The following is a 56,043-nucleotide window of genomic DNA, read 5'->3' on the forward strand; positions in this document are numbered from 1 at the left end:
GCGGGAGGCAGGCCGGGCGCCAGGCGGAGAAGATGAGCCGCAAGGGCCGGAACAAGCTGATGCGCCAGGAGCAAAAGAAGTCGCGGCGGCTGCCGATGGCGATCGGCGGCATGATGATCGCGGGTACGGCCGTGGCCGCGGCCGCGTACATGCGCCGGCGCCGTGACGAGCGGACGTGGGACGAGTACGGCGCGACGCGCACGACCGGTGACACCGGCTCGATGCTCGACGCCGCCAAGCAAACCATGGACGCCGGCGTCGACAAGGCCCGCACGATGGGGGAGGCGGCCAAGGACCGCGCCTCCGACCTGATCGGGCACAAGGGCACCAACGAGGGCCCGGGTGGCACCGCCGAGTACGACAAGCACCCGATGCCGCACACGATCTCGAAGAACGGTCGCTCGTAGTCGTAGTAGCCCGATCACGCAGACGGCCCGTCCCCGGCCACGGGGGACGGGCCTTGCTGTTTCTCGCGCTTCGCTCCCCATTGGGGGAGCTCCGCTCCACCCAAACCCCCTCCCCCACGTGGGTCGCCGTCCCGCGGACCGCACCGACTCGCACGTCCTTCGTGACGTGCGCCTCGGTCCCCTTTGGTTCGGGACCTTTGGCCCTTCGGCCGTCCCCGGGCCTGGCCGCACGCTTCAGGGCGTATGGGAGTCCTCCGGATCGGGGTGGGTGCACATGTTGGCGCACGAGAAGTGGTTTGTGCCGGACGCCGGGGGTTATCCGACGGACTGGGCGTTCGTGCTGCGACCCGTCACCGCCGCGTTGCTCCTCGCCGTGCTGCTGGCCACCGCGTTGTGGCGTTACGTCGCGGTGCGGTTCCTGCCCGCGCCGGAGTTGAAGGTTCTGCGGTTCTTCGGGCGGGTCGTGCCCTACGTGCCGCGGCTGCTGGCCATTCACCTCGGGGTCTCGCTGCTCGCGGCCGCCGTCTCCGGGCACTTCCTGACCCATGATCTCGACGTCGACGAGCTGGCCGGGGGATCGGCGCTGCTGCTGTTCGAGGGGGCGCTCGGAGTCTGGTTCATCACCGGGATCCGGCTGCGACCGGCGGCCATTCTGCTCGCGCTGACCGGGCCGATGGCGCTGCTGCTCACGGGGCCCGTCGGGCTGCTCTCGGCGATGGATCTGCTCGGCGTCGCGGTGTTCCTGTCGTTCGTTCCGCCGTCCGATGCCGCGTTCGGGCGCGTCGAGCCCGACCCGGCGACGCTGCGGAAGGCCCTGCTCGCGCTGCGCCTCGGCGCCGGTGGGGCGCTCGTCACGCTCGCGTTCGCCGAGAAGCTCGCCAACCCGGCGCTGGCCCGCGAGACGCTGCGGATGTTCCCGCGCCTGGACGTGTTCGCGCTCGTCGGCATCCACGTGCCGGTCGACACGTACGTCGCCGTCGCCGGCGCCACCGAGCTGCTCTTCGGCCTGCTCGTCATCTCCGGCGCCCTGCCGCAGGCCGCGGTCCTCGTCGCCGGCATCCCGTTCAACGCGACGCTGCTGCTCTTCGGGGGCACCGAGATGCTCGGGCACCTGCCGGTGTACGGCGTGTTCCTGACCCTGCTCGCCTACGGCTCCAACCCGGCGACCGCCCGGCTGGTGCGCTGGCTGCCCCGGCTGCGCGGCCGCACCCCGGCCCCGGCACCGGTGCTGACCTCCTGAGCAGGCCTACAGCCAGCCGCTTCGTCTGAAGCCCCAGAACAGGGCCCCGCTCCCGGCGAGCATCAGGGCCATCACGCCGGGGTAGCCGAAGACCCAGTGGGTCTCGGGCATGTAGTCGAAGTTCATGCCGTAGATGCCCGCGATCGAGGTCACGACGGCGGCGATGGCGGCCCAGGCGGCGATCTTGCGCATGTCGTTGTTCTGGTCGACGCTCACCTGGGCCAGGCGCGCGGCCAGGACCGAGTTGATCACGTCGTCGAGGTACAGCGTCTGCTCCACGGCGCGGGCGAGGTTGTCGGCCACGTCGCGGAAGTAGCGGCGGATCTCGTCCGGCATGTCGGCCAGGTTGCTGGCGACCAGGCCGTTCATGGGGCGCTGGAGCGGCAGTACGGCCCGCTTGAACTCCATCAGCTCGCGCTTGAGCTGGTAGATGCGCTGGATGCGGTCGGCGCTGCGGCGGCCCCGGTTGCCCTGGGGGCTGAACACCTGGTCCTCGACCGCGGCGACGTCCTCCTCGATGTTCTGCGCGACGTCCACGAGCGTGTCGACCACGCTGTCGGCGACCGCGTACGCGACCGCCCACGGGCCGCGGGCCAGCACCTCCTGCCGCCGCTCCAGCCCCGAGCGGACGGGGGCGAGCCGGCTGGCGTCGCCGTGCCGGACGGTGATGATGAAGTGCTCGCCGATGAACATCAGCACGTCGCCGGTCTCGACCACCTCGCTGGTGTCGGTGAGCTCGTCGTGCTCGACGTACCGGGCCGTGCGCATGGTCAGGAAGATCATCTCGCCGTACTGCTCGACCTTCGGCCGCTGCCGCGAGAGCACGGCGTCCTCGACCGCGAGCTCGTGCAGCTGGAACGTCTCCGCGATCGCCGCCATCTCCGCGGCCTGCGGCTCCTTGAGCCCGATCCACACGAAGCCCCGGTGCCGCCGGGCCGCGTGCAGGGCCTCGGTGTAGTTGCGCTCGCCGGGCTGGCGGATGCCGTCGATGTACAGGGCACAGTCCACGATCGCGCTGCGCTCCGGCGCGGACGGGGACTTGTCGGTGAGCGGCGCGGAGTTGTTGAGCATCCGCGACATCGCCCGGACCGGCCGGGACAGCGCGCGCTGCAGTGCACCGGAGTTGGGGTGCTGTTCGTCGGCCATCTCGACCTCCCGGGTGGGACGGGGGCCGGCCCGCACGATGTTGGCACCGGGCGGACCGACCGCAGGTGGGGGGTGGGGGCGCGGTCGGCCCACCCGGTGCCGTTGGGGGGCGGGGGGTGATGCCTTTGCGGCGCACTCGTAAAGCGCGCCGGGCTGGATTTTGATCCATCCGGTACCGGCTGGGGAACCACCCCCACCATCACGGTTTGGTGTCAGGTTCCTTGGAATGCTGCCGCGCGGTAAACCTCAGGCGGACTTGCGCACGGCCTCGATCGCCGCGGCCAGGCGCTGCACGCCCTCCTCGACCTGGTCGGTCAGCACCGCCGAGAACGCCAGGCGCACCGAGTGCCGCCCGCCCTCGAGCAGGAAATCGGAGCCCTTGACCACGGCCACGCCGAAGTCCTGGGCCGCCACCTTCTCCAGCTCGGTGGTGTCGACGTCGTCGGGCAGCTCCACCCAGAGGAAGTAGCCGCCGTCCGGCTCCACGAAGGTGGCGTCGGGGATGTGCTTGCGCAGCCCGTCGGCCAGCAGGCGGGCCCGCTCGCCCAGCGTCGTGGCGACCTTCTCGATCGAGCGCTCGATGTCGCCGCTGACGCAGAACTGGTGCGTCACCGCCTCGGCCACCATGCTCGGCGAGATGTAGATCGTCGTCGCCTTCTTGGCGATGCCGCCGATCGTCGTCTTCGGCCCGACCAGGTAGCCGACCCGCAGGCCGGGCGCGATGGTCTTGGTGAACGAGCTCGCGTGCACCACGACGCCGGCGGTGTCCTGGGACAGCATCGTCGGCAGCTTCTCGCCCCGCCAGCGGATGTCCGCGTACGGGTCGTCCTCGAAGATCGTGAAGCCGTACTCCTGGGCCAGCGTCAGCAGCTCGGACCGCTTGCGCGCCGAGAGGGTGACCCCGGCCGGGTTCTGGAAGTTCGGGATGATGTGCGCCAGGACCGGGCGGACGCCGCTGTCGAGCAGCACGCGCAGCTCGGCGACGTCGATGCCGTCGGCCTCGAGCGTGACCGGGTGGACCTCGGCGCCCAGGTTGCGCAGGTTGAGCAGCGTGCGGTCGTAGGTGGGCTTCTCCACGACGACCGCGTCGCCCGGCTTCACCAGGTGCTCGAAGAGCAGGGCATCGGCCTGCATCGAGCCGTTGGTCACGATGACCTGGTCGGCCTCCACGCCGTGCTTCCCGGCGATCCACGTGCGCAGCGGAAGGTAGCCCACGGACGTGCCGTAGGCCGTGATGCCGGCCGGGTCCGCCTCGAAGGCGCGGACAGCGGCCGCCTTGAGCCCGTCGACGTCGATGATGTCGAGACTGGGCGCGCCACGAGCGAAAGAAATCAGCTGCATGTCTGGCAGCCTACGCACGCGCGGGCTGACCGTTCAGCCGAGTTCCCGCCCTCCACCTGGGGTGTAACGCGCCGGTCCCGCCGTTCTTGCGGTGGTCCGGGGCCGGCGCGCCAGATTTCACGCCGAGATTGATGTCTGGACCCAGACTCGCATGATGTCGCGCACGGAAATGACTCCCAACACATCGTCGCCGTCGAGCACGACCAGGTGACGGAAGCCGCCGCGGACCATGGCGGCCGCGGCCTCCTCGATCGTCCACGCCGGGCCCGCGTAGACGACCTCCCAGGTGATGTGGTCGGCCGTCCGCTCGACGTCGGGGTCGAGGTCGGTGCCGATCGCGTTGAGGATGTCCCGCTCGGTGATGATGCCCACGCCGGAGCCGTCCGGGTCGAGGACGATCGCCGAGCCGACCTTCCGCCGGGCCATGAGCCCCGCGGCCTGCCGGAGGGTGTGGTCCGGGCCGAGTTGCACGACGGCCGTCGACATCGCTTCGTGTACCTGCATTGGTGATCACTCCTCGCGAGGGCACGGTTACGGCAAATGGTCCCGTGCTACCCGCGAAGTCTCAAGACCTGCTCACCCGCGGGTGCGGGCAGATACAGTTGGCCAACGTGCGGTTTCTCAATGACCAGATGCCCGGCTACGACCTGACCTACGACGACGTCTTCATGGTGCCGAGCCGCTCGGCGGTGGAGTCGCGGATGCAGGTCGACCTCACCACCCGCGACGGCAGCGGCACGACGATCCCGATCATCGTGGCGAACATGACCGCCGTCGCCGGGCGCCGGATGGCCGAGACCGTGGCCCGCCGCGGCAGCCTCGCGATCATCCCGCAGGACATCCCGATCGACGTCGTCGGCGAGGCGGTGTCCTGGGTCAAGCAGCGCCACCTCGTGCACGACACCCCGATCACCCTCGGCCCGACCGAGACCGTCTCGCTCGCCCTCGACCTGCTGCCGAAGCGGGCCCACGGCGCGGTGATCGTCGTGGAGGACGGCCGCCCGGTCGGCGTGGTGACCGAGGCCGACTGCGTCGACGTCGACCGCTTCAGCCAGCTGCGCAGCGTCATGTCGAGCAACCTGCTCACCCTGCCCGACGACGTGACGCCGGAGGAGGCGTTCAACCGCCTCACGGCCGGCCACCACCGCCTGGCCCCGGTCATCGACCCCGCGGGCCGGCTGGTCGGCATCCTCACCCGCAACGCCGCCCTGCGCGCCACGCTGTACTCCCCGGCCGTCGACGGCGAGAACCGGCTGCGCATCGGCGCCGCGATCGGCATCACCGGCGACGCCGCCGGCCGCGCCGACAAGCTGCTCGCCGCCGGGGTCGACGTGCTCGTCGTGGACACCGCGCACGGCCACCAGGAGCGGATGATCAGCACCCTGCGCGCGGTGCGGGCGCTCAACCCGTCGGTGCCGGTCGTGGCCGGCAACGTGGTCACCAGCCAGGGCGTCGCCGACCTGCTGGCCGCGGGCGCCGACATCGTCAAGGTGGGCGTCGGCCCCGGGGCCATGTGCACGACCCGGATGATGACCGGTGTCGGCCGGCCCCAGTTCTCCGCGGTGCTCGAGTGCGCCGAGGAGGCGCGCCGCCACGGCGGGCACGTGTGGGCCGACGGCGGCGTCCGCCACCCGCGCGACGTGGCCCTGGCCCTCGCCGCCGGCGCGTCCAACGTGATGATCGGCTCCTGGCTGGCGGGCACCCACGAGTCGCCGGGCGACCCGCGCCGCGACCCCGACGGCCGGCTCTACAAGGAGAACTTCGGCATGGCCTCGGCCCGGGCCGTGAGCCGCCGCACCGCCGACGACAGCGTCTACGAGCGGGCCCGCAAGGCCCTGTTCGAGGAGGGCATCTCGACCTCGCGGATGTACCTCGACCCGCGCCGCCCGGGCGTGGAGGACATCCTCGACGCGATCGTCGCCGGCGTGCGCAGCGCGTGCACCTACGCGGGCGCCGCGGATCTGGCCGAGTTCGCCGAACACGCCACGGTGGGTGTGCAGAGCGCCGCCGGCTACGCCGAAGGCAAGCCCCTCGATGTCAGCTGGTAGGAGACCTCGGATTTACCTCAAAGACCGGATAGTCGGGTGTCCCGCAGGTCACGTAAGGTGCACGTCGTGAACTTCGCTCGCGACCCCCTCGGCTTGTGACCCGCGGGCCGTTGCTGCGCCGTTTGCAGGGGCTGCGCGGCGCGTCACGATTCGTCGGTGCGGGTCTGCTCGACCAGGTCGTGATCGCCGCGGCCAACTCGGCGAACACGCTCCTGGGCGGCATCCTGCTGCCCAAGGAGCAGTTCGGCGCGCTCGCCCTGGCGCTCGCCGTCGGGTACTTCGCCATGTACCTCAACCGTGCCATCGTCGGCGACGTCCTGCTCGCGCTCGCGTCCCGCTACGACGGCGAGCCGCGCATCCGGCTGGCCCGCAACGGCCTGGCCACCGCGCTCTGCTCCGGTCTCGTCACGACCGTCGTGTTCGTGGTGCTGTGGGCGGCGTGGCCGAATCGCGGCGAGATCGACCTGCACCAGCTCATCTGGCTGGCGCCGTTCATGGTGCCGATCATGCTGCACGACACCGCGCGCTGTGACTACCTGGCCGACCGGCGGCCGGACAAGGCGCTCGGCATCGATATGGTCTGGGCCGGCACCCAGGCCGTCATGGTCGCGATCATGGTCGCCACGCACACCTCCAGCGCGGGCGGGCTGCTCGCGGTCTGGGGCGTCGGCGCGACCGCCGGCATCACCGTCTACCTGCTGCGCGAGCGGCGCCTGCCGTGGCAGGGCCAGCCGCTGGCCTGGCTGGCCGAGACCCGCCACCTGTCGAGCTGGTTCACCATCACCGCGGTCGTCGCCCAGGTGCAGGTGCTGGCGATCAGCTTCGTCGTGGCCGGACGCCTGTCCAAGATCGACCTGGGCAACCTGCGCTTCGTGCAGACGGTGCAGCTGCAGCCGGTACAAAATCTGATCACCGCCATCCAGAGCCTGCTGGTGCCGCGGGCCTCCCGCAACGCCGCCGCGGCGGCCCGGCCCGGCCCGGAGGGAGTGGAGGCGGCCGCGGCCCTGCGCCGGCAGACCCGCACCCTCGCGACCGCGTTCGCCGTGCTGGGCGCGCTGATGGTGCTGATCGTCTGGCCGGTCGTGTCGTGGGTGCTCGTCCACACGCACAAGTTCTCCGAGGCCGCCCCGCTGGCCCTGCCGATCGCCCTGCAGGGGGCGGTCTACCTGCTGCAGGTGCCGTTCACGGCGGCCATGCGCGGCATGCACCGGGCCCGGATGCTGTTCCTGCAGTACGTCGTGTTCGCCGTCGTCTCGCTGAGCGGCCTGACGCTCGGGGCCGAGTACGGCGGCCTGCACGGCGCCGCCTGGGGCCTGCTCACCGGCTCGACCGCGGGGCTGATCTGCATGGTGATGCTCTACATGTACGCCGTGCGCTGGGTCGGCCCGCCCGCCGGCAGTCCGGCTCCGGCCCGCCCGGCCGCCCCGCAAAACGCCTGAGCTGGTGGAGCGGAGCTCCCCCCAACTCAGCGGGTAACGGCGCGGTACACCTCGATCAGGCGCTCTGTCAGCACGTCCGGAGAGAATTGCGACTCGTAACGGGCCCGGGCCACCGGGGCCAGCGCGGCGGCGCCGTCGCGGGCCTTCAACAACCCCTCGGCCAGAGCGGCGGGCTCCGGCTCCACGACCCAGCCCGCGTCGCCGGCCAGGTAGGGCAGGCCGCCCCGGTCGGTGACGAGCACCGGCCGGCCCCCCGACAGTGCCTCGAGCACGATCGTCGGCAGCACGTCGTGCCAGGTGGAGGCGGCGATCACGCACGCCGCCCGGGCGATCTCGGCGCGTACCCCCGCGTTGTCGATCGGCCCGAGGTACGTGACGTCGGAGCGGGTCGCCGCGGCGCGCTCGGCCAGCGGGCGCAGCGGGCCGTCGCCAGCGATGCGCAGCGGGCCGAGTGCCCCGTCCTCGTGCCGTGACCAGGCGTCCAGCGCCAGCTCCAGGCCCTTCTCGGGGGTGAGCCGGGCGGCGTAGAGGAACCCGTCGCCGGGGGCGGTGGCCGCGCCCGCGTCGGGGATGCCGTTGGGCTTGACGGTGATCCGCTCGGCCGGGATGCCGAAGTCGGTCAGGTGCGCGGCGATGCGGTCGGTGAGCGCGATGAAGTGGTCGACCTGCTTCCACGTGCCGCGGTGGTACGCCAGCGTCGCCGCCATCACCGCGGACTGCGCCTTCGAGCCCCGGTAGCACGTGTGCGTCACGGCCGGCAGGGGGAACGCCTTGCCGCGGCACTCGGTGCAGATGCGGCCGTCGCGGAAGTACAGGCCGGGCGCGCACACCTGGCGGTAGTTGTGCACCGTGTGCACGACCGGGACGCCGTGCGCGTGGGCCGTCTTCACCACCGTGGGTGACAGCAGGGGATACGGGTTGTGAAGGTGTACGACGTCCGGCTTCTCGCTCTTCAGGAGCGTGGCGAGCGCCTTCTGTGACTCCCCGTTGCGGATCGGTGACAGGGGCAGCAGCACCTTCTGCGCCGTGGAGAACGTGCCGATCTCGTCGGAGCTGCGCAGGAACGGCAGCACGGTGACCCCGGCCGCGCCGAGCTGCGCGATCTCGGCGTCGACGATCACGTTCTCGCCGGAGGGCTGCCCGGACGCGTATCGATTGTGTGCGACGACCACCTTCATGATGAAGAAAGCCTACGGACCCCCGGGTGAGGCAGACTGTACGGGTGCCCGAGCTTCCCGAGGTCGAGGCGCTCGCCGCGTTCCTGCGGGAGCGTGCCGCCGGCCACACCATCGACCGCATCGAGGTCTCCTCGCTGAGCGCGCTGAAGACCTTCGACCCCCCGATCACGGCCGCGGCCGGCCAGCCGATCACCGGCGCCTCCCGGCACGGCAAGTTCCTCGACGTGCATGTGGGATCCCCGGAACCAGACACTGCCCTGCACCTCGTGGTTCATTTGGCCCGTGCGGGGTGGTTGCACTACCGCGACGCGTTCAACGCCAAGACCCCGCTCAAGCCCGGGTCGGGCCCGATCGCCGTGCGCGTGCGCCTCGACGACGAGTCCGGCTTTGACCTGACCGAGGCGGGGACGAAGAAGAGCCTCGCGGTGTACTTCGTGAAGGACCCTCGCCTCGTCCCCGGCATCTCCCGCCTCGGGCCCGACGCCCTCGCGGTGAACGCGGACGAGTTCGCCGCCGCGATGCGCTCCCGCAAGGGCCAGATCAAGGGCGTCCTGACCGACCAGACGATCCTCGCCGGGGTCGGCAACGCGTACTCCGACGAGATCCTGCACGCCGCGAAGATGTCCCCGTTCGCGCTGACCAGCAAGATCCCGGACGAGGCGATGGCCCGGCTGCACGCGGCGATGCGCACCGTGCTCACCGACGCCGTCGGGCGCTCGGTCGGGCAGAAGGCGGCCACGCTCAAGTCCGAGAAGCGCTCCGGCCTGGCCGTCCACGCGCGCACCGGGCTGCCGTGCCCGGTCTGCGGCGACACGGTCCGCGAGGTGTCGTTCGCGGACACGTCGCTGCAGTACTGCCCGACCTGCCAGACGAACGGCAAGCCCTTAGCGGACCGGCGGCTGTCGAAGCTCGTACGCTGACCGCCGTGCGTCGTGCGTTCCTCTTGGCCTTCGCGGCCTTCTTCCTCCTCGGTGCGGCCTGGGCCCTCGCCCTGCCGGTGAACGGGACCTACGACGAGAAGCAGCACCTCGTCCGGGCCTACGCGGTGTGGACGGGCCAGTGGCTGCCGCACGAGCGGACCGCGGACGCGAGCGGCATCGAGACCAGCGCGTTCACCGGCCCGCGCAGCCTGCTGCCGGAGAACGCCGACTGCACCTGGATCGACAAGCCCGCCTACCACCCGGCGAGCTGCCTGGTGACGGTCGGCGACCACGCGGACACGCTGGTGCCGAGCGCGGCCGCGCGGTACAGCCCGGTCTACTACGCCCTCGTCGGCCTGCCGCTGCGGATCAGCCCCGACGGCACCGGCCTGATCTGGGCCCGGCTGCTGTCCGCGGCGCTGTCGGCGGCCCTGCTCGCGGCGGCGGTGGCGATCGCGCCCGGCCGGCTGGAGCGGCTGGCCGTGGTGCTGGTCACGACCCCGATGCTGGCGAACCTGGCCGGCTCCCTCAACCCCAACGGGCTGGAGATCGCCGCGGCCGTGCTGCTGTTCGTGGCGCTGCTGCACCGCCGGTGGGGGCTCGCCGGGGCCGGGGCCGCGCTGCTGTTCACCGTGCGGGACCTGGGGCCGTTCTTCGCGCTCGCCGCCGTGCTCGTCGCGCTCTTCGTGACCGGGCAGCATCCGCGGGTACTGCGGCAAAGGGCGTTTCTCGTTCCGGCCGCGCTCGGCGCCGCGTTCGCGGTGTTCTGGGCCGCGGTCGCCTCCCGCGGCAGCGATCTCGTGCCGGGCCGGCCGGTGCCGCCGACGACCTCCGGCGCGATCCTCTCCGACATCGCGCACGGCCGCGCCGAGTTCTGGGCCCGTCAGATCGTGGGCCAGTTCAACTACGGCGAGACCACGATCTCGATCGCCGTCATCGCGCTGTGGTACCTGCTGTGCGCCGCCCTGGTCCTGCCCGCCCTCGTGCTCGGCGACCGGCGCCTGCGGCTCGGCATCGGGGCCGCCTTCCTCGGCAGCGCGGCGCTGCTGGTGGCCCTGGAGCTGTACTTCGCGCCGAAGGTCGGCCAGTTCGCGCACGGGCGGTACGTGATGCCCCTCGGCGTCGGCGTGCTCCTCCTCGCACCGTTGGCCACCGGTTACACAGGGTGGCTGTCGTCCTCGCGGTGGCTGGAGTGGGCGCTTGTGGCCGCGGCGGCGCTGACGGTACCGATGCAGCTCTATGCCCTGGCCCGGGTCATGACCCGCTTCCAGCGCGGCATCTCGGCCGGGCTAAACCCCTTCGGGGGAGCGTGGTCGCCCCCGCTGGGCACCCTCGTGCCGCTTCTGTGTGCTTTGGTGGGTGCTGGGCTACTCGGGGTGATTGTCACGCGCAGTTCTGTCCGCCCTACGCCAGTGCACTCGACAGCCAACACGTTCAGCAACTAGTGTCGGCCGGTCGTCATCGGTTGCTACGGCGCTCATGGGACACTTTGCACGTGCTTTCCGGTGTCCGTGAACCAGCAGCAACCACGGACTTAGTCGTAACCGGCCGAGCAGAGCTGTGCCGCGATCACTGCGTCGCGGCACGAGAGGACGCACTGAGGTGACCGCTAGTCTCCAACGTCCGGCCACTTCGCCGAGCCGGAGATCGACCTTGGGTGAACTCGACAGCTTCGAGATCCTGCCGGACCACGCGGTAGTCCCCCCGAACGGTGTGCCGCGGTCGGGCTGGCAGCGGACCAAGCGGGCGGCGCGGTGGCACCGGCCCTACGCGGCCATCCTGGTCCTGCTCGACGTGTGCGGGGTGGCGTTCTCCTCGTTCATCGCCGAAACCAACCTGGCCAACGCCGACGTCGGCTTCAAGGACGAGCCGGGCCTGTTCGGCGTCATCGCCTACCTGGCGCTCCCGGCCGTGTGGCTGCTGGTCCTGTGGGGCCACGGCGCCTACGACCGCCGCTACCTCGGCACCGGCACCGACGAGTTCAAGCGGGTCGTGCGCGCCTCCTGGACCGTGGTGGCGATCGTCGCGTTCGCCGCGTTCGCGTTCAAGATCCAGCTCTCCCGGTTCTCGGTCGGCTCCGCGCTGATCGGCGGGCTCGTGTTCGTGCTCGTGCTGCGGTACATCGCGCGCCGGGCCCTCGTGTTCGCCCGCACGAAGTTCCACCTGGCCACCCACCGCATGCTGCTCATCGGCACGCTGCAGGAGGCGCTGGAGGTCCACTCGGCGATCGCCCGTGACCCTGCCTCCGGGCTGGTGCCGGTCGGCATCCACCTGATCGAGGGCTACGCGCCGCAGCCGACCAAGATCACTCCGGTACCCGTGCACGCCGGCCGCGACATCCTGTCCCTGGTGCGCGAGCTCAACGCCGACACGATCGCGGTCTGCGGCTCGGCCAGCGCCGAGCCCGTGGAGCTGCGCCGGCTCGCCTGGCAGCTCGAGGGCACAGGCATCGACCTCGCCGTGGCGCCGCAGCTCACCGACATCGCCGGGCCGCGCGTGCACATCCGCCCGATCGAGGGCATCCCGCTGCTCTACGTCGAGGAGCCGAAGCTCTCCGGCGTCGCCTGGCTGTTCAAGAACATCCTCGACCGCATCCTCGCGCTGCTCGCCCTGCTGATCGTCCTGCCGTTCTTCCCGTTCATCGCGCTGGCCATCCGGATGTCGGACCCGGGCCCGATCTTCTTCCGCCAGCCGCGCATCGGCCGCGAGGGCAAGATGTTCCGGGTCTGGAAGCTGCGCACGATGTACGTCGACGCCGAGGAGCGCCTCGCGACGCTGCACGACCAGAACGAGAGCGACGGGCTGCTCTTCAAGATGAAGAACGACCCGCGCGTGTTCCGGGTCGGCCGGTGGCTGCGGGCGTCCTCCATCGACGAGCTGCCCCAGCTGATCAACGTGCTCATGGGCGAGATGTCGCTGGTCGGGCCGCGGCCGCTGCCCGCCGAGGACGGCGACTTCCTCGGCGACGTGCGCCGGCGGCTGCTGGTGCGCCCGGGCATCACCGGCCTGTGGCAGGTCTCCGGCCGCAGCGAGCTGAGCTGGGACGACGCCGTCCGTCTGGACCTGTACTACGTCGACAACTGGTCGCTGGTGCTGGATCTGCACACGATGTGGCGGACCATCTGGGTCGTGGTCTTCCGTAAGGGCGCCTACTAACTCGCAAAAGTCCGCACCGCTTCACCGCGCGCGTAAGCGCCCACGGGGAGTGGCCGCTTGCGGCCATGGGGGGGGTGCGGGGTGGGAACCCCCCGCCGCGTATCGGACGAAGTCCGCGCCAGGCTAGGAATCGGCGTCACCGAGCGCGCGTGAGCGCCCGCGGAGGGTGGCCGCTTGCGGTCATGGGGGGTGTGGGGTGGGAACCCCCCGCCGCGTATCGGACGAAGTCCGCGCCAGGCCAGGAACAGCCAAGCTAGCCAACAGCGCCTACTGACGGCACCATGACGCGGTGGGTGCCAACCTCGCCGCCGGGCTGATCGTCGTCGTGCTGGTGTGCGCCCTCGGCTGGGCGGTCTTCGCCGTGATCCGCCACCGGGGCCGCCGGGCCATCGCGACCGCGGCCCAGCGCGCCACCTACGACGTGCTGCACATCGCCGAGCTCGCCGCCGAGCCGCTGCGCAACGGGCTCACCGAGGCCGCGGCCGGCAAGGCCATCCGGCACCTGCGCACCCTCACCGGCGCCGCCGGGATCGCGGTCACCGACGCGCGGCGGGTGCTGGCCTTCGACGGCATCGGCGAGCACCACCGCGAGCACGCGGCCGCCGCGGCGGTCAAGGCCGTGGCCGCGGGCCGCCCGACCGTGCTCGGCGGCCGCGAGCTGCCCTGCGACCTGGTCGACTGCCCGATCCGGGGTGCCGTGGTGGTGCCGCTGGCCCAGCGCGAGGGCGCCCTCGTCGCGCTCTCCGACGGCCCCCCGGCCCCGGGGCTGGTGCAGGCGACCGCCGAGACCGCCCGGTGGGTCGGCACCCAGCTCGCCCTGGCCGAGCTCGACACGTCGCGGGCGCGGCTGGCCCGGGCCGAGGTGCGGGCGCTGCGGGCGCAGATCAGCCCGCACTTCATCTACAACGCGCTGACCGCCATCGCGAGCTTCGTGCGCACCGACCCGGAGCTGGCCCGGGAGCTCATCCTGGAGTTCGCGGAGTTCACGCGGTACAGCTTCCGCGCCCACGGGGAGTTCACGACGCTGGCCGAGGAGCTGCGCTCGATCGACCGGTACCTCACCATCGAGCGGGCCCGCTTCGGCGAGCGGCTCCAGGTGCGGCTGCAGATCGCGCCCGAGGTGCTGCCGGTGACGCTGCCCTTCCTGTGCCTGCAGCCGCTGGTCGAGAACGCGGTCCGGCACGGGCTGTCGCGCAAGCCCGGCATGGGCACGGTGAGCATCGTGGCCCGCGACGCCGGCGCCGAGTGCCACATCACCGTCGAGGACGACGGCGTCGGCATGGACCCGGCCGCCCTGCTCAGCGCCGACGACACCACCGACGCCGGGCAGCACGTGGGCTTGCGCAATGTCGACGATCGGCTACGTTCGGTCTTCGGCGACGGCTTCGGTGTGGTGGTCGAGACCGCCCCCGACGCCGGCACCAAGGTCAGCATGCGGGTGCCGAAATTCCATCCCGGGGTGACTTCGAAATGAGCGAACACGGCTTTCTCCGCGTGCTGGCCGTCGACGACGAGGTGCCGGCCCTCGACGAGCTGGCGTACCTGCTGCGCGCCGACCCCCGCGTCGGGCGGCTGCACTGCGCGGGCGACGCGACCGAGGCCCTGCGCGTGCTGCGCGACGCCGACGTCGACGCGGTGTTCCTCGACATCCGCATGCCCGGGCTCGACGGGATGGAGCTCGCCCGCGTCCTGGGCCGGTTCGCCAAGCCGCCCGCGGTCGTGTTCGTGACCGCGTACGACGACCGGGCCGCCGAGGCGTTCGACCTGGGCGTGGCCGACTACGTGCGCAAGCCCGTGCGCGCGGACCGCCTGGCCGAGTCCATCCGCCGCGTGCTCGCCACCCGGCTCGTGCCCACCCACCCGGCCGTGGCCGCGCGCCGGGACCGCCAGGACGACCCGACGATCCCGGTCGAGCTCGCGGGCACGACCCGGATGCTGCCCCGCTCGTCGGTGCGGTGGGTCGAGGCCCAGGGCGACTACGCGCGGCTGCACACGGCCGACGCCTCGCACCTGGTGCGGGTGTCGCTGGCGACGCTGGCCGAGCGGTGGGCGGATGCCGGGTTCGTGCGCATCCACCGGTCGTACCTCGTGCAGCTCAAGCTGATCACCGAGCTGCGGATGACGAACACCGGCTATGTCGTGCTCATCGACGAGCATGAGCTGCCCGTGTCCCGCCGTCACACTCGGGAGCTGAAGGATCGCCTGGTGCGAGCGGCCAAGTCCTGGGGCTGACGGTTCTCCACAATTTCTGCACATCGCCGACCGAGGGCCTGCACGCCCCGGGCCTACGCTGCTGTACATGAAGTCGAACGGTGTTCAGCCGGCGCCGAAGGCGTTGTCATCGAGCGCAGCTGGAGAGCGCCGTCGCGTGCTCGTGGTCGACGACGAGCGGATGATCGCCGAGTCGATCGCGGTGCGGCTCCGCGCCGAGGGCTTCTCCGTCGACACCGCCCACGACGGGCCCGCCGCGGTCGCCGCGGCCCGGCTGATACGCCCCGACCTGGTGGTGCTCGACGTGATGCTGCCCGGCTTCGACGGCCTCGAGGTGTGCCGGCGCATCCAGGCCGAGCGGCCGGTGGCGGTGCTGATGCTGACCGCCCGTGACGACGAGAACGACCTGCTCGTCGGGCTGGCCGTCGGCGCCGACGACTACCTGACCAAGCCGTTTTCGATGCGCGAGCTCGCGGCCCGCGTGCACGTGCTGCTGCGCCGGCTCGAGCGGCTGGCCCAGGTGCAGCCCGACCCGAACCAGACCCCGATCGTCCTCGGCGACCTCGAGATCAACCGGGCGCAGCGCCGCGTCACCCGGGCCGGCATCGAGGCGCACCTCACGCCGACCGAGTTCGACCTGCTCGTCAACCTGGCCACCCGCCCGCGGACGGTCCTGCCCCGCGAGCGGCTGCTGGCCGAGGTGTGGGGGTGGGCCGACGCGTCCGGCACGCGCACGGTCGACAGTCACATCAAGGCGCTGCGCCGCAAGCTGGGGGCCGACCTCATACGCACGGTGCACGGCGTGGGCTATGCCCTGGAGTCCGCATGACGCTGAAGAGGATCGCCGATCTCCTGCCGCGGCCGCTCGACCCGCTGCGGTCCATCAAGCTCAAGCTCGCCGTCCTGCTGCTGGCCTCCGCCTGCGCCGGCCTCGGTGTGTTCTGGATCGGCATCGGCTGGATCCCGCCGAACACGACGTACATCGCGCTCACCGCCGGCCTGCTCACCTCCCAGGTCCTCGCGCACGGCGTGACGCGCCCGCTGCGCGAGATGACCGCCGCCGCGCGTGCCATGGCCCGCGGCGACTACTCGACCCGCGTCCGCGCCACGTCCAAGGACGAGGTCGGCGAGCTGGCGGTCGCCTTCAACCTGATGGTGGGCGAGCTCGCCGCGGCCGACCAGCAGCGCCGCGAGCTCATCGCCAACGTCTCGCACGAGCTGCGCACCCCGATCTCCGCGCTCCAGGCGATGCTGGAGAACATCGTCGACGGCGTCGCCGAGCCCGACCCGGCCACGCTGCGCACCGCGCTGGCCCAGACCGAGCGGCTCGGCCGGCTCGTGACGGAGCTGCTGGACATCTCCCGGCTCGACGCCGGGGTCGTGCCGCTGGAGCGCGAGCTGTTCCACGTCGAGGACCTGCTGCACGAGGTCGTCGCCGAGGCCGAGGTGAAGGCGTCGGCGGCCGGGCACAAGGTCGAGTACCTCTCCTGCTCCTTCCCGGAGAACGCGCTGGTCAGAGCCGACCGGGCGCGCCTGCACCACGTCCTGACCAACCTCGTCGACAACGCCACGCGGCACAGCCCCGACGGCGGCACGGTGACAATCGTGGGCCGCCGCGAGCCCGGCCGCGTGATGATCGAGGTCGCCGACGAGGGCCCCGGCATCCCGCACGCCGAGCGCGAGCGCGTCTTCGAGCGCTTCACCCGGGGCGCCCGCGCCTCGGGCGGCGGCACCGGCCTCGGCCTGGCCATCGCCCAGTGGCTGACCCAGCTGCACGACGGCACCATCGCGGTCGTCGAGCAGCCGGACGACCTGCCGGGCTGCCGCATCCGGGTCACCCTGCCCGCCTGACGCCCTCCGCTTCCCCGTGACCGGGCCCGGCCCGGCCGCGCGCCCTTTGCTGGGCAATTTATCCCTTTAGCACGGTTCAGGAGCCCACGCATGCCCGGAACCACGGTCCAGCCGCCCATGCCCCCCAGGCCCCCGCAAGGTCCGCCGGCCCGTTTCGCGCCGCCGTCGCCCGGCCTCGCGCTGCCGCCCCCGGTGCCGAACCAGCTGCCGGTCGCCCTCGGCCCGCCCGCGCCCACCCTGTGGCAGCGCGCCTGGCCGCGGGTCGAGCCCGCGGCCGGCTCCGCGGCCCTCTACGGGGCGCTCGCCGCCGGCCTGGTCGCCGCGGTCGCCCTCCCGCCCGACCGGCCCGGCCTCGGCTGGCCGATCGCGGGCCTCGGCCTGCTGGTACCCCTGATCCTGCTCCTGCTCCGCCGCCGGTCCACGCGGCTCGGCGGCCGGGTCGAGGCGGTGCTGTGGTGCGCGGCCGCGCTGGCCCTGCTCTCGGTCGGGTTCTTCCGGGCCGCCGGCTGGCTCTTCGCGCTGAGCGCGCTGACCGCCTTCGGCTGCCTGGCCCTGGCCGTGGGCCGGCATGGCCGCATCCCGGCGGTCCTGCACGCGCCGTTCACCGTGGTCTTCGCGATCTTCCGCGCGCTGCCCTGGTCGGCCGCCGGCCTGAACCGTCCGGGCAGGCCCGAGCCCCGGCCCGCCGCCTCCGCCAACGGGCTCCGGCTGCTCGCCTCCATCGGCATCGGCGCGGCGCTCGTCATCGTCTTCGGCGCGCTCTTCGCCAGCGCCGACGCCGGCTTCGCCCGGGTCGTCGACGCCGTCACCCCCACGATCGACGCCGGCACCGTGGCGCGGTGGGCGCTGATCGCGGTCGCGGCGGCCGCGCTGTCGCTGGCCGGGGCGTTCCTCGTGGCGAACCCGTCCACGATCGGCGACGGCGCGCGGCGGGCCCGGGCCGTGCGCCGGGTCGAGTGGCTGGTGCCGGTCGGGGCGCTGCTGGGGCTGTTCGGGGTCTTCGTGGCCGTGCAGCTCACGGTGCTGTTCGGCGACCGCGACTACGTCATGCGCACCGTCGGGCTGACCTTCGCCGAGTACGCCCGCAAGGGGTTCTGGCAGCTCCTCGCGATCACGCTGCTCACGCTGTGCGTCATGGGCGTCACCGCGCGCAAGGCGCCGCAGACCGACCGGATGCTGCTGCGGGTGGTACTGGGGCTGCTCGCGCTGTGCTCGCTGGTGGTGGTCGGCTCGGCGCTGTGGCGGATGAACGTGTACGAGCAGGCGTACGGCTTCACGCGGCTGCGCGTCTTCGTCAGCGCCGTCGAGGTCTGGCTGGGCGGGCTGTTCGTCCTGGTCATGGCGGCCGGGCTGACGCCGTCCACGAGGTGGCTCGGCCGCGCCGGGGTCGCGCTGTGGGTGGTCACACTGCTCGGGCTGGCGGTGCTGAACCCCGACCGGTTCATCGCCGCGCACAACGTGGCCCGCTCCGACCGCGGCAACGCCGACATCTGGTACCTGCGCACGCTCTCCGCCGACGCGGCGCCCGAGCTGGCCAAGCTGCCCGCCGGGGCACGGGAGTGCGCGCTGTCGGGGATCTCCGGCGACCTCGCCGAGGAACCGGACGATTGGCGGGGGTGGAACCTGGGCCGGGCCCGGGCGCGTCAGATCGTTCCAGAACCGATCGGTCCGGGGGACTACCCCTGCTACCGGCGGTACTGAAGGGGGAAGGGCAGGGCCGACGTTCATACGGGGGACGTCGGCCCTTGCTTTTGTTTCACGGGCGTTGCAAGACTGCGGTCCATGGAGCCGCCAACTCCGCGCGTGCGGGTCGTGCTCGGCGACGTCACCCGGGCCCCCATCCACCCCGCGCGGGCTCGCGCGGAGCTGGAGGAGCAGAGTCCGGTCGGCGCCGCGCTCGCGCGCGGGCTGGTGCGGGCCCAGCTGTCCGTGGCCGTGCGGCTCTCCGCCGTGGTCGCGGTCGGGCTCGGCGGGCTGCCGCTGCTCTTCGCGGCGGTGCCGGCGGTCGCGCACGCGCGGCTGTTCGGGGTCTCGCTGCCCTGGCTGCTGCTCGGCGTGCTGGCGTACCCGTTCCTCTACCTCGTCGGCGCCGTGTACGTGCACCTCGCCGAGCGCAACGAGCAGGAGTTCGTGGCCCTCGTCGAGGACCGCGGCCAGAACCCGCCGGCATGAACTCGTACGCGGTGACGGCCGTTGTCCTGGTCACCCTCGTGACCGTCGCCATCGGCATCTACGGGCTGCGCTTCGCCCGCACCACCTCGGACTTCCTGGTCGCCTCGCGGATGGTGAGCCCGACCTGGAACGCGGCCGCCATCAGCGGCGAGTACCTGTCGGCCGCGAGCTTCCTCGGCGTCGCCGGGCTGGTACTCAAGCACGGGGCCGACCTGCTGTGGTACCCGGTCGGCTTCGCGGCCGGCTACCTCGCGCTGCTGCTGTTCGTGGCCGCGCCGCTGCGCCGGTCGGGGGCGTTCACCCTGCCGGACTTCTGTGAGGTGCGGCTGCGCTCGAAGCGGCTGCGCAAGCTCGCGACCGCGTTCGTGATGTTCATCGGCTGGCTGTACCTCGTGCCGCAGTTGCAGGGCGCCGGGCTCACCCTGCAGACGGTGACCGGCGCGCCCTACGCCCTCGGCGCGCTGCTGGTCGGGGTCGTGGTGACGCTGAACGTCGCCCTCGGCGGGATGCGCTCCATCACGTTCGTGCAGGCGTTCCAGTACTGGCTGAAGCTCACCGCCCTGGCCGTGCCGTTCGTGTTCCTGCTCATGCAGTGGCAGCACGACGGCCGGCCCGGCCTGACCGCGCCCGACGGCCCCCGCTTCCCGGCCGTGACGACCGTCGACGTCGACCACGACACCCGGTTGACGGTGGTCGAGCCGACCGCGGTGGACGGCCGCGGCCTCGTCGACGGCGTGTTGGCCAACGGCACCCTGCTGCTCACCCCGGGCGAGCACGTCGTCACCGAGGGAACCCGGCTCGTGTTCGACGCGTCGGCGGCGGTACCGCGGGTGGCCGCCGTCTCCGCGGACTCCCCGGCCGAGTGGCTGCTGCCGGGCGAGGACGCACAGGACCTGTTCGGCACCTACTCGCTGATCCTCGCCACGTTCCTGGGCACCATGGGCCTGCCGCACGTGCTCGTGCGCTTCTACACCAACCCCGACGGGGGCGCCGCCCGCCGCACCACGCTGGTCGTCCTCGGCCTGGTCGGCGTGTTCTACCTGACCCCGACCCTCTACGGCGTCCTCGGCCGGATCTACACTCCACAGCTGCTCATGACCGGCAACACCGACGCCGTCGTGCTCCTGCTGCCCTCGGCCGCGCTCGGCGGCGGGACCACCGGCCGGCTGCTGAGCGCGCTCGTGGCCGCCGGGGCGTTCGCCGCGTTCCTGTCGGCCTCCTCCGGCCTGCTCACCAGCGTCGCCGGCGTGCTGTCCACGGATGTGCTCGGGCACGGCTCGGTCCGCGACTTCCGCCGCTCCGCCCTGCTCGCCGGGGTGGTACCGCTCCTCCTCGCCCTGTTCGTCGCGAGCCTGGACGTCTCCCAGGTCGTCGGGCTCGCCTTCGCCGTGGCCGCGTCGAGCTTCTGCCCGCTGCTGGTGCTCGGCATCTGGTGGCGCGGGCTGACCGCGGTCGGCGCCGCCGCCGGGATCGTGGTCGGCGGCGGGGCGACCGCGACCGCCGTGCTGCTGACCGTGCTGGGCGGGCCGCTGGACGGCTGGGCCGGGGTGCTCACGGCCCAGCCCGCCGCGTGGACTGTACCTTTAGCCTTTCTGGTCATGATTCTGGTCTCCCTGCTGACAAGGCACCGTTTGCCCGCCGGCGTCGGAGCGATCATGCTTCGCCTGCATGCGCCCGATGCGCTGCGTTTGTGAGCGGTCCGGAGGGGCCACTCATCATTGGCGAGGGTGGACAGCGTGACCTACGTTCAGAACGTGACGAGCGGGCCGAATTCGGCTCTCGCGCTGCGGGGGCTCACGAAGCGTTTCGATGACAAGGTCGCGGTCGCCGGGGTCGACCTCGACGTGCCGACCGGCTCGTTCTTCGGGCTGCTCGGCCCGAACGGCGCCGGCAAGACCACCTCCCTCTCCATGGCCGTGGGGCTGCTGCGCCCCGACGCCGGGCAGGCCTACGTGCTCGGCCACGACGTCTGGTCGGACCCGGTCGAGGCCAAGCGGCGCCTGGGCGCGCTGCCGGACTCGGCGCGGATGTTCGACCGGCTCTCCGGCAGCGAGTTGCTGGCCTACACCGGCCTGCTGCGCGGGCTGCCGCAGGACGTGGTCAACGCCCGGGCCGCGGAGCTGATCGACGTGCTCGGCCTGGCCGACGCTGGCCGCACGCTGGTCGTCGACTACTCGGCCGGCATGAAGAAGAAGATCGGCCTGGCCTGCGCGCTGCTGCACGCGCCGCGGCTGCTGGTGCTCGACGAGCCGTTCGAGGCCGTCGACCCGGTCTCCGGTGCGCTCATCCGCGACATCCTCATCCGCTACGTGCGCAACGGCGGGACGGTCATCTTCTCCAGCCACGTCATGGCGGTCGTCGAGAAGCTGTGCACGCACATCGCCATCCTGGCCGACGGCCAGATCAAGGTGGTCGGCACCACCGAGGAGGTGCGCGGCGGCCGCGAGCTCGAGGACGTCTTCGTCGACGTGGTCGGCGGGCGCGTCTCCACGGGCGCGGAGCTGTCGTGGCTGTGACCGGTGGTCCGGAGTTCGAGGCCGCGCAGATCCCGCAGCAGCGGACCGCACCGGCCGAAGCGCCCGCGCTGCGGCCGCACGAGCCGATCGCGACGGGCCAACCGCGGATCTTGTACTTCGTGCGCCTCAAGCTGCGCATCCTGGGCAACTCGCTGCGGCCCGGCCGCGCCCACCGGGCCGACTCGGCGCGCAAGCGGTTCGGGCGGCACTCACGGCTGATCCTGTTCATCCTCGGCGCCCTGTTCGGGCTGTGGGGCGCGTTCATCGGCTTCGCCGCGTTCGCCGGGAGCAGCGTTGCCGGGGACGACCTGCGCCCGACCGTTGCCGCGTTCGCCGGGGCCGCCGTCGTGCTCGCCTGGATCTTCGTGCCCCTGCTGTTCTTCGGCGTCGACGAGACCCTCGACCCGGCGCGCTTCGCGCTGCTGCCGGTGCCGCGCCGCACGCTGATCGGCGGCATGCTCGCCGCGGCCTTCGTAGGCATCCCGCCGGTCGTGACGCTGCTGGCCACGCTCGGCTCGGTCATCGGGGCCGCGATCTACGGCGGGGTCGCGGCCGCGATCGTCGCGGTGCTCGGCGCGGCCGTCGGCATGGGCGTGTGCGTGGCCGCGAGCCGGGCGGTGACGAGCGCCTTCGCGCGAATGCTGCGCTCGCGGCGGGTCCGCGACCTGGCCGCGCTGCTGATCGCGCTCATGGGCATCTCGTGCAACCCGGTGTTCCAGCTCGTCTTCGCGCTCATCCAGCGCGGCGAGTCGCGGCAGGCGACCATGGTCGGCGAGGTGCTGTCGTGGACCCCGCTGGCGGCGCCGTACGTGGCGTACGTGGACGCCATCGAGGGCAACTGGGCGCTGGTCCCGGTGCGGCTGCTCATCGGCGTGGCCGGGATCGCGCTGCTGCTGTGGTGGTGGCAGCAGACGATCGAGTCGGCGATGGTCGGCAGCGCCGCGGGGCCCGGCGCCGCCCGCCGGGCCGCCGGCACCGAGACGCCGGTCGCCGGGCTCATCCCGCGGATCGTGCGGTTCCTGCCGGTCGGGCGCTTCACCGCGCTGCTGGCCCGGGAGATCCGGTACTGGCTGCGCGACCCCCGCCGCCGGGCGAGCCTCATCTCGCTGCTGGCCGCGTCGGTGGTCATCCCGTTCGCGTTCACCTTCGGCGCCAACGGCGGCCGGTCGGCCGCGACCGGGCTGAGCGACGGCGCGCTCGTGTTCTCGCTGATGTTCGCGGGCGCGTTCGTCGGGCTGGTGCTGGTCAACCAGTTCGGCAACGACGGCACGGCCTACGCCCTGCACATGCTCACCGCCGTCCCGGGCCAGGTCGAGCTCGCGGCGCGGGCGGTGGCCGTGGCCGTTCTGGCCTTCCCGCTGCTGATCGTCGGTACCGTCGCCGCCTCGATCTTGAGCGGGCACGCCGCCCAGCTGCCGGCCGCCCTGGGAGTCGGGCTGTCCGCCTTCGGCATCTCGGTCGGCGCCGCGGGCATCACGTCGGTCCTGGCGCCCTACCCGATGCCGGACTCCACCAACCCGTTCGCGATGAACAGCGGCCGGGGCGGGGCCAAGGGCCTGCTGTCGTTCGTGAGCATGATCGCCACCTGGATCCTGACCTCGCCGCTGGCGATCGCGTTCACGCTGCTGCCCGACGGGCTCGGCTGGATCCTGCTCCCGATCGGCCTGGCCTGGGGTTTCGGCATCGCCTGGCTCGGCACCCGGCTGGCCGGCAGCCTGCTGCAGCGGCGCGCGCCGGAGGTTCTGGCCGCGGTGACGCCCAAGCGGGCCTGACAATGGCGTGAGCGGTCCGGAGCGGAGGGGCCGCTCACCACGGGTAGAGTCTTGACGCGTCGGCACCGGAGCCTGCGGAGGTGGTGGCGTGACCATTCACGCCTCGGACCCGTTCGCCACGCCGGACGGGCTCAGGTCGCCCGTCCGGCGGCTGCGCGGGCGGCTGCCGGCCGCCGTCACCCTGTGGACCGCCGCCGGTGAGCGGCACGGCGAGCGGGGGCTGACCGTGTCGTCGATGCTCGTCGTGGACGGCGAGCCGGGGCGGGTGCTCGGGCTCGTCGACGACGAGAGCGACCTGTGGGCGGCGGCCGAGGAGAGCGGCCGGTTCGCGGTCAGCCTCCTGGCCGCCGACGACCGGCAGCTCGCGGACCGGTTCGCGGGGCTGATGCCGGCGCCGGGCGGGCTGTTCGCGGCCGGGGAGTGGGAGCGCACCGAGTTCGGGCCGGTGCCCCGCGGGCGCAGCTGGGCCGGGTGCCGGCTGGCCGGGGCGACCCCCAAGGGCTGGTCGCTGCTGGTGGAGGCCGAGATCGAGCGGATCGAGCTGCTCGACGGCGACGCCGATCCGCTGGTGCACGAGCGCGGCCGCTACCGCCGCTGAGAAGTTTCGATACCACCGGTAAACGGTGTGACGGGTGTCACTCGGCGCACCGGCGGTGCCGTTCGGCGCAGGGCGGTACCGATGCCGGGCGATGATCTTCATAGATGCCTGCCGGGTTCTTAGCGTGCGCGGTTACCCGCACCCCTAACGGCAGGTGGTGATCAACCATGAGTACCGAGACCCCGGCTCCCACGGACACCGGCGACAACCGCTACGTCGCCGTCGCCCGCACGCCGGAGTTCGACGCGCTGCGCAGCACGCTGCGCCGCTTCGTCTTTCCCGTATCCGCCGCGTTCCTCCTCTGGTACGCGCTCTACGTGCTCCTGTCCGCATACGCTCGCGACTTCATGAGCACCAAGGTCGTCGGCCACATCAACGTCGCCCTGATCTTCGGTCTGCTCCAGTTCGTGTCGACGTTCCTGATCGCGTGGCTCTACGCGCGGTACGCCGAGCGCCGCGTCGACCCGCTCGCCGACGACCTGCGCGCCCAGATCGAGGGCACCCCGGCCCCGGCCGCCGCCCCCGCCACCGAGGGAGACGCCGATGCCTGAGATCCTTGCCGCGACGTCGGTGACCACTCAGCGGACGCTGACCCTGACGCTGTTCCTCGTCCTGGTCGGCGTCACGCTCGGCATCACCATCTGGGCGAGCCGGCAGAACCGCACCGCCGCCGACTTCTACGCCGGTGGCCGCTCGTTCAGCGGCTTCCAGAACGGCATGGCGATCGGCGGCGACTACATGTCGGCGGCGAGCTTCCTCGGCATCGCCGGCATCATCGCCCTCAACGGGTACGACGGCTTCCTGTACAGCATCGGCTTCCTCGTGGCGTGGCTCGTCGCGCTGCTGCTGGTCGCCGAGCTGATGCGCAACTCGGGCCGGTACACGATGGCCGACGTGCTCGCGTTCCGCATGCGGCAGGCGCCGGTGCGCATGGCGGGCAGCATCTCGACGATCATCGTGTCGATCTTCTACCTGCTCGCCCAGATGGTCGGCGCCGGCGCGCTCGTGGCGCTGCTGCTGGGCATCAAGGCCGGCGACACGTTCATGGGCATGAGCGCCGAGACGGCGAAGATCGTCACGATCGCGCTCATCGGCGTGCTGATGATCGTGTACGTCACGGTCGGCGGCATGAAGGGCACGACCTACGTCCAGATCGTCAAGGCGTTCATGCTGATGATCGGCGCGCTCGTGCTGACCCTGCTCGTGCTCGCGCACTACAAGTTCAACCTGTCGAGCCTGCTCGGCGACGCCGCGGCGAAGTCGGGCAAGGCCGATGCGTTCCTGCAGCCCGGCCTGCGGTACGGCCGCGAGTTCGCCGGCAACGCCACGGCGACGCTGGTGAGCAAGCTGGACCTGATCTCGCTCGGCCTGGCCCTGGTGCTCGGCACCGCCGGCCTGCCGCACATCCTGATCCGGTTCTACACCGTCCCCAACGCCAAGGCCGCCCGCAAGAGCGTGGTCTGGGCGATCGGCCTCATCGGCGTGTTCTACCTGATGACCCTGGCGCTGGGCTTCGGCGCCGCGGCACTGGTCGGCCGGACGGCGATCGTCGCGCAGGACGCGGCCGGCAACACCGCGGCCCCGCAGCTGGCACAGGAGCTGGGCAAGCGGTACCTCGGCGGTGACTTCGGCGGATCGCTGCTCCTGGCGATCATCGCGGCCGTCGCCTTCGCCACCATCCTCGCCGTCGTCGCCGGGCTCACCCTGGCCTCCTCCTCGTCGCTGGCGCACGACCTGTACGCCAACGTCCTGCGGCGGGGCCAGACCGACGAGCGGCAGGAGGTCGTCGTCGCGCGGTACTCGGCCTTCGTCATCGGCGCCGTCGCCATCGTGCTCGGCATCCTGGCCCGCAACCTCAACGTCGCCTTCCTGGTGGCGCTGGCGTTCGCGATCGCCGCGTCGGCGAACCTGCCGGCGATCCTGTTCTCGCTGTTCTGGAAGAAGTTCAACACCCGCGGCGCGACCTGGGGCATCTACGCCGGCCTCATCGCGGCCGTCGGCGTGGTGCTGCTCAGTCCGATCGCCTGGGGCGGCGTCAGCGACGCCCGCACCCCGGCGACGCTCAACGCGGCCCAGGCCAAGACGTGCGGCGTGCCGCAGACCTCCAAGGAGGTCTCCAACGCCACGGCGCTGTTCAGCTGCACCACGGCGGCGCCGATCCCGCTGGAGAACCCGGGCCTGATCTCGATTCCGATCGGGTTCATCTTCGCCGCACTCGGCGCATTGACCAGCAAGGAGCGCAACCCGGACAAGTACAGCGAGCTGGAGGCCCGGTCGCTGACCGGCGCCGGCGCGCACTGATCGAGCCGTATCCATCCGCCGGGTCCGGGGGCGCCGCCGAGCCCCCGGCCCCGGCACCGGGACACGCTAGGCTGTCGGTCATGGTCGTTGCGCAGCGTTACGGCGCGGGCCACCGCGTCCTTCTGACCGGTGGAGCCGGGTTCGTCGGGTCTCATCTCGCGGATGCCTTGATCGCCCGAGGGGCCGAGGTCGTCGTTGTCGACAATTTCGTCACGGGGAGTAAGGACAACGTCGCGCATCTGCAGGACAATCCGCGGTTCACCCTGGTCGAGGCGGACGCCACCGAGCCGCTGCCGGCCGTGGACGCGCTCGCGGCGCGGTTCGACGTGATCATGCACTTCGCGTCGCCGGCCAGCCCGACCGACTTCGAGGCGCTGCCGGTGGAGATCCTGCGGGTCGGCTCGGTGGCCACCCTGCAGCTGCTGGAGCGGGCCGCGACCGACGGCGCCCGGTTCATCATGGCGTCGACCTCCGAGGCCTACGGCGACCCGCTTGTGCACCCGCAGCCGGAGACCTACTGGGGCAACGTCAACCCGATCGGCATCCGCAGCGTCTACGACGAGGCCAAGCGCTTCTCCGAGGCGGCGGTCATGGGCTACCACCGCGGCCGCGGGGTCGACGTGGGCATCGTGCGGATCTTCAACACCTACGGCGAGCGCATGCGCCCCGACGACGGGCGCGCCATCCCGACCTTCATCTCGCAGGCGCTGCGCGGCGAGCCGATCACCGTGCACGGCACCGGCACCCAGACCCGCTCGATCACCTACGTCTCCGACCTCGTACGCGGCATCCTGCTGCTGCTCGACTCCGGCGAGACGGGCCCGGTCAACTGCGGCACCACGCACGAGATGACCATGCTCGAGCTCGCCGAGACGATCGTGCGGATTTGCGACAGCTCCTCCCGGGTGGCGCTCGTCGCCCGGACGGCGGACGACCCCGAGCGGCGCCGCCCCGACCTGACCAAGGCGCGTGAGCTGCTGGGATACGAGCCCGCCGTCGGCCCGGAGGACGGATTGGCGCGCACGGTGGAGTACTTCCGCAGCCGCTGACACTCCCGGGTTCGTGCCGCGCCCGTCGGAGTCACGTGGCGCGGGGGCATCCAATTCGTATCGTGGTCTTATGCCCACCACGCCTGCCTCACGCGGTCCGTCTTCCTCGGGCCGCGCCTCGGTGCCCGGCGCGCTCGCTCCGACGTCGGGCGCCCGTGCCCGCGTCTCCGCAGTCAACGCCCCGACCAGCCCCGCGTCGCCAGGCGTGTACGGCCGGCCCGGCTCCCCGCCGCCACCGCAGGGCCCGGGCCGCACGCCGGGCAACGGCGGCCAGTACTCGGGCCGCAAGAAGATCCGCCCGCGCTGGGGCCGCATCGCCCTGGTCGCCGGGGCCGGGATCATCGTCCTGGCCCTGCTGGCCGGGATCGGCGGCTACATGTACTACCGCAGCGTCGACGCCGGCCTCAACCGCGACGACCCGTTCTCGCAGATCACCGGCGGTCGCCCGCCGAAGGTCGCGGACGGCGCGCTGAACATCCTGCTGCTCGGCAGCGACTCCCGCGACCCCGACAACAAGGGCAAGGCGGGCGAGTGGCGCACCGACACGATGATCGTGCTGCACATTCCGGCCGACCACCAGAAGGCCTACCTGATCTCGATGCCGCGTGACCTCTACGTGCACATCCCCAAGAGCCGGACGACGCAGTACGGCAACACGAACGCCAAGCTCAACGCGTCGTTCTCGTGGGGCGGCACCCCGCTGACCGTGCAGACCATCGAGGAGTACACCAAGGTCCGCATGGACCACGTGCTGCTCATCGACTTCGGCGGCTTCAAGCAGGTCATCGACGCCCTCGGCGGCATCGACATGAACATCGAGAAGGACATCACCTCGATCCACCCGCCGAAGCGGCAGTTCAAGAAGGGCATGAACCACCTCAACGGCGACGAGGCCCTCGACTACGCGCGGCAGCGGTACCAGTTCGCCGACGGCGACTTCGCCCGCATGCGCCACCAGCAGGAGATGATGAAGGCCATCCTGGACAAGGCGGTGAGCTCCGGCACGGTGACGAACCCGGCCAAGCTCAACTCGTTCCTGAAGGCCGTCACCAAGGCGATGACCGTCGACAAGGACTTCTCGCTGGCCGACATGGCGCTGCAGTTCCGCAACCTGCGCAGCGACGACCTCACCTTCATGGTGAGCCCGAACGACGGCAGCAAGAAGATCAATGGCGAGGACGTCGTGGTGCCGGACACGGAGAAGGCGACCGCCCTGTACGACGCCGTCCGCAACGACAAGATGAACGACTGGATGGCGGCCAACGGGCCGAAGCCGTCGACGAAGGCTACTTCTCAAACCAAGTGAGAAATCGGGCAAGCCCGGGCATGTCCTCCCTGTCGCAGGGTTGCATGCCCGGGCTGTCGTCTACATCTCATTGCCCGAACGCCGGGTGAACGCGTAGAAATCGCCCATTGACGGCTTTCCGGGGGCCCTTGCGCCGACGCCGCGGTCAGCGGATTTGTGACAGTGAACGTAGACTCGGATGGATTCCCGCCGACGTGCGGGCAGGTTGGCTCGGGGGCATTGAATGCAGCAGGAGCTCGAAGGTCGCGCCGGCGATCCCGCTCTCAACTCGACCGCGAGCCAAGATACCCCGAAAAATGCGGAAATCTCCGGATCCGCACCATCTGAATCGCCGGCGAAACTTCCCGGTCGCGACCCCATCTGGGCCAAGCTGCTCATCGCCCTCGGCCTCGTCGTCGTTCTGGTCTCCGGCACCGCCGTCGCCGGCGTCAACCTGCTCAACCACCGCTACACGGCGAGCATCAACCAGAAGACGCTGCTCGGCGACAGCTCGCGGGCCGGCAACGCCGACGAGACCCGGCACTCCACCGTCGAGGGCCCGCTCAACTTCCTGCTGCTCGGCTCCGACCTGCGCGCCCTCGACCCCGAGGACGGCCAGCGGTCCGACTCGATCATCATCCTGCACATCCCGGCCACGATGGACCGGGCCTACCTGCTGTCGATCCCGCGCGACCTGCGGGTGCCGATCCCCGCCTTCGCCGCCACCAACTTCCACGGCGCGTCGCACGAGAAGATCAACGGCGCTTTCCAGTTCGGCGGCGGCGGTGAGGGCGGCGTGCAGCTGCTCGCCGAGACGCTGCACAACCTGCTGGGCATCCAGTTCGACGGCGCCGCGATCGTCGACTTCGACGGCTTCAAGACCGCGGTCGACCTGCTCGGCGGCGTGGACATGTGCATCGACCAGAAGGTCACCTCGATCCACCTCGGCTGGGACGAGAAAGGCAACTACCTCTCGCCCGCCGACGGCGGCCGCCCGGCCGTCTACGAGCCCGGCTGCCAGCACCTCGAGTCGTGGCAGGCGCTCGACCTCGTGCGGCAGCGCAAGAGCCTCGCCAACGGCGACTACGACCGCCAGAAGAACCAGCAGAAGTTCATCCGGGCGATGCTCAACAAGGCGCAGGAGAAGGACCTCACCACCAACCCGATCGCCCTGGACAAGTTCATCCGGGCGATCGGCCAGGCGCTCACCGTCGACACCAACGGGGTGTCCCTGGCCGACCTGATGTTCGCGCTGCGCAACGTGAGCCCCAGCAACCTGATCGGCCTGCAGGTGCCGTCCGAGCCGCAGGACATCGGCGGCATCTCCTACGTGGTGGCCCTGTCCGAGGCCGACAGCCTCTACTCGGCCATGCGCGACGACCTGCTGGACTCGTGGGCCGTCGAGAATCCCACGTGGGTCAACCACATGTAGGTTCGACCGGCCCGCTAGCCTGGTTCGGTGTTCAGGGGACCTTCCATCCCGACCGCCTCGGTCGGTGACATAGCGGACGACGCCTACCTCCTCGATGTACGCGAGGACGACGAGTGGGCGGCCGGCCACGCGCCGGGCGCCGTGCACGTGCCGATGATGCAGATCCCGGCCCGGGTCGACGACATCCCGCAGGACCGCGACGTCGTGGTCGTCTGCCGGGTCGGCGGCCGATCCGCCCAGGTCGTGGCGTTTCTGCAGCAGAACGGCGTCGAGCGCACGATCAACCTCGACGGCGGCATGCAGAGCTGGGCGGCCGCGGGCCGGCCGATGGTGAGCGAGGACGGCGGTGTACCCCGCGTCATCTGAACCGCCGGACTCCTGGCGGCCGCTGGTCTTCGCGCACCGGGGCTCGTCGCGCCGGCACGCGGAGCACACCCTGGACGCGTACCTGCTCGCCATCGAGGAGGGCGCCGACGGGCTCGAGTGCGACGTGCGGCTGACCCGCGACGGCCACCTGGTGTGCCTGCACGACTCGCGCATCGACCGTACGAGCGACGGCCGGGGACGGGTCAGCACCCAGACCCTGGCCGAGCTCGACCGGTTCGACTTCGCCTCGTGGCGCGCCGACCTGCCCGAGTCGCCCGACGAGCTGATCGTCGGGCGCCACCAGGTCGACGACAGGTGGCGCGGCAAGGTGCTCACGCTCGATCGGCTACTGGGCGTGGCGACCGACGCCGGGCGCCCGATGCGCCTGCTCATCGAGACCAAGCACCCGGTGCGCTACGGCGGGGCGGTCGAGCTGGCGCTGCTGGGACTGCTGCGGCGGTACGGGCTGCATCGCCCCGACCCCGATCGCCCCCTGCAGGTCAGCGTCATGTCGTTCTCGGCCAATGCGATCAAGCGCGTCCGGCAGCAGGCGCCGGGGCTGCCCACCGTGATGCTCATCGACGTGTGGTCGGTGCCGAGCCGGATCGGGTGGCTGCCGCCGGGGAGCTCGATCGGGGGGCCGGGGGTGCAGCTGCTGCGGGCGTCGCCGGAGATCGTCGAGCGGCTCCACCGGCGCGGGTACCCGGTCTACGTGTGGACCGTGAACGAGCCGGACGAGGTGGACCTGGTGGTGAAGCTGCGGGTGGACGGCATCATCTCCGACCGCCCGGCCTACGTCATCGACCGCCTGCGGGAGATGGGCGCCCGCTGACTCTTGGGTCGGACAAGTTTCAAGCTCTGCCTTTCGCTGTCCTCTGATGCGAGGCAGACTCGCACCATGGTCGATGCTGCCGCGGAAGGGTCCGGCGGCCTCGTTCCCGGCGGCGGCGTGTTCGGCGGCCTGGCCGAGGTGACGGAGGCGCTGAACTCGGGCGGCGGCGGGCTCACCGGACTGCAGCGCTCGGTCGAGGTGGCGGCCGTGGCGACCGGGGCGGCGGGGGCGGCCTTCATCGAGTACGCGGCGGACAGCGGCCGGGTGGTCGCGGCCGCCGGCGACCTGGAGTGGGCCCTCGGGCGCCCCATCGACCTCATCCACCCCGCGGTGCGCGCCCTGCTGCAGTTCGGCACGCGCGTCCGCGAGTTCCCGAGCAGTCTCATCGGCACAGCCGGCGGCCAGCAGCTCGACAGCCGGGGGCTGCACCGCGTGATGGCCTCGGAGGTCACCGCCAACGGCACCGGCGCCGGGGTGCTCTTCGTGAGCTACTCCGACGCCGAGGGGGCCGCCGACGAGGGCCAGCGGTCCGCGCTGGCGTTCCTGGCGTCGTTCGTGGCGCTGCAGTACAGCCTGGGGCGCGGCCTGCCCGTCTACAGCGACGGCCCCGCGGTCGCGCCCGCCGGCGAGCCGTTCGCCCTGCTGGACCCCGAGCACCGGGTCCGCTCCTGGAACCCGCCCGCGGCGCTGCTCACCTCCCGGACGGCCGAGTCGGTGCTCGGCGAGCCGTTCCCGTTCCCGATGCCGGCCGGCGACGCGACGATCGCCCACAAGCTGCCCTCGGGCGTCTGGATCGAGATCCGCACGGCCCGGGTGCCGGACTCCGATGACCTCGCCGTCTCCTTCCGCGCCCGTCCGGAGCAGCCGCCCGAGGGCCGCGACCTGTTCATCGCGCTGACCGGGCACGAGCTGCGCACGCCGGTGACGGTGATCCGGGGGTACGCCGACACGCTCGTCGACCACTGGGAGTCCCTGCCCGAGGACGCCCGCCGCGAGGCGATCCAGGTCGTCGGGCAGCGCGCCCGCGAGCTCAGCCGGCTCGTGGACCGGCTGCTCAACGCGGTCGGCGACGACGGCGTGGCGATCGAGTCGACGACGCTGCTCCCCTTCGACCTCGTCGAGTCGCTCGTCGCCGCGCTCGACGAGCTCAACGCCGACCAGCGCCGGCACCTGGCCGCCGACCTGCCGTCGTCGCTGCCCAAGACCCGGGGCGACCGGGCGAGCCTGGCCACCATCCTGGCGGAATTGGTGACGAATGCGGGTAAATACTCGCCGAACTGGGTACAGATCGAGCTGACAGCGGGGGCAGACCCTCAGACCGTCTGGTTCCGAGTCGCGGATCGGGGTATCGGCATCCGGCCGGAGCACGTCGAGCGGGCCTTCGACCGCTTCTGGCAGTTGGAGACCGGCGACCAGCGCTCGAGCGGCGGGGTCGGCCTGGGCCTGTACCTGGTTCGCCGGATCGTCGAGCGTCAACATGGATGGGTATCATTGCGACCACGTCGAGGGGGAGGGACCGTCGCCGAGGTGCGACTGCCCCGAGCTGACGCCGACGGCCCCGGGGAGGCTTGAGAGCGTGTCCACAACCGTCGCGGAACCGCGCGCCTGGTGTGTCGTGGTGCCCCACCACGCCCGTGGTGCCCACGTCGCCCGCCACCGCCTCGCCGACGAGCTCGACGCCTTGATCACCGCGGACCGGCTCGACGACGCGATCGCGATCGCCGCGGAGCTGGTCGGCAACGCGGTACGCCACGGCGCCCCCCTGCCCGGCGACGTCATCCGGGTCGCCTGGCGCCTGCTCGGCGACGGCACGATCGAGATCCGGGTTACCGACGGCGGCTCCCCGGCCGGCCCCCAGCTGCGCGTGGCCGCCCCCGACGCCATCGACGGCCGCGGCCTGACCATCGTGGCCGCCCTGTCCACCGGTTGGGGCGTCGAGCGCGACGGCCTGGGCCAGTGCGTCTGGGCGACTCTGTAGTTCCGGTCAAGTCGGATTGGGTGCGCTCCGCGAAGGCCCGACGGCGACCCACGTGTGGGAGGGGTTTGGGTGGAGCGGAGCTCCCCCAATGGGGAGCAAAGCGCGAAACTCAGCGTGGTGCCGGCCCGTTGCGGTGCGTGAAGGCCTAGGCTGGGTCGCCGTGAGCAAGCGTGCGAAGACCCCCCGTGGCCGCGCCGGCGGCGAGAAGCGCGAGAAGATCCGCGACGTGTACGTCGGCCGCCCGTTCGAGGGCCTGGCCGATGAGCCCGAGTGGATCGCCCTGCGAGAGTTGGTGCCCGCCGCCTCGGCGCCGCTGAAGCTGGCGCCCGCCTTCGTCGAGAAGTACGGCGACCGCCAGATCACCCTCGCGACCGTCCTGCCGATGGCGTGGCCGGCCATGACCAAGCCCGACGGGCGCGTGCTCATCGGCCTGCAGCGGCACGTGCAGTCCGGCGACGTGTCGCGCGACCTCGCCGTGGCCCTGCTGTGCGCGCTGGAGACGCCCTCCGGACAGGCGGTCGACATCCCGGCGCTGCCCGGCGTCGGCGACCGCCTCCAGGACGTCATCGAGAACGCGCCGCTGGAGATCGCGGTACACACCGGCTTCGACTTCTGGCTCGACGAGAACGCCACCGACGACCCGAACGTGCGCGCGTCGCTCGAGCGGGCCAACGCGAGCATCTTCCCGACCGTGAAGCTGGCCGCCGCTCCGGCCACGTACTGGTGCCAGGTCACCGACCGCTCCCACGTGCGGCTGGTGCTCGGCGACGACGAGGACCGGGCCCTCGACGCGCTGTCGCGGCTCTCGGCCGGCGGCGGGCTGCTGCTGGGCGACAACACCAAGTTCGCGGGCATGTTCCGCGCGCACGGGCTGCTGGCGCCGGTGTGGGACCTGCCGCTGGAGGTCGAGGCCGAGCACTGGGAGAACCCGGTGGCGGAGTTCAGCAAGCGGTACCAGGAGGCCCTGGCGGTCGCCGGGCCGCTGACCGCGGCCGAGCGGCGCGCCAAGCAGGGCCTGATCGGGCGCCTGCAGCCGCTCCGCTAGGTGTCGGCCCGGCCGGCCTGTCGCGGCCCGGGCTCAGGCACGGTGGATCGGGGCGGACATGCAGCGTGGTCCGCCCCGGCCGGAGCCCAGCTCGGAGCCGGAGATGCGGATGACCTCGATGCCGTGCCGCTCCAGCTGGGCGTTGGTCTCCACGTTGCGCTCGTAGGCCACGCACAGCCGCGGGGCGATCGCGAGCGTGTTGTTGCCGTCGTCCCACTGCTCGCGTTCGGCCGTCACCGGGTCGAGGCCGGTGTCGATCACCCGTAGCGTGTCGATGCCCATGGCGGCGGCCGCGGCGGTGAGGAACGGGGCCGGGCCGGTGCACGTCTCGGCCGTGACCGTCCACGCCTGCAGGGTGGTGGCGACGTTCGGGTACATCACGACGGCGTCCACGTCGACCATGGTGCAGACGGTGTCGAGGTGCATCGTCGCCCGCTCCTGGGCGATGGGTACGACCAGGACGGTGTGGGCCAGCCCCGCGGCGAAGCAGCGCCGGGCGAGCCGCTCGGCGCCGGCCGGGCGCGTCCGCTCGCCGACGCCGACCGCCAGCACGCCCGGGGCGAGCAGGAGGACGTCGCCGCCCTCCAGATGCTCCAGGGACGGGTCGTACAGCAGTGGGGTACCGGCGAAACGCGGATGGTGCCGGTAGATCGCGTGCGTGAGGGTGGTCTCGCGGCCGCGCGCGGGCATCGCCAGGCTCGTGACCGCCACCTGCGGGCCGACCCACACCGACGAGTCCCGCGTGAAGAGCAGGTTGGGCAGCGGGTCGATGACGAACTCGCCGGGTGCCATGAGCGCGTGGACCACGCCGGCCCGCCGCCCGTCCAGCCCGAGCTCGGCCCGGCTGAGCCCGGCGATCAGGGTGGTGGCCAACTGCGTCGGCGAGAGGTCGGACAGGTGGGCCGCGACGTGCTCGCGCAGCGTGTCGCCGAGCCGGTAGTCGGCCAGGACCGCCGCGCTCACCTCGGACCGGGCCGCCTCGACGGTCAGGGTCTCGGCGAGCAGCGTCGCCACGTAAAGCACCTCGACGCCGTGCGAACGCAGCGCCGTGGCGAACGCGTCGTGCTCTTCCTGGGCCCGGCCGACCCACGGTATGCCATCGAAGAGCAGCGAGTCGTTGTTGCGCGGCGTGAGCCGCGCCAGCTCCGCACCCGGACGGTGCAACAGCACCGTGACCAGGCGTCCTACCTCCGTGTCGACACTCACGGGGTCACCTTAACGGTCGATCCGATATCGTCTGGTTGGCGCTATGTGAAATTCATGACCCGTCGTGAATATGGCATTCATCCCAGTCACTCCATGTCATTCCGACCACTAAATGATGCCGACTGTGGGCCCGCTCACGTACGGTGTTTGGACACACACGCAACCGAAGCGGCGACATCGGAGGTGTGCGACATGACCGACGTCCTGTACCGCGGTCAAGATTCGCAGCCCGAAGGGTTCGAAGATCGCGTCATTGTCGACGCGGGCCGGCCGACCCCCATCGACTGGGTTCGTACCCGTAGGGCGGAGCGCGAGACGCGCCGGGAGGAAGCGGCGCACAGCCGCACCTACCGTCGCATCGGCACGCTCATCGGCCACCTGGGCGAGGAGTGGCACGTGCTGGACTTGCGCGAGCTCGGCGGGGCCGAGCGCACCGGCTTCCTGGCGGTCGGGCCGGGCGGCGTCTTCGCCGTCACGGTCAAGGACCACGGGCGCAGCCGGGTCGCGTTCGCCGGCGACGTGGTCCAGATCGACGGCAAGCGGCCGCGCTACGTCGAGGAGGCTCGCCGCGAGGCGCGCGCCGCGGCCGAGGCGCTCTCCCGCAGCGCCGGCGTCTCGATCCCCGTGATGCCCGTTCTCGCGTTCGCCGGTAGCGGAAAAATCAGCTTCTACGGCGTGCCCAAGGGCTGCCTGGTCACCGCGTACCACGAGCTCCCGCGCGTGCTCAACGCCCGCGGCCAGCGGCTCGCGGCCGACACGGTCGACAAGGTGTTCACGCTGGCCATGCACCCCGCGACCTGGTTCCAGGCGGATTACGGCAACCTGGCCGAGGGCTACCGGTGGTACCGCGAGGGTGAGCAGGTGGGCACTGACAAGCGGGGTCACTCGGAGTAGCCTCTTCGAGGTGGCCGGACGCGATGCGATGAAGATTCACGATCGGGCTTCACGCCGGCCGACGGCGGCTTGCACGCCGGGTGTTCGCATTCGCACGACCGGTGCCTGAGGAGGCGCTGTGCCGCAGCACGTCGAATTCTCCATCTCCGACCTTCCCCCTGCCGAACCGGGCCTGGAGCGCTGGGGCTCGACCGTGGACGGCGCCGCCGAAGCCTGCCTGGTGATCGACGCCCAGCAGGTCGTGGTGGCGATGTCCGCGTCGTTCGAGGCGATGCTCGGCCTGTCCGAGTCGCCGGTGAGCCGCCCCCTGCTCGAGGACGAGGGCGGCGTGCTGCAACTGCTCGACTTCGCCGACGGCAAGCCGCTGGAGCAGAACGAGGTCGCCCGCATGCCCCCCGTGCTGGCGCTGACGTCGAGCCGGCTCGCCCGCGGCCTGATCCGCATCCGCTGCGCCAACGGGCCGCGCACCTTCGACGCGATCGCGACGCCGCTGACCGAGGACGGCCAGACGGTGGGGTCGCTGACGTTCTTCTCGCTGATCAACTGAGCCCGTTCCATGGATCAACAGCGTTGATCACCACGATCGCGTGCGAATCGGTCAATACGGAGTAACCGTCGTCACGCACACCGCCACGGAGCGCGTTCAGACCGTAATCTCCTTGTCATGTTGGACCTTGCGCTCGTCCCGGGCGACTATGCGATCTGCCGCCTGCCGGCCGGGTCCGCCGTGCCCGCGGGGTTCGCCGAGGCCGCAATGGCCGGCGACGGCGTCATCTCGGTGACGTGGACGCCGGAAGAGGTGTCGATCCTCTGCCCGGCCGAGCGGGTGCCGCCGGGCGCGACCGTCGAGACGCCCTGGCGCTGCCTGCGGGTCGCCGGGCCGGTGCAGCTGGCATTGACGGGCATCCTTGCCTCGATCGTCTCGCCGCTGGCCGACGCGCGCGTGAACATCTTCGCCTTCTCGACGTACGACACCGATTATCTGCTGGTCCCGGCCGTGCGGCTGGCCGAGGCCCTGGCCGCCCTCAGCGCCGCCGGCCACAGAGTCACGACCTGAGCACCCAGCCAGGCTCGGGTGGGCTTCGCGGAGACCGACCCTGACTGGGGCCCGCTCACTTCCGGCCCCGGAGCGACCCTCCTACGATGAGCGCATGCGAACCGGGGCGGCCGTACTGGCGATCGTCAGCCTTGGATTCCTGCTGACCGCCTGCAAGCACGAGACCGAGACCGTGCCGCCACTGGTGAAGCCGAGTCTGCTCAGCCAGGAGCCACTCGTCCCGGTGCTGCCGCCGACCCCGGAGATCACCACCGCGCCCGCCGACCCTTACGCCTCGCCGAGCTCGAGCCCCAGCGCGACAGGCTTCCCCGAGTCGCAGGTGAGCTACTGCAACGGCCGGCCGAGCGGCGCCCAGGTCCTCGCGGCCGTGCGCCGGGTGCGCACGAACCTGCCCGCGGGCAACGGCGTGACGGTGCAGAAGGAGCCGGTGTGCTCGGGCTCGTGGCAGTACACCGTGCTCAGCGTGGCCGACAGCGAGCCGCTGCGTGTGATCACGAAAGGCAGCCCGGGGTCGCTGACCGTCGTGACCGTCGGCACCGACCCCTGCACGGTCGAGGTGCGCGCGACCGCCCCCATCGCCTTTCTCGGTGCGGCCGACTGCAACTGAACGGCGTTAAGTAGGCTGGTCAACATGCCTGGTGTACCGCCGACGCGGTTTGTGTTCCTGGGCCCGGAGGGCACCTTCTCCGAGCAGGCGCTCAAGACCATTCCGGCCGCCGAGCGCGGCGTCCTGACCCCCGCCCGCAGCGTCCCCGAGTGCCTCGACGCGCTGCGCAACGGCGACGCCGACGCGGCCGTCGTACCGCTGGAGAACTCGATCGGCGGCCAGGTCGGCGTGACCCTGGACGAGCTGGCCAACGGGGAACCGCTGGTGATCACCCGCGAGGTGGTCCTGCCGGTGCAGTTCGTGCTCGCCGCGCGCGAGGCCCGGCCGCTGCCCGAGATCCGCTCGATCGCCGCGCACCCGCAGGCCGGGGCGCAGTGCCGCGACTGGCTGCGCACCCACGCGCCCGGCGCGACGGTGGTCGACGTGCTGTCCAACGCGACGGCCGCGATCGGGGCGGCCGAGGGCGAGTTCGACGCGGCGGTGTGCGCGCGGATCGGGGCCGAGCGCTACCGGCTGCACATCCTGGCCGACGACATCGCCGACAACCCCGACGCCATGACCCGCTTCGCGCTCGTGGCCCGGCCCGGCCCGCCGCCCCCGCCGACGGGGGACGATCTGACGACGCTCGCGGTGTACATCTCCCACGACCGGGTCGGCGCGCTGTTGCAGGTGCTCACGGAGCTGTCCGTCCGGGGCATCAACCTCACCCGGATCGAGTCGCGGCCGACGGGGGAGCGGCTCGGACGGTACGTCTTCTTCCTCGACTGCGGCGGGCACGTCGCGGACCTGCAGATGGGCGAGGCGCTCCAGGCGCTGCGCCGCATCTGCGCGGATGTGCGCTTCCTGGGTTCGTACCCGCGCGCCGCGCACAGCGACGGGCCGACGCGCCCGGCCCCGGGACTGTCGGACGCCGACTTCGCCGACGCCGCGTCGTGGCTGTCCCGCGTGCGCCGGGGTGAAACTTCCTGAATCTCCGCGTGGGCGCCGCGCCCTTTCGGACGCGGCGCCGCGCGAGGCGTCTTTCCGCTGAGGTCAGCCGCTCAGGACGCTGCCGAGGATGCCGCCGCCGCTGCTCTGCTGGGCCGGGGCCGGCTTGCCCTCGCTTGGCTGCACGATCACGAAGCCCTGGCCCTGCAGCGCCAGCTGGAAGAGCTCGCCCGAGCCGCCGCGCAGCATCGACTTCAGGCTCTGGTTCTTCTGGATGGTGGTCTGCAGGCTGCTCGACCAGCCGACGATGGCGTCGGTGTCGACGCAGACCGGCGCCTGCGGGGTCACCGGGATCACGATCGGCGCGCCCTCGGAGACGATGGCGAGCCGGCCCTGGCCGGTGAAGACGCAGTTGAAGAGGCCGCCGCCGAACATGCCGGCGCCGCGGACCATCTGGATGTTGTACTGCAGCGACGGGTCGAAGCACAGCACGTTGCGGCCGTTGATCGACAGGGCGTCGTTGGGCTCGAGGTCCAGGATGAAGCAGTCGGCCGCGCCGGAGGCGAACCAGACCTCGCCCTGGCCGCGCACCGCCATCAGGGACACGCCCTCGCCGGTGACGGCGCGCTTGAGGAAGTTGCCTACGCCCTGGCTCTTGACCTCGAAACCGAGGTTGCCACGGAACGCGACCATTGCGCCCTGGCGGGCCAGGACCTCGCCGTTGACGGCGTACTTGACGCACTTGGAGTGCTGCAGGCTCATGCCTGCTTGGGTTGGGGGCTGGGCCATGTTGTCGGCCTTGAAGATGTCACCTCGCACGACCCGCAGCGTAGCTGTTTCCCGCGGTCGCTTCGCTCCCTCCCCATTGACGGAGCTCCGCTCCACCCGAACCCGCTGTGTTTCGCGCTCCCTTCGGTCGCTCCTCATTGGGGGAGCTCCGCTCCACCCAAACCCCCTCCCTCATGTTGGTCACCGTCCGTGGGAAGGGGGCCCGGAGCGACCGAGGTGCGGCCTTCGCAGACCGCACCTGATCTTGCTTCCTTTGCCTTTGCTTTGGTCAGCCGCCTAGGAGGCCGCCGAGGACGCCGCCCTGCTGTTGCTGGGCGCCGTGGGCGGCGCCGGGCGGGGGCTCCTCCGACGGCTGCACGACCACGAAGCCCTGGCCGGAGAAGCTCATCGTGAACGCCTCGCCGGTGCTGCGGCCGATCAGCGTGCCGAGGCCGAGCTGGTCGGCGCGGTGGTAGCCGGTCTGGAGGGTCGCCGACCAGCAGATCGCGGCCTGGGGGTCGACGTAGGTGGGCTGGTCGACGGTGAGCACGACCGGGGTGCCCTTGGTCGTGATCGCCAGCCGGCCCCGGCCGGTGAAGACGCAGTTGAAGAGGCCCGCCGAGGACATCATGCCCATGCCCTGGACCATCTTGATGTCGTACTGCAGCGTCGGCTCGAAGGCGAGGACGTTCGACCCGTTGATCGAGATCGCGTCGCCCTGCTCGAGGTCGATGAGGTGTACGTCCGCGGCGCGGTCGGCGAAGAAGACGTCTCCGCGGCCGCTGCACTTCATCAGCGGTACACCCTCGCCGGTGAGCTTGGACTTGAGCCACTTGCCGACGCCGCCCGAGCCGAGCGCCTGGAACTGGACCTGGCCCTGGTAGGCGACCATCGAGCCCTGACGGGCCATGATCTCGCCGTTGAGCTCGGCCTTGAGCAACTTGGAGTTCTGCAACCGCAGCCCGGGCTGTTGCGACTCCTTCTCCATGTTTTCGGCGGCAAACAGCGCACTGCGCATCGTGGGTAGTCCTCTCCGAGACGTACTTTAAACCGCACAGTGACGGTAGATGGTTGGCGCAACCGTGACCATCGGTCACCAGGGTTCCGTCGGTTATCAGTCCCAGCCGAGGGCATGCAGCCGCTCGTCGGAGATGCCGAAGTGATGGGCGATCTCGTGTACCACGGTGATCGCCACCTCCTCCACCACGTCGTCCTCATCGTCACAGATGGCAAGGATCGGTTTACGGAAAATGGAGATCCGGTCCGGCAGGACGCCGGCGTAGTCCCACCCACGCTCGGTGAGCGCGTGCCCTTCGTAGAGCCCCAGGAGGTCCGGATCCTCCGGGGGTGCGTCGTCGACGACCAGGATGACCACGTTGTCCATGAGGTCGAGCAGCTCCTCGGGCACCTCGTCGAGGGCCTCCCCGACGAGTTCCTCGAAGTGCTCCTTGCTCATCTGCACCGGCATGCGAAAGAGGGTCCCCGAAAACGGGAACCCTCTCAACAACGATTGGTGAACGGTCAGACGAGCTGCGCGTCCAAGGTGATGTCGACCGCGGCGAGCGCCTTCGAGATCGGGCAGCCGGCCTTGGCGTCCTGCGCCTGCTTCTCGAACTCGGCGGCGTCGATGCCAGGCACGTCACCGCGCGTGGTCAGATCGATGCGGGTGATGGCGAAGCCGCCGTCCACCGGCCCGAACTGCACGGCCGCGGACGTCTCGACCGAGGTAGGCGTGAAGCCGGCCTTGGCCAGGCCGTTGGAGAGCGCCATCGAGTAGCAGGCGGCGTGCGCCGCGGCGATGAGCTCCTCGGGGTTGGTGCCCTTGCCCTCTTCGAAACGAGAGGGGAACGAGTAGTTGCCCTGGAAAGTGCCCGAGCCGGTGGAGACCGTGCCGGCGCCGGAGCGGAGGTCGCCCTCCCAGCGGGCCGATGAAGTGCGAGTAGGCATGAACCAGACGCTAGCCCATTCCGTGTCCCTCGTGGGACGAGCCCGGCATACGGAGGGGAGCAAAGTCGATGCGGCGCAAACTGGTGCAGATCGGCGGGTGGATGGCGCTGTTCGGGCTGCTCGGGGGCGGTGCGTCGATCTTCGTGCCGTGGATGCGGCAACTGGTCGTGACGGGTTCCGGGCGGCGCGCGGAGTCGCGCGTGGAAAGCATCACGGTGCTGAACCTGCCGCACGGCCTGTGGTACGTGTTGTTCCTCTGTTCACTGTTCGCGCTGCTGGGTACCGCCGCAATGGGCGTCGACCGGGGACGCAAGCTCGCCGGGGTGGCCGGGCCGATCCTGTCGCTGGTGACCGCCTTCGTGGTCGTCGGCCTGATCACCACCTTCGACGGCAAGGCGCCCGCCGCCGGGCGGGTCGCGGACACGGCGGTCGCCGCGGGCGGCTGGCTCGGCCTCCTGTCGCTGCCGCTACTGGGCTTCGCCTGCGGTTTGATCGCCATCGGACGGGCGCGCGCGAGCCTCCCGGCCGACCCGTCCGGGCTCTACGATGCGGGGCATGCCTGAGCAGCCCGCGTCCATGCCGGAGATCCTCGCTCCCATCCCGGCCGAGCCTCCGGCGGCGTCCGCGGCCGCGTTGTCGTCGCCGCGGCACCGCCCGAACGTGTTCGCGCTCGCGCTGCTGGCGATCGGGTTCGGGCTGGCGCTGTCGGCGCAGTACATGCCCTGGGGCTCGTTCAGCCTCGGCAGCCGCTCGGCCGCGACCGGCGAGGAGTTCGTGCTCGCCCCGGACTCGGCGGCGCAGCGTTCGGTCGACGTGCCGCTGACGTACCTCAACGCCGCCCACGTCGCCGTCTACCTCATCACGCTCGCGGGCGCCCTGACCGCGCTGGCGGTCGTCCTCGCGGTGAACTCGGGCGGGGCGCGCCGCGTCCCGGCCGCGGTCGCCGGCGGCCTGCTCGCCGCGAACGTGCTGGTGCTGGTCGGGTTCAAGAGTGTCATCGACCACATGGGCAGCGGCGACTTCTCGTTCCTGCTCGTGGTCAACTCGCAGTCGAAGTCCGGGCCCGGGTACCTGCTGGGCTACGCCGCCACCCTGGTGCTGGCCGCGGCGCTGGTCGTCGCCGTGCGGCCCCAGCGCCTGCGCGTGCGCCGCGGCGCCGACGAGGCCGAGGACGGGGAGCCCCTGGAGCTCACGGTGACCCCTGTACCGCCGACGTTCCAGTAAACGTTCGGTCGAGTTTTATTCGCAGCCTGTCACCGGTCGGGATCCGAGAGGTACGGTTGCTGCCCCGCTTCAGCGGAAGGAGCAGCAAAAATGCGTGGTTCGGGCCTGCCCAAGCTGATCGCGACCGACCTCGACGGCACGCTGGTGCGCAGTGACGAGACGGTGAGCGCGTACACGCACGAGGTCCTCGAGCGGGTCAGAGCGGCCGGCATCCACGTGGTCGGCGCCACGGGCCGCGGGCCCCGCCTCACCACGCTCGTCCGCCACGACATCCCGGCCGCGGACTTCCTGGTCATGGGCGGCGGCAGCCGCGTGCTGGACATGCGCGACCAGCAGCACCCGCTCGTCCTGCGCGACGAGCGGCTCGACGGCGCCGTGCTCGCCGACGTGCTGGCCCGCCTGGAGCAGGAGCTCGGCCCGCTGTCGGTACTCATCGAGGCCGGCGACCACCACGACGCCCCGCTCTGGGGCGACGCCGACCCGAACTGGCGCTACGACGCCGTCGAGGCCCGCGTGCGCGCCGAGTGCCTGACCGGCTCCGTGATCAAGGGCTTCGCCCGCCACCCCGCCTGCGACGTCGACGACCTGCTGGCCACCGCGCAGCGGGTCATCCCGGCCGACGTGGCCACGGTGACGCAGGCCGGCCTCGGGTACATCGAGATCTGCCCGCCCGGCGTCGACAAGGCCACCGGCCTCATGGTCGTGGCCACCGCGCTCGGCATCGACCCCGGCGACGTGCTCGTCTTCGGCGACATGCCAAACGACATCCCGATGTTCCGCTGGGCCGGCTTCGGCCGCGTGGCCGTCGCCAACGCCCACCCCCAGCTACGCGCGCTGGCCGACGAGACGACGCTCACCAATGACGAGGACGGCGTGGCGGCCTACCTCGACGCTATGTTGAAGCTGTGAAACTCGTTGCGACCGATCTCGACGGGACCCTGGTTCGCAACGATCGCACGGTGAGCCCGCGCACGGTCGCGGTGTTCCAGCGCCTGCACGACGCCGGCGTCGTGATCGTCCTGGTCACGGGGCGCCCGATCCGCTGGATCTTTCCGGTGTACTCCCAGCTGGGCATCCCCGCCCTGGTGATCTGCGCCAACGGGGCCGCGACCTACGACCCCGGCACCGACACCATCGTGCACAGCGCGCCGCTGGAGGCCGACATCCTGGCCGAGGTCTGCACCCGGCTGCGTGCCGAGGTGCCCGAGGTGGTCTTCGCCGTCGAGCGCGACGGGGGCCGGCAGATGCGCCACGAGCCCGGCTTCCCGGTCGGCCCGTGGGAGGCGGACCACGAGTCGGTGGGGCCGGCGCCGCTGGCGGAGATCCTGACCCGGCCCGCCGCCAAGCTGCTGGTCCGTGCGGGCGTGCAGTCGCCGGACGAGTTCACGGCCCGCGTCGGGGCGTGCCTGACCGGCCTTGCGGAGGCGACGAACTCGTCGTCGAGCGGGATGGTGGAGGTCTCGGCCGCGGGGGTGACGAAGGCGTCGGCGCTCGCGCGGGTGGCGCGCACCCACGCCGTGGACGCGGCGGAGGTGATCGCGTTCGGCGACATGCCCAACGACCTGCCGATGCTGACGTGGGCCGGCCGCGGGGTGGCGATGACGAACGGCCACACGGCGGTGCGTGCGGCGGCCTCCGACGTGACGAAGCACAGCAACGAGGACGATGGCGTGGCCGAGTACCTGGAGCGGGTTTTCGGCTTCTGACGGCGCGCCCGCCCGCGGACTCTCAGGCGCGGCTGGATTCCGGGGTTCGGATGCGCTCGCCGTGCCAACCTCGGCCGCGGCGTCGATGCATTCGCGCTCCGGTCGGCCCCAGATGCCGCCGGTCGTCGCCTTTCGGAAATGTCCGACTTTCCTCGCACTCACTCCAGACCGGATATATGACCCGTCGGGCGAAAAATTCGCTATCTCGCGGCGCGGAGCGCCCGACATCGCGTGTCCACAGCGCGCAAGCGGGCCCGACCGAAATGGTCGGGCCCGCGAAAAATGACGACGACTTACAGGTACTGGCCCGTGCCCGACGGCGACGGCTGGCCCGGGGCGTTGCCCAGCGGGCCCGGCAGGGCCGGCCGCCCGCGCATCTGCTCGAGCTGCACGCGGGCCGCCATCTGCTGGGCGACCAGCGCGGCCTGAATGCCGTGGAAGAGGCCCTCCAGCCAGCCCACGAGCTGGGCCTGCGCGATACGCAGCTCCGCCTCGCTCGGGGTGGCGTCCTCGTCGAAAGGCAGCGTCAGCCGCTCCAGCTCGTCGCGCAGCTCGGTGGCCAGGCCGTCCTCCAGCTCGGTGATCGAGCGGCGGTGGATCTCCTTGAGCCGCTGCCGGCCGGCCTCGTCCAGCGGCGCGGCGCGGACCTCCTCGAGCAGCTGCTTGATCATGCTGCCGATGCGCATCACCTTGGCCGGCTGCTCGATCAGCTTGCTCGGGTCTTCCGCGTTGTCATCGTCGCCGGTGGACATCGTGCCCAGCGGCCGCCCGTCGGGGCCGACTACCAGCACGGTGCGAGACTCGTCCTGCGCCTCTTCTGCCATGGCTCCAAGTCTTACCCACGCCCCCCACCCACAACCACGAAGGGGTGCCGTTACGGCCCCTGTTGCCACCCTTCGTGACGCGATAACGTCTCCCGGTGACGAGTGACCCCCGGGATGTGCTGAACCGTCCGGCTCCGCCGCCGGACTTCACGCTGCGCTACGGCGAGCATCCGGATCACATTGCGGACGTGCGGCTCCCCGCTGTACCGGATGCGCCGCTCATTCTCTTCCTGCATGGCGGCTTCTGGCGGCACGAGTGGGATCGGGCGCACGCCGGGCCGCTCGCCGCCGACCTCGCCGAGCGCGGCTACGCCGTTGCGACGCTCGAGTTCCGGCGCACCGGGCAGCCCGGCGGCGGCTGGCCCGGCACGTTCTCCGACGTGGCCGCGGCGGCGGTGGCGGTGCCGGACCAACTGGCCAAGGAGGTCGCGCACCGGGGGCTGCTGCCCGTGTCGGTCGACCGGCCGATCCTCGCCGGCCATTCGGCCGGTGGGCACCTCGCGCTGTGGTACGCCTCCGTCGCCCCCGACGCCGTCGGCGGCGTGGTGGCGCTGGCCCCGGTGGCCGACCTCACACGCGCGTACGAGCTCGATCTCGACGCGGGTGCCGTCGCCGATCTGCTGGGCGGGTCGCCCGACGCGGTGCCCGACGCGTACAAGTCGGCGGACCCGATGCGGAACCTGCCCTCGGGCGTACGCACCGTGCTCGTGCACGGCGAACTCGACGAGATCGTGCCCGTGGCGTTGTCGCGCGACTACTGCCGGTCCGCGCGCCGGGCCGGCGACGACACCACCCTGATCGAGCTCGCGGACGTCGAGCACTTCGGGCTCATCGATCCCAGGTCCGCGGCCTGGCCCGCGGTCCTGGCCGCGTTCGGCACACTGACCAGGGGTGAGGCCGCCGACGCCGATTGACTGTCCGGCGCGATGGCGGTAGAACGCACCGTGGGTTGTAGGCTCGTGGCTCGCGAGGAGCGCGGGCAGTCGACGCCCGCGTTGCGCGGGGTCCCGGGGAGGAAACGCACGTGTCCCACCTGAACCGCCGCCAGGCGCTCCGGCTCTTCGCGGCCGCGGGTGCGGCGGGCATGGCCGCGCCGCTCCTGTCCGCCTGTAGCAGCTCCGACGACTCGTCCGACGGCACCGCGGTGCCGAGCGGTCCGCCGATCAAGATCGGCATGATCGTTCCGCAGACCGGCATGTTCAAGGACTTCGGCAACGAGCTCGACAACGGCTTCAGCCTTTACCTCCAGTTGCACGACGGCAAGCTCGGCGGCCGGCAGGTCACGGTCGTCAAGGCCGACGAGGGCGAGACCGCCGACAGCGGCAAGGCCGCGGCGAACAAGCTCATCAAGGAGGACAAGGTCCTCGCGCTCACCGGGGTGGCCAACCCCGCGGCGATGCTGGCCCTGCGCCAGGACATCGAGGACGCGAAGATCCCGCTCATCGGCTCCAACGCGTCGCCCAAGGCGCTGCAGACGCTCGGCCCGAAGTACATCTGGCGCACTTCGTTCGTCTCCGACGAGCCCGGCACCGCGATCGCCCGGTGGGCCGTGGGCAACGCCGGCGGCAGCCTCGCCATCTGCGGGCAGACCGGCCCCGGGGGCGACGACGATGACGTCGCCAGCTTCGTGGAGACGTACAAGAGCGCCGGGGGCACGATCGCGGGGCAGGCGCGCACGGTCGGGTACGGCAGCAAGGACTTCACCGCCATGCTCACCGGCGTGAAGCAGTCCGGCGCGAAGGCCATGTACGCGCTGTTCAGCGGCGCCTCGGCGATCGAGTTCGTCAAGCAGTACCGCAACATGCACTTCCCGGCCGACTTCAAGCTCTTCGGCACCGGCAGCCTCACCGAGGGCTACGTGCTCAAGCAGCAGGGCGACTCCGCGCGCGACATCTTCACGGCGCTGAACTACTCGCCCGACCTGGACAACGTGGCCAACCGCCGGTTCATCGCCGACTACCAGAAGGCGTTCGGCACGGTGCCGTCGACGTTCGCGATGTCGTCGTACGACGCGGCCGCGGTGCTGGACAAGGCGATCACGGACGCGACCCGGAACCTCGACTCGTTCCAGCTCAACGCGGCCATCGGGCGCCTGGGCCAGATCGACAGTCCCCGGGGCGGCTGGCAGTTCACCCAGACCCGCACGCCACTGCAGCGGTGGTACCTGCGTCAGGTGCGCAACGACGGCGCCGTGCTGTCCAACGTGCTGACCGCCGAGCTCTCGACCCGCGGCTGATGGCTCACGCGGCCCCGCGGCGCTTCAACGTCGCCACCGCCGAGCCGGCCAGCGTGAGCAGGCACTCGGGCAGCTTGCCGTCGACCAGCGCCACGGTGAACAGTGCCGTGGCGCTCGGGACGTCCTCGTTGACGTACGCGCTGACGAACCGCGCCACCCAGCGCTTGTCATAGTTGGCGTCGTCGATGTCCGGGAAGTCCAGCCGCCAGGGCCCACGGGCCAGGTTCTCGCCCACCATCTCGCCGGCCAGGCGCCACGCGACGTCGTACGCGGCGCTCATGCCGCGCCGGTCCACCACCGAGTCGAAGGTGTGGGCCACCGCGTCCTCGTCGCCCGCGAGTGCTGAGGCCAGGACCTGGGCGGCGTCCTGATATGTCTCGTCTCCCGGGTCATCCACGCCGCAACCGTATGTCGCGCGGTCAAGCCCCGCCGTCACTCCTTGGTATTGCCACGGTGACTCGCGGCTCATCCCCGCCGGAGCGCGCAGGTGAGCCGGGCGGTGCAGACGCGCTCGTCGTTCTCGTCCGTCACGACGATCTCGTAGCTCGCGATCAGGCCCCCGAGCCGCAGCGGCGTGGCCACGCCGGTCACCAGCCCGCTCTTGGCGGACTTGTGGTGGGTCGCGTTCACCTCGATGCCGACCGCGATCCCGTTGTACAGGCGGCCGGCGTGCAGGGCCGCCCCGATCGAGCCGAGCGTCTCGGCGAGCACGACCGAGGCGCCACCATGGAGCAGGCCGTACGGCTGGGTATTCCCGTCGACCGGCATGGTCGCCACGACCCGCTCGGGCGACGCCTCAAGGATCACGATCCCCATCCGCTCGGGCAGGTGGCCCTCCATCGAAAGGCCGCCCGCCGTCTGGCTCGGAGCCTGGGATTCTTGATCAGCCATACCGGGGAGCGTACCCGCGCCCCCGCTGAAATCCGGCCGACGCCCGCGCTAAGGTGCGCACGGCACCTTTGGGGAGGCCTTTGGGGAGGAGATGCCCATGCGCGCACGGTTGGCCACCGCCATCGTGGGAGCGATCACGGCGATTGGAGTGTTGCTCGCCGCATCCGGCTGCACCTCCGGCACGAAAGATGACGGGTCTGGGCCCAAGGCCGACATCCGGCTGTACGGCACCGACGGCAACATGGCCAACTCGTTCGGCGACGCGCTCAAGGACTCCCCGGCGGTCCTGAACGGCATGAAAGGTACGACGCCGCTGACCCCGCTCAGCGACGACTTCAAGCGCCGGGTCAAGAGCGTGGATCCGACACTCACCGACTTCAACTACGCGGGCGAGTCCTACGACGCTGTCGTCATCGCCGCGCTGGCCGCCGAGGCGGGCAAGTCCTCCGACCCGGCCGTCATCGCCAAGCAGATCGTCGGCGTCACGACCGGCGAGAACACCTGCGACGGGCCGGCCGCGTGCCTGACCGCCGCGAAGTCGGGCAAGGACTTCAAGTACCGCGGCATCTCCTTGCGCAGCAGCGGCTTCACGACCGTCGGCGAGCCGTCCGCGGCGATGTACGGCGTGCTCAACTTCGGCACCAGCAACAAGATCGACGACGCCAAGACCGAGTTCGTGGGCGCCGGCGACCAGGCCGCCGAGGACAAGACCCCGCCGCCGGCCGTCACGGCGCCGGGTGGGAACAAGAACCAGAAACCGCCGCTGAAGTACGGCCTGTTGCTGCCGAAAACGGGCGCGCTCGCGTTCCAGGGCCCGCCCATGTTCGCCGCGGCCAAGCTCGCGATCAAGGAGATCAACGAGGCCGGCGGCGTGCTCGGCCAGCCGGTGCAGGTCGTGGAGGGCGACGACGGTACCAATCCGGAAGTTGCCAAGGCGACCACCGCACAGTTCATCGCCCAGGGCGTCGCGGTCATCATCGGTGCGGGCGCCTCGGGCGTCAGCGCGGCCGTGATTCCGCAGGTCGCGCTGGCCGGCCGGGTGATGATCTCGCCGTCCGCGACGTCGGACGCGCTGACCAAGGTCGACGACAAGGGCTTCTTCTTCCGCACCTCGCCGCCGGACAACCTGCAGGCCAAGGCCGTCGCAGACATCATCATGCGCGACGGGCACACCAAGGTCGCGATCATCGCCCGCGACGACAACTACGGCAGCGGCCTGGCCGAGGGCGTGAAGGCCGACCTGCAGTCCGCGGGCATCCGGCCCGAGAACATTCTCATCAAGAAGTACGAGGCCAAGGACAAGTACGAGCAGGCCGAGGGTCAGAAGATCTTCGACCCGATCGCCGGGGACATCAAGAGCTTCGGGGCCACCGGCATCCTGGTGATCGGCTTCGACGAGTCCGCGATGGCGATCAAGTCGCTCGTGACCTCGGGCGTCAAGGTCTGACCGTCCTGGGCTCGCGCGTTGCGGAGCCAAGGCCTACCGTGAACCCGATTGCCCCTTAGTCAGGTGAGAGGACCCACCAGATGACCGACAACGAGACCGTCGAGACCCGTGGCGATGAGCGCGTGGAGCTTCTCGTCGGCGACACGAACAACGACGGCAAGCCCGACCTCTGGGCGGTCGACACCGACGGGGACGGCAAGGCGGACCTGTTCCAGTTCGACACCAACGGCGACGGCAAGGTCGACATCACGATGAGCGACCTCGACCAGGACGGCACCCCCGAAGCGGTCGTCGACGGCGACGGCGGCCTGCCCCCGGCGTCGCTCTGAGCTGACCGGACCTGGCGGCGCGGGTGACTACCCGCGCCGCTGTTGTTCCACGTAGTCGCGCCACTGCTGCTCGAGCTGGGCCCGCCCCACGCCGAGCACCGCGCGGGACACCGACTCCACCTCGGACATGCGCTGGAAGCCCTCGTAGAAGGCGATGAGCTTGTCCGGGCCGTACTTCTCGGCGATCATCCGGCACGCGAGCCACCCGCTGACGTAGTTGCGCGACTCCTCGTAGAACTGCTTGTCGTCCGGGAACGTGGTGACCGCCAGGTCCCCGAGCGCCTGCCGAATCCCGGCGGAGTTGAACCGGCCGTCCTTGTAGGCGACGTACTCCGCGAAGCCCTCCACCACCCAGCGCGGCGTGTACGGCCCGGTGACCGGCCCCATGGCGGCGTGCGTGAACTCGTGGGTCAGGTCGTGCTGGAGCTCGGCCCGTTCGGCGGTGAGCTCGCTCGGGTTGAACACGATGCGGGTGGTCGCGTACGCGGGCCGGTTCGCCCACTCCGCCACCGCCGAGTAGTACGGCACCGCGATCGCCGCGACCTGCGCGACGCGGTCCTGCGACTCGGCGAAGTACGTGTCGAAGATCTGCCGGTCGGCGACCGCCGTGATGAGCACCTTGCCGTCCCACCCGCCCGGCCGCACCGCCGCCACCTGCTGCAGCGCGGTCTCGGCCAGGTCGAGCAGCCCCTGCCCCTTGTCGGCCGCGCCGGCCGAGAGCACCGCCACGACCCGCTGGCTGCGCACGACGGTGATCGCCCCGGACGCGTCCCAGGGCTGCCCGGCCTCGCCCGTGGGCAGCTCCTTCCCGCCACCGTCACCGGCGATGAGCCACCGCCCCTTCACGAACCCGAACACAGCGAGCCAAGGCGTGGCGACGGGCTTGCTGTCGACCCCCTCGATCCGGTGCCGAACGACGACGGGCACCACCGTGACGGCGGCGTGGTACCGCTCGAACAGCCCCGGCGGCAGGAAGGCGGCCATCTTCCCGGCGGACTGCTCGGCGCGCTCGAACCCGATCTCGGCGAACGGCAGCTTGGTCAGGTTCTCGAACTCCTGCCGCTGCCGTTGCACGAACACGGCGTCACTCGGGTCGACGTCCCCCATCCACTCGCCGACATCCTTGCGCTGAACGGCCTCGGCCCGCCGCGCGAGCACCTTGTCGACGGCCGCGGGCGCCCCACCGACCCACGCGACGGCGTCGGGCGCATTCCCGTGACCGCGCAACATCCAGGCGGCGGCCCCGGCCCCGGCGAGCGTGACGAGCATGGCGGTCACGAGGAGCGCGGTGAGCAGGGGCCAGAGGATGCTGCGGGCGGGCGTGGGCGGGAGCTGGAGGGCCGGGTACCACGGGCTGGGGACGCCGCCGCCGTAGACGGAGGGGGTGCGCTCGTCCGGCGGTCGCTGCTGCGGGATGGGGGCAGCGATCGGCTGGGGGATCGTCACGGCACCTACCGACGTCGAAGAGCGGAACCACATCCTCCGCCAGCCCGAGCACCGTTGTCGACCCGCCGCCGGTAGCCTGCGCCCGCGCGTGGTTCTGCGCCCGCGCGTGGTTCTGCGCCCGCGCGTGGTTCTGCGCCCGCGCGTGGTTCTGCGCCCGCGCGTGGTTCTGCGCCCGCGTGTGGTTCTTCGCCGCAGTCAGGCGATGACACCCAGCGCGGTGATGCCGACGTCGCCGTCGCACGGTTGGATGAGGATGGGCCGCAGGACGATCGCGGCCTGGTCGCCGGGCACGCGGATCTCGATGTCGTAGGGGTCGGTGAACGTGGGCTTCTCGCAGTTGGCGGGGTCGTACAGTTCGTTCCACAGCACCGAGAACGCGACGGACTCGCCGGAGCGCACGACGTACACCTTCGGCTGCTCCAACTCGACCCGGCTGACCTTCTGGTCGCGGTGTGCGGCGTGGTCGGGCGGGCATTCCGGCTTCTTGTCGCCGTTGATGCAGACCATGTCGTACCCGACCATGGTGAACCCGGCCCAGCCGTTGAGCGTGCACACGCTCGACGAGCGGTTGGTCAGCTTGATCACGGTGACGATCGTCCAGCGCGAGCCGGCCTTGGGTGCGTGGCGCTGCGAGTCGTCGCCGGCGGCGGAGACGTCGGCCGCCTTGCAGGCCTGGGTCGTCGTCGCGCTCGCGGAAGGGCGGGCCGCCGGGGTGGCGTCGCCGCTCTTCGGGGCGCTCCCGGCGACGGCGGGCGCGCTCACGACGCTGGGCGCGCTAACGACGCTGGGCGCCGGCTCAACGTCCTCGCCGGCCGGTGCCCCACCGCCCGCGTCGCAGCCGGCCAGGCCGACGAGCGCCGTGACGACAACGACCCCCCGTGCCCAACGGTTCACGATCATTGACGGTAGAGCCACGCGAACCGGTATCCCGCGACCGTGCATCCGCATTCACGCGATTTTCAGCTGGCCTTCGTGTCCTCAGGGTCGTCGAAGTAGATCGCCGGATGGAGGCGCCCTGCCTGCTGCGTCAGCGTCGCTCGGCAATCCAGCTTGTCGCCGGCAACCGGGTCGACGACCGTCTGCTGCCTGGCAGTTCGCCGTTGCCGCACGGATGATCGCGGTGCCGGGCTGGGCACAGACAAAGACCCCGACCGGCATTGCTGCCTGGGCGGGGTCGAACCGCCGACCTTCGCTTTTCAGGTCTGAGCAGCTCCGCTCGAAGGGAGCCCTGACCCCTGGCGAACGTGTGTGGGTGCGACCACCCACGCATTGCTACACGAAACAGGTCCGGTTGCTGTCCAGGGGACAAGCAGGGCGCGAGTGTCGAGCTGGAACGGGAAGGGGTGATCGGCGTTCAGAATCTCGCCGGACTTGGCGACGGAAGCTTCGACGTAGTGGGTGCCATCGAGCCGGTTCAGCCGGAGGGTGAGCGAGTCCGACGACTCTTGCTCGGCGAGGAGGTACCACTCGATTCGTGCGGCGGCGTAGAAGTGCATCTTCATGACGCGGTCCGCTGCCGGTTGCCGGGCGAGACGATCTCGCCGACCAGCGCGACTTGCGCGGCGTCGACAACCACGAAGTCGTCGGTCGTATCCACAACCGCGAGGTCGGGAATGACGAGGCGATCTGTGTGCAGCCGAACGTTCACCGCTTCGTAGACGAGCAGGCCTGCGGACGAAGCTGGGGCGTCCAACTGGTTGGCGATGCGACACGAGAGACGCCGGTGGCGCGAACTCGGCGCGGGACTCGCCAGCAGGCTCCCATCGATCAGCTCGATTCGGTTCGGCGTTTCGCCCAGCCCGAGGTAGTCATCCTTACTACACGCGTTGCTACACGGCGGGCCTACTGGTCATGCCGCGAGGAGATCGACCCTGACGGCCGTGGGGAGCGGGAGGGGCTCACCGCGCTCCGCGAGCAACTCCAGGTGAAGCTTGATGGCCACCCGCATTTCGGCCACCGTCTCATCGACCGTAGCGCCCAATGCAACGCACCCGGGAACCTCGGGCGACCAGGCGCCGTAGCCGCCGTCTTCTGCTTGTTCTACAACGATTGCGTAGCCGCTCATTGTTGCTCCCCCCATCACGGTCCCGTCTGCCTCAGGGATGCTGCGCTCCGTCCCGCGTGGCAAGTCCGCGCTCGGGTTGCCTGCAATCGTGACGACGCCCCGCTTCGTCGGGTGAACGTACTGGCGATGGCTGCCGCGAGTCCGTGCGAGCGACCAGCCGTCGGACTCGACCATCTTGATGATTTCACGCACCTTGAGTGGCATTCCGACCTTTCTGGATACCTGCGGCTCGACCACTTGCCGTGATCGAACGGAGGTCGAAGATTGCGGTCGTGATAGATCCACCATAGAGCCGAATGGCCATAACAATAACCCTGGCCGCCGCAGTGGAGCGCCGGCCTCGTCGATGACCCGGAGTATCCACTCCGGTCGGGGTAACGGAGGCGCGCGACTGTAGGGCAGGAAGACGCGGCCGTTGCTACACGCGTTGCTACACGGCGCCGGAGGTCAGGCGATTGCCGTGATGTCGCCGTCGTCGAAGTAGATGGCCTGGTGGAGGCGGCCGCCCAAGGCCACGGCGTAGCGGGCAAGAACCTCCTGCCCCGAGACCTTGCCCTGTTCGATCTGGGAGACTCGGCCCTTGGTGACGCCCATGCGGTCCGCGACCTGCTGCTGCGTCATCCCACGCCTGCGGCGCGCTTCGGCGAGCCGGTGGCCGGTGACTTCGGCCAACAGCTCCTGCTTGCCAGCGGCAACGGCTTCTTCGCCGCCCGCCTGCTCGACGAGTTCGCCTCGGATGTCGCTCCAGCGCACGTAGCTGCTCATCGCTGGTCCCCCTCTTCCTTCGCCCGTTCTTTCAGGTAGACCTCGTAGCGCTGTTCCGCGAGCGGTATCGCCTCCCGGTACCAAGCGTCCCACTGCCCAGCCTTGTCGCCGGTGACGAGCAGGATGCTGGACCGCCAAGGATCGAAGACAACAGGATGCGCATCATCCCAGGTCGTAGCTCTTTGAGGTTGGCCAGCGACGAATGCGTGATGGTGTCGACGAGGGGTCGCCCGAGGCTGGGTCCGTTCTCCGCCAGGGCATCGATCGCAAGAACGACTCTTGCCTTCGCTGACGGTTCCAACGAGTAGATCCAGGCGCGCACTTCGTCGACAACGTAGATGCCCCACTCCGGTGTGGTCACGGAGACGAGTGTAGCGAAAGCTATACCTCGCTGACCGTCCGCTGCCGCGCAGGGTGTCGTTGCTACACGGATGATCGTGGAGGCGGGCTGCTCACATACAGAGACCCCGACCGGCGTTTCCGCTGGTCGGGGTCTGTAAAGCCCGGCGAAGAGCTTTGTGGGCAGGGGCGGGGTCGAACCGCCGACCTTCCGCTTTTCAGGCGGACGCTCGTACCGACTGAGCTACCTGCCCAGAGTGACCCACACAGTGGGCCTTGCGGTCCTGACGGGACTTGAACCCGCGACCTCCGCCTTGACAGGGCGGCGAGCACTCCAACTGCTCCACAGGACCTAGCTATGTACATGTACCACGTGCCCCCAACGGGATTCGAACCCGTGCTACCGCCTTGAAAGGGCGGCGTCCTGGCCGCTAGACGATGAGGGCGGCCCCGCAATCATCGCATATCGCGACTCGTACGGTGTTGCTCCCATCCGGCCCCGCCGGAGGCTTTCAGAGCATACGTGACCGCTCCAGCGTTCTCCAAATGAGTATCCGTCCGTGGCGTGGCAGGAGGAGGAAGTCCAGCTCAGACCGGCAATGCCACCAGTGTGAACTTGCCTTTCAGCTCCGGCAGGAGGGTCTTGTACGCGGCCATCGTGGCGCTGCGATCGCCGCCGCCGTCGTGGGACAGGACGATCGAGCCCGGCTTGGTGTTGTTCCTCACGTTCGAGCAGATGTGGTTGGTCATCTGCTGGCCGGACCACTTCTTGGTGTTCCAGTCCGACGGGTCGACGCTCCAGCCGATGGACTTCATGCCCAGGTCCGACGCGATCTGCACCGCGGTCGGGGTGAAGTTGCCGCCGGGGTGGCGGAAGTACTTGATCTGGGCGTCGGGGACGGCCTTGTGGATCTCGTCGTTGGTCTTCTGCAGGTCGGCGCGGATCACGTCGGCGGACTTCTTGCCGAGGCTCTCGTCGTGCTTCCAGGTGTGGTTGCACAGCGTGTGGCCGTCCTTGACGATGGCCTGCACGTACTGCGGGTACTCCTGCACGTTGACCCCGATGAGGCAGAACGTGGCCT

58 protein-coding genes, 3 tRNA genes and 2 pseudogenes (2 of these 63 cut by a window edge) are annotated in these 56,043 nt (G+C 71.0%); 40 read left to right on the plus strand and 23 right to left on the minus strand.

The window, feature by feature from the left end:
- Both AB0B76_RS03130 and AB0B76_RS03135 read left to right on the plus strand, forming a co-directional pair.
- Positions 1-407: the 3' portion of a hypothetical protein gene (locus AB0B76_RS03130; RefSeq protein WP_360368357.1), read on the plus strand. 187 nt of this gene lie to the left of the window's left edge; the window shows 407 of its 594 coding nt (coding positions 188-594); its start codon lies beyond the left edge, outside the window; it ends in the stop codon at positions 405-407.
- 274 nt (positions 408-681) lie between these two features.
- The gene (locus tag AB0B76_RS03135; RefSeq protein ID WP_360368360.1) at positions 682-1,647 is read left to right on the plus strand and encodes a hypothetical protein; all 966 of its coding nucleotides are present in this window, start codon (positions 682-684) and stop codon (positions 1,645-1,647) included.
- Between the two features lie 6 nt (positions 1,648-1,653).
- Here the strand turns inward: AB0B76_RS03135 and AB0B76_RS03140 are convergent, their stop codons facing one another.
- The 3 genes from AB0B76_RS03140 to AB0B76_RS03150 all read right to left on the minus strand — a co-directional run bounded on the left by AB0B76_RS03140 (position 1,654) and on the right by AB0B76_RS03150 (position 4,638).
- Positions 1,654-2,793, minus strand: coding sequence for a magnesium and cobalt transport protein CorA (locus tag AB0B76_RS03140; RefSeq protein ID WP_360368363.1), 1,140 nt, complete (start codon positions 2,791-2,793; stop codon positions 1,654-1,656).
- 246 nt (positions 2,794-3,039) lie between these two features.
- Positions 3,040-4,143, minus strand: coding sequence for a PLP-dependent aminotransferase family protein (locus AB0B76_RS03145; RefSeq protein ID WP_360368750.1), 1,104 nt, complete (start codon positions 4,141-4,143; stop codon positions 3,040-3,042).
- Positions 4,144-4,251: 108 nt separating this feature from the next.
- Positions 4,252-4,638: a CBS domain-containing protein gene (locus AB0B76_RS03150; protein ID WP_360368366.1), complete on the minus strand. Its 387-nt coding sequence runs from the start codon at positions 4,636-4,638 to the stop codon at positions 4,252-4,254.
- Between the two features lie 107 nt (positions 4,639-4,745).
- Between AB0B76_RS03150 and AB0B76_RS03155 the strand changes: the two genes are divergently transcribed.
- Positions 4,746-6,182: a GuaB1 family IMP dehydrogenase-related protein gene (locus tag AB0B76_RS03155; protein ID WP_360368369.1), complete on the plus strand. Its 1,437-nt coding sequence runs from the start codon at positions 4,746-4,748 to the stop codon at positions 6,180-6,182.
- A 95-nt stretch (positions 6,183-6,277) separates the two neighbouring features.
- On the plus strand, positions 6,278-7,621 hold the full coding sequence (locus tag AB0B76_RS03160; protein WP_360368372.1) for a hypothetical protein: 1,344 nt from the start codon (positions 6,278-6,280) through the stop codon (positions 7,619-7,621).
- Between the two features lie 26 nt (positions 7,622-7,647).
- Here AB0B76_RS03160 and AB0B76_RS03165 read toward each other — a convergent pair whose 3' ends face one another.
- A complete protein-coding gene (locus AB0B76_RS03165) occupies positions 7,648-8,799 on the minus strand; it encodes a glycosyltransferase family 4 protein (RefSeq protein WP_360368375.1) in 1,152 nt (383 codons plus the stop codon).
- Between the two features lie 44 nt (positions 8,800-8,843).
- Here AB0B76_RS03165 and AB0B76_RS03170 point away from each other — a divergent pair, with 44 nt between their 5' ends.
- The 23 genes and pseudogenes from AB0B76_RS03170 to AB0B76_RS03280 all read left to right on the plus strand — a co-directional run bounded on the left by AB0B76_RS03170 (position 8,844) and on the right by AB0B76_RS03280 (position 34,283).
- Positions 8,844-9,719, plus strand: a complete 876-nt coding sequence (locus AB0B76_RS03170; RefSeq protein ID WP_360368378.1) for a DNA-formamidopyrimidine glycosylase family protein — start codon at positions 8,844-8,846, stop codon at positions 9,717-9,719.
- A 5-nt stretch (positions 9,720-9,724) separates the two neighbouring features.
- Positions 9,725-11,164, plus strand: coding sequence for a DUF2142 domain-containing protein (locus AB0B76_RS03175; protein ID WP_360368381.1), 1,440 nt, complete (start codon positions 9,725-9,727; stop codon positions 11,162-11,164).
- 208 nt (positions 11,165-11,372) lie between these two features.
- Complete coding sequence (locus tag AB0B76_RS03180) at positions 11,373-12,875, plus strand: sugar transferase (RefSeq protein WP_360368384.1); 1,503 nt, start codon at positions 11,373-11,375, stop codon at positions 12,873-12,875.
- 289 nt (positions 12,876-13,164) lie between these two features.
- Positions 13,165-14,349 carry a histidine kinase gene (locus tag AB0B76_RS03185; protein ID WP_360368387.1) on the plus strand — a complete coding sequence of 395 codons (1,185 nt, stop codon included), beginning with the start codon at positions 13,165-13,167 and terminating at the stop codon, positions 14,347-14,349.
- On the plus strand, positions 14,346-15,107 hold the full coding sequence (locus tag AB0B76_RS03190; protein WP_360368390.1) for a LytTR family DNA-binding domain-containing protein: 762 nt from the start codon (positions 14,346-14,348) through the stop codon (positions 15,105-15,107). Before AB0B76_RS03185 ends, AB0B76_RS03190 begins: the two co-directional genes overlap by 4 nt.
- A 67-nt stretch (positions 15,108-15,174) precedes the next feature.
- Complete coding sequence (locus AB0B76_RS03195) at positions 15,175-15,915, plus strand: response regulator transcription factor (protein ID WP_360368393.1); 741 nt, start codon at positions 15,175-15,177, stop codon at positions 15,913-15,915.
- The gene (locus AB0B76_RS03200) at positions 15,912-16,937 is read left to right on the plus strand and encodes an ATP-binding protein (protein ID WP_360368396.1); all 1,026 of its coding nucleotides are present in this window, start codon (positions 15,912-15,914) and stop codon (positions 16,935-16,937) included. Before AB0B76_RS03195 ends, AB0B76_RS03200 begins: the two co-directional genes overlap by 4 nt.
- A 117-nt stretch (positions 16,938-17,054) precedes the next feature.
- Positions 17,055-18,638: a DUF4173 domain-containing protein gene (locus AB0B76_RS03205; RefSeq protein WP_360368399.1), complete on the plus strand. Its 1,584-nt coding sequence runs from the start codon at positions 17,055-17,057 to the stop codon at positions 18,636-18,638.
- An 81-nt stretch (positions 18,639-18,719) separates the two neighbouring features.
- On the plus strand, positions 18,720-19,109 hold the full coding sequence (locus AB0B76_RS03210) for a hypothetical protein (protein WP_360368402.1): 390 nt from the start codon (positions 18,720-18,722) through the stop codon (positions 19,107-19,109).
- Positions 19,106-20,803 (plus strand): cation acetate symporter, encoded by a 1,698-nt coding sequence (locus AB0B76_RS03215; protein ID WP_360368404.1) that lies wholly within the window; start codon positions 19,106-19,108, stop codon positions 20,801-20,803. Before AB0B76_RS03210 ends, AB0B76_RS03215 begins: the two co-directional genes overlap by 4 nt.
- A gap of 42 nt (positions 20,804-20,845) precedes the next feature.
- On the plus strand, positions 20,846-21,625 hold the full coding sequence (locus AB0B76_RS03220) for an ABC transporter ATP-binding protein (protein WP_360368407.1): 780 nt from the start codon (positions 20,846-20,848) through the stop codon (positions 21,623-21,625).
- Positions 21,616-23,397, plus strand: a complete 1,782-nt coding sequence (locus tag AB0B76_RS03225; RefSeq protein WP_360368410.1) for an ABC transporter permease — start codon at positions 21,616-21,618, stop codon at positions 23,395-23,397. The genes AB0B76_RS03220 and AB0B76_RS03225 overlap by 10 nt, the downstream gene beginning before the upstream one ends.
- A 94-nt stretch (positions 23,398-23,491) precedes the next feature.
- Positions 23,492-23,995 (plus strand): annotated as a pseudogene (locus AB0B76_RS03230) (flavin reductase family protein); the annotation flags it as partial.
- 167 nt (positions 23,996-24,162) lie between these two features.
- Positions 24,163-24,546 carry a DUF485 domain-containing protein gene (locus tag AB0B76_RS03235; protein WP_360368413.1) on the plus strand — a complete coding sequence of 128 codons (384 nt, stop codon included), beginning with the start codon at positions 24,163-24,165 and terminating at the stop codon, positions 24,544-24,546.
- The gene (locus tag AB0B76_RS03240) at positions 24,539-26,296 is read left to right on the plus strand and encodes a cation acetate symporter (protein WP_360368416.1); all 1,758 of its coding nucleotides are present in this window, start codon (positions 24,539-24,541) and stop codon (positions 26,294-26,296) included. Before AB0B76_RS03235 ends, AB0B76_RS03240 begins: the two co-directional genes overlap by 8 nt.
- An 80-nt stretch (positions 26,297-26,376) precedes the next feature.
- Positions 26,377-27,345 (plus strand): NAD-dependent epimerase/dehydratase family protein, encoded by a 969-nt coding sequence (locus tag AB0B76_RS03245; RefSeq protein ID WP_360368419.1) that lies wholly within the window; start codon positions 26,377-26,379, stop codon positions 27,343-27,345.
- 70 nt (positions 27,346-27,415) lie between these two features.
- The gene (locus tag AB0B76_RS03250; RefSeq protein WP_360368422.1) at positions 27,416-28,651 is read left to right on the plus strand and encodes an LCP family protein; all 1,236 of its coding nucleotides are present in this window, start codon (positions 27,416-27,418) and stop codon (positions 28,649-28,651) included.
- A gap of 223 nt (positions 28,652-28,874) precedes the next feature.
- Positions 28,875-30,062, plus strand: a complete 1,188-nt coding sequence (locus AB0B76_RS03255) for an LCP family protein (RefSeq protein ID WP_360368425.1) — start codon at positions 28,875-28,877, stop codon at positions 30,060-30,062.
- Positions 30,063-30,089: 27 nt separating this feature from the next.
- The gene (locus AB0B76_RS03260; protein WP_360368428.1) at positions 30,090-30,428 is read left to right on the plus strand and encodes a rhodanese-like domain-containing protein; all 339 of its coding nucleotides are present in this window, start codon (positions 30,090-30,092) and stop codon (positions 30,426-30,428) included.
- Entirely contained in the window at positions 30,409-31,260 is an 852-nt protein-coding gene (locus tag AB0B76_RS03265) for a glycerophosphodiester phosphodiesterase family protein (protein ID WP_360368431.1), read from the plus strand. Before AB0B76_RS03260 ends, AB0B76_RS03265 begins: the two co-directional genes overlap by 20 nt.
- Positions 31,261-31,326: 66 nt before the next feature.
- The gene (locus AB0B76_RS03270) at positions 31,327-32,832 is read left to right on the plus strand and encodes a HAMP domain-containing sensor histidine kinase (RefSeq protein WP_360368434.1); all 1,506 of its coding nucleotides are present in this window, start codon (positions 31,327-31,329) and stop codon (positions 32,830-32,832) included.
- A gap of 4 nt (positions 32,833-32,836) precedes the next feature.
- Entirely contained in the window at positions 32,837-33,238 is a 402-nt protein-coding gene (locus tag AB0B76_RS03275) for an ATP-binding protein (protein ID WP_360368437.1), read from the plus strand.
- A gap of 160 nt (positions 33,239-33,398) precedes the next feature.
- Complete coding sequence (locus tag AB0B76_RS03280; protein ID WP_360368440.1) at positions 33,399-34,283, plus strand: DUF5926 family protein; 885 nt, start codon at positions 33,399-33,401, stop codon at positions 34,281-34,283.
- Between the two features lie 33 nt (positions 34,284-34,316).
- On the opposite strand, the gene AB0B76_RS03285 is transcribed toward AB0B76_RS03280, so the two are convergent.
- Positions 34,317-35,489 carry an arginine deiminase gene (locus tag AB0B76_RS03285; RefSeq protein WP_360368443.1) on the minus strand — a complete coding sequence of 391 codons (1,173 nt, stop codon included), beginning with the start codon at positions 35,487-35,489 and terminating at the stop codon, positions 34,317-34,319.
- 192 nt (positions 35,490-35,681) lie between these two features.
- On the opposite strand from AB0B76_RS03285, the gene AB0B76_RS03290 reads away from it, so the two are divergent.
- From AB0B76_RS03290 to pheA, 5 genes are all read left to right on the plus strand, one after another.
- Positions 35,682-36,383 carry a hypothetical protein gene (locus AB0B76_RS03290; protein ID WP_360368446.1) on the plus strand — a complete coding sequence of 234 codons (702 nt, stop codon included), beginning with the start codon at positions 35,682-35,684 and terminating at the stop codon, positions 36,381-36,383.
- Between the two features lie 118 nt (positions 36,384-36,501).
- Positions 36,502-36,930, plus strand: coding sequence for a hypothetical protein (locus AB0B76_RS03295; RefSeq protein ID WP_360368448.1), 429 nt, complete (start codon positions 36,502-36,504; stop codon positions 36,928-36,930).
- Between the two features lie 117 nt (positions 36,931-37,047).
- Entirely contained in the window at positions 37,048-37,440 is a 393-nt protein-coding gene (locus AB0B76_RS03300) for an ACT domain-containing protein (RefSeq protein ID WP_360368451.1), read from the plus strand.
- 94 nt (positions 37,441-37,534) lie between these two features.
- A complete protein-coding gene (locus tag AB0B76_RS03305; RefSeq protein WP_360368454.1) occupies positions 37,535-38,047 on the plus strand; it encodes a hypothetical protein in 513 nt (170 codons plus the stop codon).
- 24 nt (positions 38,048-38,071) lie between these two features.
- On the plus strand, positions 38,072-39,016 hold the full coding sequence (pheA, locus tag AB0B76_RS03310; protein ID WP_360368457.1) for a prephenate dehydratase: 945 nt from the start codon (positions 38,072-38,074) through the stop codon (positions 39,014-39,016).
- A gap of 63 nt (positions 39,017-39,079) precedes the next feature.
- Here the strand turns inward: pheA and AB0B76_RS03315 are convergent, their stop codons facing one another.
- From AB0B76_RS03315 to AB0B76_RS03330, 4 genes are all read right to left on the minus strand, one after another.
- Positions 39,080-39,793 (minus strand): AIM24 family protein, encoded by a 714-nt coding sequence (locus AB0B76_RS03315; protein ID WP_360368460.1) that lies wholly within the window; start codon positions 39,791-39,793, stop codon positions 39,080-39,082.
- 238 nt (positions 39,794-40,031) lie between these two features.
- Positions 40,032-40,760 carry an AIM24 family protein gene (locus AB0B76_RS03320; protein WP_360368463.1) on the minus strand — a complete coding sequence of 243 codons (729 nt, stop codon included), beginning with the start codon at positions 40,758-40,760 and terminating at the stop codon, positions 40,032-40,034.
- A 96-nt stretch (positions 40,761-40,856) separates the two neighbouring features.
- Positions 40,857-41,204: a metallopeptidase family protein gene (locus tag AB0B76_RS03325; RefSeq protein WP_360368752.1), complete on the minus strand. Its 348-nt coding sequence runs from the start codon at positions 41,202-41,204 to the stop codon at positions 40,857-40,859.
- A gap of 59 nt (positions 41,205-41,263) precedes the next feature.
- The gene (locus AB0B76_RS03330) at positions 41,264-41,689 is read right to left on the minus strand and encodes an OsmC family protein (RefSeq protein ID WP_360368466.1); all 426 of its coding nucleotides are present in this window, start codon (positions 41,687-41,689) and stop codon (positions 41,264-41,266) included.
- 101 nt (positions 41,690-41,790) lie between these two features.
- Between AB0B76_RS03330 and AB0B76_RS03335 the strand changes: the two genes are divergently transcribed.
- From AB0B76_RS03335 to AB0B76_RS03350, 4 genes are all read left to right on the plus strand, one after another.
- Positions 41,791-42,252: a hypothetical protein gene (locus AB0B76_RS03335; RefSeq protein ID WP_360368468.1), complete on the plus strand. Its 462-nt coding sequence runs from the start codon at positions 41,791-41,793 to the stop codon at positions 42,250-42,252.
- Positions 42,245-42,913, plus strand: a complete 669-nt coding sequence (locus AB0B76_RS03340; RefSeq protein ID WP_360368471.1) for a hypothetical protein — start codon at positions 42,245-42,247, stop codon at positions 42,911-42,913. Before AB0B76_RS03335 ends, AB0B76_RS03340 begins: the two co-directional genes overlap by 8 nt.
- Positions 42,914-43,003: 90 nt before the next feature.
- On the plus strand, positions 43,004-43,822 hold the full coding sequence (locus AB0B76_RS03345) for an HAD hydrolase family protein (protein ID WP_360368474.1): 819 nt from the start codon (positions 43,004-43,006) through the stop codon (positions 43,820-43,822).
- Complete coding sequence (locus AB0B76_RS03350; protein WP_360368477.1) at positions 43,819-44,619, plus strand: HAD family hydrolase; 801 nt, start codon at positions 43,819-43,821, stop codon at positions 44,617-44,619. The genes AB0B76_RS03345 and AB0B76_RS03350 overlap by 4 nt, the downstream gene beginning before the upstream one ends.
- Before the next feature lie 293 nt (positions 44,620-44,912).
- Here the strand turns inward: AB0B76_RS03350 and AB0B76_RS03355 are convergent, their stop codons facing one another.
- Positions 44,913-45,443: a bacterial proteasome activator family protein gene (locus AB0B76_RS03355; protein WP_360368481.1), complete on the minus strand. Its 531-nt coding sequence runs from the start codon at positions 45,441-45,443 to the stop codon at positions 44,913-44,915.
- Positions 45,444-45,538: 95 nt separating this feature from the next.
- Here AB0B76_RS03355 and AB0B76_RS03360 point away from each other — a divergent pair, with 95 nt between their 5' ends.
- Together AB0B76_RS03360 and AB0B76_RS03365 are read left to right on the plus strand one after the other, a co-directional pair.
- On the plus strand, positions 45,539-46,357 hold the full coding sequence (locus tag AB0B76_RS03360) for an alpha/beta hydrolase (protein WP_360368484.1): 819 nt from the start codon (positions 45,539-45,541) through the stop codon (positions 46,355-46,357).
- A 110-nt stretch (positions 46,358-46,467) separates the two neighbouring features.
- Positions 46,468-47,679 (plus strand): ABC transporter substrate-binding protein, encoded by a 1,212-nt coding sequence (locus AB0B76_RS03365; RefSeq protein WP_360368487.1) that lies wholly within the window; start codon positions 46,468-46,470, stop codon positions 47,677-47,679.
- A gap of 4 nt (positions 47,680-47,683) precedes the next feature.
- On the opposite strand, the gene AB0B76_RS03370 is transcribed toward AB0B76_RS03365, so the two are convergent.
- Complete coding sequence (locus tag AB0B76_RS03370; protein WP_360368490.1) at positions 47,684-48,076, minus strand: hypothetical protein; 393 nt, start codon at positions 48,074-48,076, stop codon at positions 47,684-47,686.
- 68 nt (positions 48,077-48,144) lie between these two features.
- The gene (locus AB0B76_RS03375) at positions 48,145-48,570 is read right to left on the minus strand and encodes a hotdog fold thioesterase (protein ID WP_360368493.1); all 426 of its coding nucleotides are present in this window, start codon (positions 48,568-48,570) and stop codon (positions 48,145-48,147) included.
- Between the two features lie 97 nt (positions 48,571-48,667).
- Here AB0B76_RS03375 and AB0B76_RS03380 point away from each other — a divergent pair, with 97 nt between their 5' ends.
- Positions 48,668-50,017, plus strand: coding sequence for an ABC transporter substrate-binding protein (locus AB0B76_RS03380; protein ID WP_360368496.1), 1,350 nt, complete (start codon positions 48,668-48,670; stop codon positions 50,015-50,017).
- Between the two features lie 80 nt (positions 50,018-50,097).
- Entirely contained in the window at positions 50,098-50,346 is a 249-nt protein-coding gene (locus AB0B76_RS03385) for a hypothetical protein (RefSeq protein WP_360368499.1), read from the plus strand.
- A gap of 27 nt (positions 50,347-50,373) precedes the next feature.
- On the opposite strand, the gene AB0B76_RS03390 is transcribed toward AB0B76_RS03385, so the two are convergent.
- The 11 genes and pseudogenes from AB0B76_RS03390 to AB0B76_RS03440 all read right to left on the minus strand — a co-directional run.
- Positions 50,374-51,792, minus strand: coding sequence for a hypothetical protein (locus AB0B76_RS03390; protein ID WP_360368502.1), 1,419 nt, complete (start codon positions 51,790-51,792; stop codon positions 50,374-50,376).
- A 195-nt stretch (positions 51,793-51,987) separates the two neighbouring features.
- Positions 51,988-52,686, minus strand: coding sequence for a hypothetical protein (locus AB0B76_RS03395; RefSeq protein WP_360368505.1), 699 nt, complete (start codon positions 52,684-52,686; stop codon positions 51,988-51,990).
- A gap of 302 nt (positions 52,687-52,988) precedes the next feature.
- Positions 52,989-53,294, minus strand: coding sequence for a hypothetical protein (locus AB0B76_RS03400; RefSeq protein ID WP_360368508.1), 306 nt, complete (start codon positions 53,292-53,294; stop codon positions 52,989-52,991).
- Entirely contained in the window at positions 53,291-53,590 is a 300-nt protein-coding gene (locus AB0B76_RS03405) for a Uma2 family endonuclease (RefSeq protein ID WP_360368755.1), read from the minus strand. The genes AB0B76_RS03400 and AB0B76_RS03405 overlap by 4 nt, the downstream gene beginning before the upstream one ends.
- 51 nt (positions 53,591-53,641) lie before the next feature.
- Positions 53,642-54,094, minus strand: a complete 453-nt coding sequence (locus AB0B76_RS03410) for a type II toxin-antitoxin system HicA family toxin (protein ID WP_360368511.1) — start codon at positions 54,092-54,094, stop codon at positions 53,642-53,644.
- A 210-nt stretch (positions 54,095-54,304) separates the two neighbouring features.
- Positions 54,305-54,622, minus strand: coding sequence for a helix-turn-helix transcriptional regulator (locus AB0B76_RS03415; protein WP_360368514.1), 318 nt, complete (start codon positions 54,620-54,622; stop codon positions 54,305-54,307).
- Positions 54,619-54,983: pseudogene (locus AB0B76_RS03420) on the minus strand (type II toxin-antitoxin system RelE/ParE family toxin). The gene AB0B76_RS03415 and the pseudogene AB0B76_RS03420 overlap by 4 nt, the downstream one beginning before the upstream one ends.
- 158 nt (positions 54,984-55,141) lie before the next feature.
- Positions 55,142-55,215, minus strand: a tRNA-Phe gene (locus AB0B76_RS03425).
- 25 nt (positions 55,216-55,240) lie between these two features.
- Positions 55,241-55,314 (minus strand) — tRNA-Asp (locus AB0B76_RS03430).
- 21 nt (positions 55,315-55,335) lie between these two features.
- A tRNA-Glu gene (locus tag AB0B76_RS03435) sits at positions 55,336-55,407 on the minus strand.
- Between the two features lie 142 nt (positions 55,408-55,549).
- A protein-coding gene (locus AB0B76_RS03440) for a polysaccharide deacetylase family protein (protein WP_360368517.1) crosses the window boundary here: on the minus strand, positions 55,550-56,043 show its 3' portion. Its footprint extends 400 nt past the window's final position; only the last 494 of its 894 coding nucleotides appear in the window; the start codon falls outside the window, past its right edge; the stop codon is at positions 55,550-55,552.

Source organism: Dactylosporangium sp. NPDC049140, from assembly GCF_040648435.1.

Coding starts and splice junctions, on each gene's coding strand:
- pheA (WP_360368457.1), top strand. CDS start 38,072: ATGCCTGGTGTACCGCCGACGCGGTTTGTGTTCCTGGGCCCGGAGGGC.
- AB0B76_RS03300 (WP_360368451.1), top strand. CDS start 37,048: ATGTTGGACCTTGCGCTCGTCCCGGGCGACTATGCGATCTGCCGCCTG.
- AB0B76_RS03140 (WP_360368363.1), bottom strand. CDS start 2,793: ATGGCCGACGAACAGCACCCCAACTCCGGTGCACTGCAGCGCGCGCTG.
- AB0B76_RS03290 (WP_360368446.1), top strand. CDS start 35,682: ATGACCGACGTCCTGTACCGCGGTCAAGATTCGCAGCCCGAAGGGTTC.
- AB0B76_RS03250 (WP_360368422.1), top strand. CDS start 27,416: ATGCCCACCACGCCTGCCTCACGCGGTCCGTCTTCCTCGGGCCGCGCC.
- AB0B76_RS03205 (WP_360368399.1), top strand. CDS start 17,055: ATGCCCCCCAGGCCCCCGCAAGGTCCGCCGGCCCGTTTCGCGCCGCCG.
- AB0B76_RS03270 (WP_360368434.1), top strand. CDS start 31,327: ATGGTCGATGCTGCCGCGGAAGGGTCCGGCGGCCTCGTTCCCGGCGGC.
- AB0B76_RS03305 (WP_360368454.1), top strand. CDS start 37,535: ATGCGAACCGGGGCGGCCGTACTGGCGATCGTCAGCCTTGGATTCCTG.
- AB0B76_RS03135 (WP_360368360.1), top strand. CDS start 682: ATGTTGGCGCACGAGAAGTGGTTTGTGCCGGACGCCGGGGGTTATCCG.
- AB0B76_RS03385 (WP_360368499.1), top strand. CDS start 50,098: ATGACCGACAACGAGACCGTCGAGACCCGTGGCGATGAGCGCGTGGAG.
- AB0B76_RS03415 (WP_360368514.1), bottom strand. CDS start 54,622: ATGAGCAGCTACGTGCGCTGGAGCGACATCCGAGGCGAACTCGTCGAG.
- AB0B76_RS03340 (WP_360368471.1), top strand. CDS start 42,245: ATGCCTGAGCAGCCCGCGTCCATGCCGGAGATCCTCGCTCCCATCCCG.
- AB0B76_RS03335 (WP_360368468.1), top strand. CDS start 41,791: ATGGCGCTGTTCGGGCTGCTCGGGGGCGGTGCGTCGATCTTCGTGCCG.
- AB0B76_RS03245 (WP_360368419.1), top strand. CDS start 26,377: ATGGTCGTTGCGCAGCGTTACGGCGCGGGCCACCGCGTCCTTCTGACC.
- AB0B76_RS03345 (WP_360368474.1), top strand. CDS start 43,004: ATGCGTGGTTCGGGCCTGCCCAAGCTGATCGCGACCGACCTCGACGGC.
- AB0B76_RS03210 (WP_360368402.1), top strand. CDS start 18,720: ATGGAGCCGCCAACTCCGCGCGTGCGGGTCGTGCTCGGCGACGTCACC.
- AB0B76_RS03380 (WP_360368496.1), top strand. CDS start 48,668: ATGCGCGCACGGTTGGCCACCGCCATCGTGGGAGCGATCACGGCGATT.
- AB0B76_RS03255 (WP_360368425.1), top strand. CDS start 28,875: ATGCAGCAGGAGCTCGAAGGTCGCGCCGGCGATCCCGCTCTCAACTCG.
- AB0B76_RS03400 (WP_360368508.1), bottom strand. CDS start 53,294: ATGAAGATGCACTTCTACGCCGCCGCACGAATCGAGTGGTACCTCCTC.
- AB0B76_RS03320 (WP_360368463.1), bottom strand. CDS start 40,760: ATGCGCAGTGCGCTGTTTGCCGCCGAAAACATGGAGAAGGAGTCGCAA.
- AB0B76_RS03355 (WP_360368481.1), bottom strand. CDS start 45,443: ATGGCAGAAGAGGCGCAGGACGAGTCTCGCACCGTGCTGGTAGTCGGC.
- AB0B76_RS03200 (WP_360368396.1), top strand. CDS start 15,912: ATGACGCTGAAGAGGATCGCCGATCTCCTGCCGCGGCCGCTCGACCCG.
- AB0B76_RS03240 (WP_360368416.1), top strand. CDS start 24,539: ATGCCTGAGATCCTTGCCGCGACGTCGGTGACCACTCAGCGGACGCTG.
- AB0B76_RS03195 (WP_360368393.1), top strand. CDS start 15,175: ATGAAGTCGAACGGTGTTCAGCCGGCGCCGAAGGCGTTGTCATCGAGC.
- AB0B76_RS03215 (WP_360368404.1), top strand. CDS start 19,106: ATGAACTCGTACGCGGTGACGGCCGTTGTCCTGGTCACCCTCGTGACC.
- AB0B76_RS03330 (WP_360368466.1), bottom strand. CDS start 41,689: ATGCCTACTCGCACTTCATCGGCCCGCTGGGAGGGCGACCTCCGCTCC.
- AB0B76_RS03235 (WP_360368413.1), top strand. CDS start 24,163: ATGAGTACCGAGACCCCGGCTCCCACGGACACCGGCGACAACCGCTAC.
- AB0B76_RS03150 (WP_360368366.1), bottom strand. CDS start 4,638: ATGCAGGTACACGAAGCGATGTCGACGGCCGTCGTGCAACTCGGCCCG.
- AB0B76_RS03165 (WP_360368375.1), bottom strand. CDS start 8,799: ATGAAGGTGGTCGTCGCACACAATCGATACGCGTCCGGGCAGCCCTCC.
- AB0B76_RS03190 (WP_360368390.1), top strand. CDS start 14,346: ATGAGCGAACACGGCTTTCTCCGCGTGCTGGCCGTCGACGACGAGGTG.
- AB0B76_RS03375 (WP_360368493.1), bottom strand. CDS start 48,570: ATGGCTGATCAAGAATCCCAGGCTCCGAGCCAGACGGCGGGCGGCCTT.